Annotated in this window: 39 protein-coding genes (1 of these 39 cut by a window edge); 24 read left to right on the top strand and 15 right to left on the bottom strand. The window is 74.4% G+C overall.

Annotated features, from left to right (window positions below; genetic code table 11):
* The 7 genes in view from IR158_RS06035 to IR158_RS06005 are tightly spaced (at most 24 nt apart) and all read left to right on the top strand, a layout consistent with a single transcriptional unit that may run on beyond the window.
* Positions 1 to 2,117 carry the 3' portion of a hypothetical protein gene (locus IR158_RS06035; protein ID WP_291810740.1) on the top strand. 1,045 nt of this gene lie to the left of the window's left edge, so only the last 2,117 of its 3,162 coding nucleotides appear in the window; its start codon lies off the left edge, out of view; its stop codon occupies positions 2,115 to 2,117.
* Positions 2,114 to 2,779 carry a LysM peptidoglycan-binding domain-containing protein gene (locus IR158_RS06030; protein ID WP_227576582.1) on the top strand — a complete coding sequence of 222 codons (666 nt, stop codon included), beginning with the start codon at positions 2,114 to 2,116 and terminating at the stop codon, positions 2,777 to 2,779. Before IR158_RS06035 ends, IR158_RS06030 begins: the two co-directional genes overlap by 4 nt.
* The gene (locus IR158_RS06025; RefSeq protein ID WP_291810738.1) at positions 2,776 to 4,533 is read left to right on the top strand and encodes a phage baseplate assembly protein V; all 1,758 of its coding nucleotides are present in this window, start codon (positions 2,776 to 2,778) and stop codon (positions 4,531 to 4,533) included. The genes IR158_RS06030 and IR158_RS06025 overlap by 4 nt, the downstream gene beginning before the upstream one ends.
* Complete coding sequence (locus IR158_RS06020; protein ID WP_291810736.1) at positions 4,533 to 4,970, top strand: GPW/gp25 family protein; 438 nt, start codon at positions 4,533 to 4,535, stop codon at positions 4,968 to 4,970. The genes IR158_RS06025 and IR158_RS06020 overlap by 1 nt, the downstream gene beginning before the upstream one ends.
* A 1-nt stretch (position 4,971) precedes the next feature.
* Positions 4,972 to 6,927 (top strand): putative baseplate assembly protein, encoded by a 1,956-nt coding sequence (locus IR158_RS06015; protein ID WP_291810734.1) that lies wholly within the window; start codon positions 4,972 to 4,974, stop codon positions 6,925 to 6,927.
* 24 nt (positions 6,928 to 6,951) lie between these two features.
* Entirely contained in the window at positions 6,952 to 7,488 is a 537-nt protein-coding gene (locus IR158_RS06010; RefSeq protein ID WP_291810732.1) for a phage tail protein, read from the top strand.
* On the top strand, positions 7,485 to 8,009 hold the full coding sequence (locus IR158_RS06005; RefSeq protein ID WP_291810731.1) for a hypothetical protein: 525 nt from the start codon (positions 7,485 to 7,487) through the stop codon (positions 8,007 to 8,009). Before IR158_RS06010 ends, IR158_RS06005 begins: the two co-directional genes overlap by 4 nt.
* A 27-nt stretch (positions 8,010 to 8,036) precedes the next feature.
* Here IR158_RS06005 and map read toward each other — a convergent pair whose 3' ends face one another.
* The 5 genes from map to IR158_RS05980 all read right to left on the bottom strand — a co-directional run bounded on the left by map (position 8,037) and on the right by IR158_RS05980 (position 19,933).
* Positions 8,037 to 8,807 (bottom strand): type I methionyl aminopeptidase, encoded by a 771-nt coding sequence (gene map, locus IR158_RS06000; protein WP_291810728.1) that lies wholly within the window; start codon positions 8,805 to 8,807, stop codon positions 8,037 to 8,039.
* Positions 8,808 to 8,897: 90 nt separating this feature from the next.
* Positions 8,898 to 14,624, bottom strand: coding sequence for a carboxypeptidase regulatory-like domain-containing protein (locus tag IR158_RS05995; RefSeq protein ID WP_291810727.1), 5,727 nt, complete (start codon positions 14,622 to 14,624; stop codon positions 8,898 to 8,900).
* 37 nt (positions 14,625 to 14,661) lie between these two features.
* Positions 14,662 to 17,178 carry a carboxypeptidase-like regulatory domain-containing protein gene (locus IR158_RS05990; RefSeq protein ID WP_291810725.1) on the bottom strand — a complete coding sequence of 839 codons (2,517 nt, stop codon included), beginning with the start codon at positions 17,176 to 17,178 and terminating at the stop codon, positions 14,662 to 14,664.
* Positions 17,178 to 19,364 (bottom strand): carboxypeptidase-like regulatory domain-containing protein, encoded by a 2,187-nt coding sequence (locus IR158_RS05985; RefSeq protein WP_291810722.1) that lies wholly within the window; start codon positions 19,362 to 19,364, stop codon positions 17,178 to 17,180. Before IR158_RS05985 ends, IR158_RS05990 begins: the two co-directional genes overlap by 1 nt.
* A complete protein-coding gene (locus IR158_RS05980; RefSeq protein ID WP_291810720.1) occupies positions 19,361 to 19,933 on the bottom strand; it encodes a DUF4255 domain-containing protein in 573 nt (190 codons plus the stop codon). Before IR158_RS05980 ends, IR158_RS05985 begins: the two co-directional genes overlap by 4 nt.
* Before the next feature lie 248 nt (positions 19,934 to 20,181).
* Here IR158_RS05980 and IR158_RS05975 point away from each other — a divergent pair, with 248 nt between their 5' ends.
* The 3 genes from IR158_RS05975 (at position 20,182) to IR158_RS05965 (ending at position 25,799) form a co-directional block, all read left to right on the top strand.
* On the top strand, positions 20,182 to 22,095 hold the full coding sequence (locus tag IR158_RS05975; protein WP_291810718.1) for an ATP-binding protein: 1,914 nt from the start codon (positions 20,182 to 20,184) through the stop codon (positions 22,093 to 22,095).
* A gap of 114 nt (positions 22,096 to 22,209) precedes the next feature.
* Positions 22,210 to 25,272, top strand: coding sequence for a DUF4157 domain-containing protein (locus IR158_RS05970; RefSeq protein WP_291810714.1), 3,063 nt, complete (start codon positions 22,210 to 22,212; stop codon positions 25,270 to 25,272).
* The gene (locus tag IR158_RS05965) at positions 25,269 to 25,799 is read left to right on the top strand and encodes a hypothetical protein (protein WP_291810712.1); all 531 of its coding nucleotides are present in this window, start codon (positions 25,269 to 25,271) and stop codon (positions 25,797 to 25,799) included. Before IR158_RS05970 ends, IR158_RS05965 begins: the two co-directional genes overlap by 4 nt.
* A 13-nt stretch (positions 25,800 to 25,812) precedes the next feature.
* Here IR158_RS05965 and IR158_RS05960 read toward each other — a convergent pair whose 3' ends face one another.
* Both IR158_RS05960 and IR158_RS05955 read right to left on the bottom strand, forming a co-directional pair.
* On the bottom strand, positions 25,813 to 26,202 hold the full coding sequence (locus tag IR158_RS05960) for a DUF4280 domain-containing protein (protein WP_291810710.1): 390 nt from the start codon (positions 26,200 to 26,202) through the stop codon (positions 25,813 to 25,815).
* Positions 26,203 to 26,205: 3 nt separating this feature from the next.
* The gene (locus tag IR158_RS05955; RefSeq protein WP_291810708.1) at positions 26,206 to 26,673 is read right to left on the bottom strand and encodes a septum formation family protein; all 468 of its coding nucleotides are present in this window, start codon (positions 26,671 to 26,673) and stop codon (positions 26,206 to 26,208) included.
* 264 nt (positions 26,674 to 26,937) lie between these two features.
* On the opposite strand from IR158_RS05955, the gene IR158_RS05950 reads away from it, so the two are divergent.
* The 7 genes from IR158_RS05950 (at position 26,938) to IR158_RS05920 (ending at position 38,747) form a co-directional block, all read left to right on the top strand.
* Positions 26,938 to 29,517, top strand: a complete 2,580-nt coding sequence (locus tag IR158_RS05950; RefSeq protein ID WP_291810705.1) for an ATP-dependent Clp protease ATP-binding subunit — start codon at positions 26,938 to 26,940, stop codon at positions 29,515 to 29,517.
* A gap of 262 nt (positions 29,518 to 29,779) precedes the next feature.
* Positions 29,780 to 31,072, top strand: coding sequence for an extracellular solute-binding protein (locus tag IR158_RS05945; protein WP_291810702.1), 1,293 nt, complete (start codon positions 29,780 to 29,782; stop codon positions 31,070 to 31,072).
* A gap of 383 nt (positions 31,073 to 31,455) precedes the next feature.
* Positions 31,456 to 32,751 carry an extracellular solute-binding protein gene (locus IR158_RS05940; protein ID WP_291810699.1) on the top strand — a complete coding sequence of 432 codons (1,296 nt, stop codon included), beginning with the start codon at positions 31,456 to 31,458 and terminating at the stop codon, positions 32,749 to 32,751.
* A gap of 8 nt (positions 32,752 to 32,759) precedes the next feature.
* Complete coding sequence (locus tag IR158_RS05935) at positions 32,760 to 33,779, top strand: carbohydrate ABC transporter permease (protein ID WP_291810696.1); 1,020 nt, start codon at positions 32,760 to 32,762, stop codon at positions 33,777 to 33,779.
* Positions 33,779 to 34,666, top strand: a complete 888-nt coding sequence (locus IR158_RS05930) for a carbohydrate ABC transporter permease (protein WP_291810693.1) — start codon at positions 33,779 to 33,781, stop codon at positions 34,664 to 34,666. Before IR158_RS05935 ends, IR158_RS05930 begins: the two co-directional genes overlap by 1 nt.
* Positions 34,667 to 34,803: 137 nt before the next feature.
* Positions 34,804 to 37,197 (top strand): glycoside hydrolase family 3 N-terminal domain-containing protein, encoded by a 2,394-nt coding sequence (locus IR158_RS05925; protein WP_291811153.1) that lies wholly within the window; start codon positions 34,804 to 34,806, stop codon positions 37,195 to 37,197.
* A complete protein-coding gene (locus tag IR158_RS05920) occupies positions 37,194 to 38,747 on the top strand; it encodes a glycoside hydrolase family 43 protein (RefSeq protein ID WP_291810690.1) in 1,554 nt (517 codons plus the stop codon). Before IR158_RS05925 ends, IR158_RS05920 begins: the two co-directional genes overlap by 4 nt.
* Positions 38,748 to 39,166: 419 nt before the next feature.
* On the opposite strand, the gene IR158_RS05915 is transcribed toward IR158_RS05920, so the two are convergent.
* The 5 genes from IR158_RS05915 to IR158_RS05895 are packed head-to-tail and all read right to left on the bottom strand — an operon-like array spanning position 39,167 to position 44,412.
* Positions 39,167 to 40,189 (bottom strand): aldo/keto reductase, encoded by a 1,023-nt coding sequence (locus tag IR158_RS05915; RefSeq protein WP_291810687.1) that lies wholly within the window; start codon positions 40,187 to 40,189, stop codon positions 39,167 to 39,169.
* Positions 40,186 to 41,592 carry an LLM class flavin-dependent oxidoreductase gene (locus IR158_RS05910; RefSeq protein ID WP_291810684.1) on the bottom strand — a complete coding sequence of 469 codons (1,407 nt, stop codon included), beginning with the start codon at positions 41,590 to 41,592 and terminating at the stop codon, positions 40,186 to 40,188. Before IR158_RS05910 ends, IR158_RS05915 begins: the two co-directional genes overlap by 4 nt.
* Positions 41,589 to 42,461 carry an ABC transporter ATP-binding protein gene (locus IR158_RS05905; RefSeq protein ID WP_291810682.1) on the bottom strand — a complete coding sequence of 291 codons (873 nt, stop codon included), beginning with the start codon at positions 42,459 to 42,461 and terminating at the stop codon, positions 41,589 to 41,591. The genes IR158_RS05910 and IR158_RS05905 overlap by 4 nt, the downstream gene beginning before the upstream one ends.
* The gene (locus tag IR158_RS05900; protein WP_291810679.1) at positions 42,437 to 43,303 is read right to left on the bottom strand and encodes an ABC transporter permease; all 867 of its coding nucleotides are present in this window, start codon (positions 43,301 to 43,303) and stop codon (positions 42,437 to 42,439) included. The genes IR158_RS05905 and IR158_RS05900 overlap by 25 nt, the downstream gene beginning before the upstream one ends.
* Complete coding sequence (locus IR158_RS05895) at positions 43,303 to 44,412, bottom strand: ABC transporter substrate-binding protein (protein ID WP_291810676.1); 1,110 nt, start codon at positions 44,410 to 44,412, stop codon at positions 43,303 to 43,305. Before IR158_RS05895 ends, IR158_RS05900 begins: the two co-directional genes overlap by 1 nt.
* Positions 44,413 to 44,857: 445 nt before the next feature.
* Here IR158_RS05895 and IR158_RS05890 point away from each other — a divergent pair, with 445 nt between their 5' ends.
* Both IR158_RS05890 and idi read left to right on the top strand, forming a co-directional pair.
* Positions 44,858 to 45,550: a hypothetical protein gene (locus IR158_RS05890; protein WP_291810674.1), complete on the top strand. Its 693-nt coding sequence runs from the start codon at positions 44,858 to 44,860 to the stop codon at positions 45,548 to 45,550.
* Between the two features lie 130 nt (positions 45,551 to 45,680).
* Complete coding sequence (idi, locus tag IR158_RS05885) at positions 45,681 to 46,256, top strand: isopentenyl-diphosphate Delta-isomerase (protein ID WP_291810672.1); 576 nt, start codon at positions 45,681 to 45,683, stop codon at positions 46,254 to 46,256.
* Between the two features lie 113 nt (positions 46,257 to 46,369).
* On the opposite strand, the gene IR158_RS05880 is transcribed toward idi, so the two are convergent.
* From IR158_RS05880 to IR158_RS05870, 3 genes are all read right to left on the bottom strand, one after another.
* On the bottom strand, positions 46,370 to 47,467 hold the full coding sequence (locus IR158_RS05880) for a hypothetical protein (RefSeq protein ID WP_291810669.1): 1,098 nt from the start codon (positions 47,465 to 47,467) through the stop codon (positions 46,370 to 46,372).
* 147 nt (positions 47,468 to 47,614) lie between these two features.
* Positions 47,615 to 49,909: a cellulose binding domain-containing protein gene (locus IR158_RS05875; protein WP_291810667.1), complete on the bottom strand. Its 2,295-nt coding sequence runs from the start codon at positions 49,907 to 49,909 to the stop codon at positions 47,615 to 47,617.
* Positions 49,910 to 50,068: 159 nt separating this feature from the next.
* Positions 50,069 to 51,280, bottom strand: a complete 1,212-nt coding sequence (locus IR158_RS05870; protein ID WP_291810666.1) for an alpha-hydroxy acid oxidase — start codon at positions 51,278 to 51,280, stop codon at positions 50,069 to 50,071.
* A 95-nt stretch (positions 51,281 to 51,375) separates the two neighbouring features.
* Between IR158_RS05870 and IR158_RS05865 the strand changes: the two genes are divergently transcribed.
* The 5 genes from IR158_RS05865 to IR158_RS05845 all read left to right on the top strand — a co-directional run bounded on the left by IR158_RS05865 (position 51,376) and on the right by IR158_RS05845 (position 57,500).
* Complete coding sequence (locus IR158_RS05865; RefSeq protein ID WP_227576543.1) at positions 51,376 to 52,446, top strand: LacI family DNA-binding transcriptional regulator; 1,071 nt, start codon at positions 51,376 to 51,378, stop codon at positions 52,444 to 52,446.
* A gap of 261 nt (positions 52,447 to 52,707) precedes the next feature.
* Positions 52,708 to 53,700 (top strand): ABC transporter substrate-binding protein, encoded by a 993-nt coding sequence (locus IR158_RS05860; protein ID WP_291810659.1) that lies wholly within the window; start codon positions 52,708 to 52,710, stop codon positions 53,698 to 53,700.
* A 76-nt stretch (positions 53,701 to 53,776) separates the two neighbouring features.
* Positions 53,777 to 55,339 (top strand): sugar ABC transporter ATP-binding protein, encoded by a 1,563-nt coding sequence (locus IR158_RS05855; protein ID WP_291810657.1) that lies wholly within the window; start codon positions 53,777 to 53,779, stop codon positions 55,337 to 55,339.
* Positions 55,336 to 56,451 carry an ABC transporter permease gene (locus IR158_RS05850; protein WP_291810655.1) on the top strand — a complete coding sequence of 372 codons (1,116 nt, stop codon included), beginning with the start codon at positions 55,336 to 55,338 and terminating at the stop codon, positions 56,449 to 56,451. Before IR158_RS05855 ends, IR158_RS05850 begins: the two co-directional genes overlap by 4 nt.
* Complete coding sequence (locus IR158_RS05845; protein ID WP_291810652.1) at positions 56,448 to 57,500, top strand: sugar ABC transporter permease YjfF; 1,053 nt, start codon at positions 56,448 to 56,450, stop codon at positions 57,498 to 57,500. Before IR158_RS05850 ends, IR158_RS05845 begins: the two co-directional genes overlap by 4 nt.
* The last annotated feature ends 171 nt before the right edge of the window (positions 57,501 to 57,671 follow it).

Below are 57,671 nucleotides of genomic sequence, written 5' to 3'. Positions count from 1 at the left end.
CGGCCTCCGTCACGTCGCCCGCGGCCTCCGTGACGTCGCCTGCTGTGCCCGTGACGTCGCCTGCTGTGCCCGTGACGTCGCCCGCTGCGCCCGTGACGGCGCCCGCGGTGCCCGTCACGTCGCCTGCTGCGCTCCGCACGTCGTCTGCGGCGCCACGGACGTCTTCTGCGGTTGTCGCGGCGTCCGCGCACCGGTCGGACGCCGTCGCGCCGGGTACGCCCGTGACCACCGCCTCGAACTCGCTCCGGGCCACCGTCGACGGTCCGCCCGCGTCCGGCCCCGCGGCGCTCACCGCGGGGGCCGGCGGTCCGCGAGCCGCCGCCGGTCCGCGTGGGCCGGTCGGCAGCGACGTCGGCTCCCTCGCGAGCGCGCCGCGTGCCGTCGGTCATGGCCTCGCCGCCGCCGCTCCGGCGTGGCGTGGAGCCGGGGCGCTGCCCGGCTCCGGTCACCGGCGGCCGTTCGTCCGCCGCGCCACGAGCCTGGGGACGGCGGGTCCCGCGCTCCCGGTCGGCCGTCACGGCGGCGTCGCGAGCCACCTGGGCCGCGCCGCCGCGGGGACCGTCGTGGCCGGCCGTGCGGCCGGGCGCGCCGGCACCCCGGCCGTCGGTCCCGTCGCGCCGGGCGTGACCGCGGGGACGCAGGCGCGGGCCGTCACCGCTCCGCACGCCGACGTGCACCCGAGCACCGTGCGCCGGTCGGTCGCGCCGGCTGCCGGAGCCGTCGCCGCCGCCGCGCGTGGTGCCGCCTCCTCGGCCACGTCCGGGGCTCCGGCCGTCACGTCCGCGGCGGCAGTGGCGCGGGGCGCGTCGGCGTCCTCACCGGTGCCTGCGGCCGTGTCCGCGACGACGCACGCCGCGCCGCCGGCGCCGACGACCTCTGTGCCCAGCGCGTCCGCGCACGCCACCGGGCCCGGTGCCTCCGCGCCGACCGTCTCCGTGCCGACCGTCTCCGTGCCGACCGTCTCCGTGCCGACCGCCTCCGTGCCGACCGCTTCCGTGCCGTTCACCTCCGCACGCGCCTCCGTGCCGACCACGTCCACGACGGCGCCCGTCCCCGGCGCCGGCCTCGCCGCGCCGGCAGCCGACCGTGCCACCCGGTCGGGCGCGTCGCCGGCCGGCCCCGCGTCGTCGGCGGCTGCCCCCTCGTCCGCCGTCCCCGCCACGACCGCTGTGCGCCGGTCCCTCGCGACCGCCACCGGCCCTGCGACCCGCACGCCCGCGGTCGCGGCGCTGCGCGGCGCCGGTGAGCTGGCGCGTGCCGTCCAGCCCGTCGGGGTCCGCGCCGCGGCGACGGGCGGAGCGCTGCGCGCCGCCGTCAGCGCGCCGACGCTGCCCGCCGTCGCCCGCGCCGGCCGGAGCGCGGGCCGCCCCGGGCCCGGCTCGAGCGGTCCCGTCGCGCGGGCCGGGAGCGCCCACGGGACCGGCGGCCGCCCTGGCCGTCCCGGTGGGCCTGCCGTCCCGGCGGTCGCCCGCCCGACGTCGTCCGGCTCTGCGTCGTCGGGCACTGCGTGGTCGGGCACTGCGTCGTCGGGCACCGCGTGGTCGGGCACCGCGTCGTCGGGCACCGCGTGGTCGGGCACTGCGTCCTCGGGCACCGCGTCGTCGGGCACCGCGTGGTCCGGCGCCGCGTCCCCCCGCACCGCGTGGTCGCCGGGCACCTCGCCCGCAGCCCTCCCCGCGCCCGCCGGCGCCCGCGCTCTCGCCCCGGCACCCGCGCTGGCCGCGGCCGCTGCCGGGCCCGTGCGTCGGATGACGGTGCTGCCGCCCCGCACGGTCGTGCGGCGCGTCCCCGTGTCGGCGCCGTCCGCGGCCCCTGCCGCGGCACCGACCACCACCTCCGGCCGGCCCGCTCTCGGCGCCGCCGCCCCCGCCGTCCCCGCATCGGCCCAGGGAGCGACCGTCGTCCGACGGTGGCTGCCCCCGGCCGGCCAGGAGAGGACCCCCGTGCACGACGAGGTACGCCCACCCCACGCGGACGTCGAGCGGCGGCTGCGCGCCGAGCTCACGTCCTGGTTGGAGCACGAGCTGGACGACAGGGTCGTGCGCATCGTCGAGGCGCGGCTGGCGGAGCAGGACGAACGGCGCACCTGGCGCCGCACGCGGGAGGTGTTCTCATGACGGCGACGACCGCTCCGGTCAAGGCGTTCCTCGAGATCGAGGGCGGGCAGAAGGTGCCGTGCCTGTTCAACCCGGCGCAGCTGCAGCTCACGCGCGAGAACCACTGGGTGGGCGACCCGCGCCCGGGCCGCGGCGTGCCGCGCCTGCGGTACGCGGGCTCGTCGTCGGGCGTGCTGAGCGTCGACCTGTTCTTCGACACCACGCACGACGGCAGCGACGTCACCCGGCACACCGGCCGGCTGCTCGAGCTCATGGAGGTCGACCCGTCGCTCCCGGGGGCGGACGAGGCCACGGGCAACGTCCGCCCACCGACCGTGACGTTCCACTGGGGTGACCTGCACTCGTTCACGGCCGTCGTCGCGGCGCTCGAGCTGACGTTCACGTACTTCTCCGCGTCCGGCACGCCGCTGCGCGCCCGCGCGGGGCTCGAGCTGCGGCAGTACGAGCCGTCGCGCGCGTTCGGCCCGCAGAACCCGACGTCGGGCACGCCGCAGCCGCACCGCGTGCACCGGGTCCAGGCGGGGGAGACCCTCGACCGCATCGCAGCGCAGCACTACGGCGACCCGACGCGGTGGCGCGCGCTGGCCGAGGCCAACGGCATCGACGACCCGCTGGACCTGCGCCCGGGCACCGTGCTGTCCGTCCCGCGGGGTGACGCGTGACGACGGACGTCGGGACCGCGCGCCTCAACCCGCTCGCGCACACGTCGTTCGACGTGCGCCTGGGCGGGCGGCCGCTGGGCGTCACGGAGCTCGACGACCTCGTGGACGTGCGCGTGCAGCGCGGCGTGCGGACGGTGGGCCGGGCGTCGCTCACGTTCGTCGACCGCGGGTACCGGCTGGTCACCTCGCGCCTGGCGATCGGGCAGGACGTCGAGGTGCGCGTCGACGGCACGTCACTGTTCACCGGCACGGTCACGGCGCTGGGCACGCGCGCGGACGACCGCGGCAGCACCACCACGGTCACGGCGCACGACGGCGCGTACGCGCTGACCACCGACGCGGGCGTCGTGGCACGCGCCAACGTCGACGCCTCCCAGGTGGTCGCCGAGCTCGCGCGCGCCGCCCGGCTGAGCGTGCAGGGCTGGCCGACGTCGCGCACCGAGCCGTGGCACCTGCAGGCGGACTCACCGCTGGGGCTCATCGACGAGCTCGCGGTGGCCTCCGGGCTCGACTGGGTGGTGGACGGCACGACGCTGCGCGTGTGGGAGCGCGCGAAGGGGACCGCCAAGGGTGCGCGGCGCCCCCGCCTGACGGTCGGTCTGGACCTCGAGGAGCTGTCGGCCCGCCAGGTCGGGCGGCCCGACGCGACGTACGTCGTGCAGGGCTGGGACGCCGCGACGACGACGGCCGTGCGGGCGACCGCGAGCGCGCCGGCGCCGCGCGCGGGCTTCACGGCGCGCGTCGACGCGGACGGCGCGACCCCCCAGATCCAGGTCGGCGGGCTGCAGGTGCGCTCCGCCGAGGAGGCGCGCGTGCGTGCCGAGGCGCTCGCCGCGCGGCACGGCCGGGTCGAGGCGCAGGGCCGCGGCCCGCTGGCGCCGGACGTCGTGCCGGGGGGTGAGGTCGAGGTCGTCGAGGGCGGCCCCCTCGACGGCACGTACTACGTGCAGGAGGTCGAGCACCGGTTCGACGGCCGTGCGTCGCGCACGTCGTTCGTCGCGGGTGACCGCGAGCCCGTGCGGCTGGGCACGGCCGCGTCGGGGGAGCGGGCGGCGTCGTCCGCCCACCACTCCGGGCTGGTCGTCGCCACGGTCAATAGCACGGACGACCCCGACCGGCTGGGCCGCGTGCGCGTCACGTACGTGACCGCGTCGGACCGTACGTCGTCGGACTGGGCGCGCGTGCTGGCACCCGGCGGCGGCAGCGCGGGCGGCATGGTCCTGCAGCACGAGCCGGGGGACGAGGTGCTGGTCGCGTTCGAGGGCGGTGACGTCAGCCGGCCGGTCGTGCTCGGTGGCCTGCACTCGGCGTCCGCGCCGCCGCCGCAGACCATCCGGGCCGACGGGGGGCCGCGCGTGCGCTCGATGCACTCGCGCCACGGGCAGCGGCTCGTGCTCGGCGACGGCGAGTCGGGCGACGACGCGTACGTCGAGCTCGCGCTCGGCGCCGCGGGGCACGGCCTGCGGATCTCGCAGCAGCAGGCCGTCCTGGAGGTCGGCCAGATCCCGCTGCGCATCGTCGCCGGGTCGTCGTCCATCGAGCTGGACGGCAAGGGACGGGTCACCGTGCGCGGCACCGACATCGCGGTGCAGGCGGACAACGAGCTGCGGCTGAAGGGCACCACCGTGAAGATCGAGGGCACGGCCAAGGTCGAGGTCACGGGCGCGCAGATCGCGCTCAAGGCCAACGGCACCGCCGAGGTCTCCGCGTCCGGTCCCACCAAGATCGTCGGCAACCCGGTGGCGATCAACTGATGAGCGAGCTCCAGCACCCGTCCGCGCGCATGACGGCCGCCGCGGACTTCGTGGGCCGCGGCTTCGCGTGGCCCTTCGCGGTCGACCACACCGGGTCGATCGCCATGACCGACGGCGTCGGCGACGTCGAGGACGCGATGCGCGTCGTCCTGCTCACGGCACCCGGCGAGCGCCTGATGCGCCCCGCGTTCGGCTGCCGCATCTGGGACCTGCTCTTCGAGCCGATCACGCCCAACCTCGTCGGTCTGGTACGCCAGGCCGTGCGCGACGCGCTCGCCCAGTGGGAGCCGCGCGTCGAGGTCGAGGACGTGCGCCCCGTGCAGGACCCGGGCGACTCGGGCCTGCTCCACATCCAGATCGACTACCGCGTCCGGTCCACCAACGACCGCCGCAACCTGGTCTTCCCCTTCTACGTGATCCCCCGCGAGGACTCCTGACATGCCGCCGCTCGACCCGCCGAACCTCGACGACCGCCGGTTCCAGGACATCGTCGACGAGACGAAGCGCCTCATCCCGCGGTTCACGCCCGAGTGGACCAACCACAACCTGTCGGACCCCGGCGTCGCTCTCGTCGAGCTGTTCGCGTGGGTCGGCGAGATGGTGCTCTACCGGGTCAACCAGGTGCCGGACCGGATGTACGCGCACTTCCTGGGACTGGTCGGCGTCGAGCCGTTCCCGCCGTCGGTCGCGCACACGCGCCTGACGTTCCGGCTCGCGGCGCCCGCGACCGAGCCCGTGGTCGTCCCCGAGGGGACCGCGGTGTCGACCGTGACGGTCGGCGGGCAGGAGCCCGTGGTGTTCGCGACGTCGGCCGAGGCCGTCGCCGTGCCACCGCGCCTGGTCGCCGCGCGCACCGCCGGGCCGGACGGCGCGGCCTCGACCGACGCGTGGGAGCCGCTGCAGGTGCCGGGCGAGAGCGTCCGCTGCTTCCCGTCGTCGCCCATCCGCGACGGCGACGCGTTCTACCTGGGCTGCACCGACCCGCTCGCGGACCTCGTGCTGCGCCTGGACGTCACGGCGCACGCCGAGGGCATCGGCGTCGACCCGACGCGCCCACCGCTGGCGTGGGAGGTGTGGAGCGGCGAGGCGTGGGTGCCCACGGTCGTCGACGAGGACACCACGGGCGGCCTGAACCGCGACGGTGCCGTGACGCTGCTGGTCGGCGACCGGCACGCGCCCCTGACGATCGGCGGGACGACCGCCTACTGGCTGCGCGCGCGCCTGCTGGACCGCGCCGACGGGCGGCCCGCCTACCAGGCGTCCCCGCAGGTGGGCTCCGTGCAGGTCCGCACGGTCGGCGTGAGCGTGCCGGCCGAGCACGCGCAGGCGATGCCGGCGGAGGTGCTGGGCCGCTCCGACGGGCGCCCGGGCCAGCGGTTCGCGGTCAGCGCGGCCCCGGTGGCCACGCGACGCGGCGACGAGCGCGTCGTCGTCGTCGACCACACGGGCGCCGGCGAGTGGGACGAGGTCCCGGACTTCTCCGCGTCCGGGCCGGACGACCGGCACGTGGTGTGGGACTCCGCCACCGGGGAGGTGCGGTTCGGTCCGGCCGTCCGCCAGCCCGACGGCACGACCCGCCAGCACGGCGCGGTGCCGCCCGACGGCGCCCAGGTGCGCGTCACGGGCTACCGCACCGGGGGCGGCTCGCGCGGCAACGTCGGGGCGCGCACCGTGACGTCGCTGCGCACCGCGCTGCCGTCGGTGCGCTCGGTCGCGAACCTCGTGCCCGCGACCGGGGGCGTGGACGCCGAGACGGTCGACGAGGCCAAGGTGCGCGGCCCGCTCGCGCTGCGCACGGGGCAGCGCGCGGTGACCGCGTCGGACTTCGAGCAGGTCGCGCGGCAGGCGTCCGTCGAGGTCGCGCGTGCCCGCTGCCTGCCCGTGCCGCCCGACGGCCCGGCGCGTCCCGTGCACGTGCTGCTGGTGCCGCAGGTGCGCACCGACCCGCGCACCCACACCATCGACGACTTCGTCCTCTCGCCGCGGCTGCTCGACGTCGTCGCGGCCGAGCTCGACCTGCGCCGGACCGTCGGGGTGTCCGTGGGGCTGGGGGCGCCGTTCTACCACGGGGTGTCCGTCGCGGCCCTCGTGCGGGCGGTCCCCGGGCGTCCCGTGCAGGCCGTGCGCGAGCGCGTCGTGGAGGCCGTCACGCGGTTCGTGCACCCGCTGGTCGGCGGTCCGCAGGGCACCGGGTGGCCGTTCGGTCAGACGCTCACCGCGACCGCCGTCGCGCAGGTCGCCGAGGGCGTCGACGGCGTGCTGGGCGTCGACGAGGTCACGCTGTTCGGGTACGACCTGCGCAACGGCCGCCGCGTCGGCGAGGGCCGCGAGTCCCTGACGATCGACGCGGACACGCTGCTGCTGTCCGCCGAGCACCGCGTGGTCGTCCGATGACGTCCGCGGCGACGGGGGCCCGACGTGGGACGCGCTGAGGACTGGCTGCTCGCGCAGCTGCCTGCGGGCATGGTCGCGGAGGACTTCTTCTCGCGGTTCGTGCGGATCTTCCAGGCCGAGGCCGAGACGCTGCTGGCCCACCCGGACAACCTGCCGTACCTGGCGGACCCGCGGCTCGCACCACCCGAGATGGTGCGCTACCTGGCGCGCTGGATCGGGCTGCCGGGCCTCGACGCGGACCTCCCGGAGGACCTGCAGCGGGACCTGCTCGCGGCCGGAGCTGCGGCGCTGCCGTGGCGCGGGACCGCCCACGGGCTGCGCGTGCTGCTCGAGGGGTACACCGGCGGGCCCGCGCACGTCGTCGACGGTGGCGGTGTGCACCCGCTGGGCGAGGAGCCGACGGACACCGCGTGGGTGCGGCTCGAGGCCGCGTCGACCGGGCGGCTGACGCAGGACGAGCTGGTCGAGCTGGTGCGCGCCGAGGTGCCGGCGCACGTGCGCGTCGAGCTGGTGGTGGCGGGCCGCACGGTGTGGCCCCGACCGGAGGGGGAGTCCCGATGACCGAGGTGGTGCGTGAGCCCGTGCTGGGCGTGGGCCTGGGTGAGGGCCGGTTCGTCGACACCGTGACCCCCACGGACACGGTGACGTGCCCCGAGTGCGGGACGCGGTCGACGCTCGACCTGCTGCGCCGCGACGCGTCGGCGTTCTGCCCGCAGTGCGACTTCCCGCTGTTCTGGGCCGACCGCGGCGCTGCCCGGGCGGCCGCGTCGGACGTCGACCAGGGCCCGGTGCGCCGGTCCCCGGGCGTCGAGGGTGAGGTCGCCGGGGTCGTCGTCGCGTGCCTGGTCTGCGGCGAGCACAACGCGCACGCGCGCGGGCCGTGCGTGCGCTGCGGCGCCGACCTGACCCCGCGCCCGGCGCCCGTGCTGCCGCCACCGCCGGCCCCCGAGCCGGAGCCGCAGGTCCTCGAGGTCCTCGTGCCGGTGCCGTGCACCCACCCGCGCACGTGGGTGGTCGCGCTGGTGTCCGCGCTGCTGGGCGCGGGTGTCGCGTTCGTCGTGGCGATGCTCGTCCTGAGCTGACGGCCCCGCGGGGCGGGCGGCCGCGCGTCAGCGGGGGAGCGTCAGGATCTCCGCGCCGTCCTCGGTGATCGCGATCGTGTGCTCGCTGTGCGCCGTGCGGCAGCCCGTCGCGCTGCGCAGGGTCCAGCCGTCGGCGTCGGTGACGAGCCGGTCGGTGTCCGCCATGACCCACGGCTCGAGCGCGAGCAGCAGACCCGGGCGCAGCGGGTAGCCGCGGCCGGGGCGGCCCGCGTTGGCGACGTGCGGGTCCTGGTGCATGGTCGAGCCGATGCCGTGGCCACCGAACTCGGTGTTCACCGGGTACCCGGCGTCCGTCAGCACGGTCCCGATGGCGTGCGACAGGTCGCCCGTGCGCGCTCCGGGGCGGGCGGCCGCGATGGCGGCGGCCAGCGCGCGCTCGGTCACCTCGACGAGCGCGACGTCGGCGGGGTCGCGCGGCGTGCCCACCACGAAGCTGATCGCGGCGTCCGCGGCGATCCCGCGCAGGGACACTGCCAGGTCGAGCGTCAGCAGGTCGCCGTCGCGCAGCGCGTAGTCGTGCGGCAGGCCGTGCAGGACGGCGTCGTTGACGGCCGTGCAGATGTAGTGGCCGAACGGCCCGCGCCCGAACGACGGCGCGTAGTCCACGTAGCAGGACTGCGCACCCGCGTCGAGGATCATGCGCTGCGTCCAGCGGTCGATCTCCAGCAGGTTGGTGCCCACCGTGGCGCGGCGGCGCAGCGCCTGCAGGATCCCGCCGACCAGGGCACCCGTGTCACGCGCGCGAGCCACCTCGTCGGGGCTGAGGATCTCGATCACGTGGTGTGCCCTTCTCGTCGCGCCGCACCGGCGGCACCCGCGTGGTCCCACGCGTGCCCCACCATCTTCTCCCACGGCGGCCGCAGGGTGTCACGGCCCGACCGGCTCCCCCGGCTCACCGGAGGGCGTCGGCTCGCCCGTGACCTGCGGTCCGCCGGGTCCGCCCGGGACGGGCTGGACCTGGGCGCTCACCGTCGTGCTCGAGGGCTCCCACGTCGTCGCCGACGGCTCGTACCGCACCGCCAGGGTGGTGCTGCCCGGCGACCAGCCGGTCGTCGGCAGCGTGAGGGTCGCCGTGCCGCCCACGAGCGTCGCGGTCACGGCCGTCCCCCAGGCGGGCGGCGAGCCGACGGCCACGCGCACCAGCCCCGCGGGGGTGCCGGACGCGGTCGTCACGGTCACCGTGACGGTCAGGTCGGTGCCGACCTCGACGGGCGCCGACGTCGTCGCCGACACCGTCGTGGCCACCGGGGCCGGGGTCGTCGTCGCGGTCACGAGCAGGCGCGTGGCGTTCGCCGGCACCGTCGACTGCGACAGCGCCACCTGCCACCCGGCGGACGTCGTCGCCGTCAGCTGCGCGGCCGGCCCGCTCGTCGTGCCCGGCAGGTACAGCAGCGAGTCGCTCGCACCGTCGATCAGCGGCACGTCCAGCGCGCTGCCGCCCGTCGGTGTCACCCGGACGACGACCGACGGCGCGCCGCCCGTCGCGCGCAGCCGCAGCTCGACCTCCCGCAGCTGCAGCGGCACCGTCGTCGGGCCCGTGACCTCCACGGTGTCCTCGACCGTCGCGAGGTGCCCCGCGGGCCCCGTGGCACGCGCGGTCCACGTGCCCGGCGGCACCTGCGCGAACGTCGTCACGTACCGGGACCCGGACCGCGAGACCGGCTGCGGGCCCAGCACCGTGCCCGTGCCCGACGTCAGCGTCACGAGCCCGCCGGTCAGGTCCGCGCCGATGGTCGACGTGAGCTGCACGGTCACCGCGTGGCGTGCCAGCGGGAACGTCACGTCCAGCACGGTGCCCTGGCCGGGCACGACCTGCACGCCGCGGGTGATCGTCACGCCGGACGCGACGAACGTCAGCGCGTACGTGCCGCCGCCCAGGCCGCTGAGCAGGTAGCGGCCGTCGGGGCCGGTGGTGACGGCGACGCCCTCGGTGGCGCCCTGCGGCGTGGCGGTCACGACGACGCCCGGCAGCGCGACGCTCGCACCGTCGGCGGTCTCCTGCGTCACCTGGCCCTGCACCGCGCCCGTGGGCGTCGCGAGCGGCACCTCGACGCGGCCGGGCTGGCCGGGGCCGACGGTGACGCGGGTGCTCACGGTCGTGTACTCGGTGGTCGAGGGCACCACCCACAGCGTGTACGTCAGCGGCAGCAGCCCGGCGAACACGAACTCGTCGTCCTCGACGGTGGGCGGTGCGATCGTCACCGCGTGGTCGGAGTACGCCAGGCGGACGTTGAGGCCCGACGTGACCGGCGCGCCGGCGGCGTCGGTGACGCGCACCGTGAGCGTCGAGCCGAGCGGGTCGAGCTCGAGGTGCGAGGTCGTGGCGCCCGTCGTCACGGTCGCGAGCGCGGTCGCCGACGTGTGGGCGTCGGCCGACGCGGCCACGTCCCAGTCGCCGGCCCACAGGCCCTCGCGGTCCAGGTCCCCGACCAGCGTGAACTCGCCGGCGGTGCCGGACCGGGCGGTGAACGTGACGTCCGTCGCCCCGGTCGCGTCGGCGGGGCCCTCGCCGCGCACGTCGGCGCCGGGCAGCGCGACGGTCCACCCCGCGCCCAGCCGCGTCGACACCGTGCCCTGGACGCGGCCCAGCCCGGCGAGCGGGACCGACGGCGTCGCGACGGTCCCCGCGACGACCTCGACGCCCACCGGCTCGGGCGTGCGGAACCCGGCGGCGACGACCTGCACCTCGTACGTGCCCACCGGCACGGCGCCGAGGTCGACCACGGCGGCGGCGCTCACGTCGCGCTGCGCGACGACGGTGCCGTCGGCGGACAGCGTGACGCGCGCCGCGGCCAGGGGCGCCGCACCGTCGGGCGCGAGCGTGACGCGCACGCCACCGTCGCGCAGCAGCACCGTCTCCGAGCGCGTCGCGGCCGGGGTGTCGGACGCGCGGTAGGGGACCTCGACGACGATCTCGGACGCCGCGGTCTGCGTGCTCCAGCCGGGCGCTCGCACCGCGAAGCGGTAGGTGCCGGGCCTGATGCGGTTCTCGACGCCGATGACGGTGTCGACGAAGGTCAGGGCCACGCGGGTCGCGGGGCGGGCGTCGGACCCCTCGTCGAAGGTCGTCTCGGTGCCCGTCACCGCGGGCGTCAGGCGCACCGTCCCCGTGCCGGGCGGCGCGGACACGGTCTCGAACGTGACACCGGGCAGCGTGGCGACCCGGGGGACGAGCACGACCGACGCGTCGAGCAGCTGGTACGACGGTGTGAGGACGACGCGGTCGTGCGCGCCCAGCTCGACGCCGTTGAGGCGCAGCGTGTCGAACCCGTCGGCCTGCACCACCAGGTCGACCTGCCCGGACACCAGGGCCAGCACCGGGCGGCCGCTGCACGCACCGGCCGGGGTCGTGCACACCAGCGCCTCGCCGGCCGCGTCGGTCGTGTACGTCTGGCTGCGGCGCACCTGCGTGGTGCCCGAGTACCCGACGACGCCCGTGACCGTGAGGCGCGCGCCCTCGCGCGCCTGGAAGGCGTCGTGCGCGGACTGCACGACGACCTGCACGACCTGGTTCCCGACCGGTGACGCGAGCACCACGGTCGCGTCGAGCTGCTGGTTCAGGGAGACGTCACGATCGATCGTGACGGCCACGCCCGGGTCGTCGGCCGCCGCCGCGAGGATCGTGTACGTGCCGGGCGTCAGGCCCCGGAGCTCCGCGATGCCGTGCTCGTCGCTGACGGCGGTGCGCACGGTCGTGCCGGCCACCTGCATGGCCCGCACCGGTGCGCCGCGCGCGACCTCGATGGCGCCGGTCGCGTCGGCGCGCAGCGTCGTGACCCGGATGATGCCGAGCCGCTCGATGGTCGCGTCGTAACGCTTGGTCTCACCGGGCATCAGCACGACCTCGACGGGGTCGGGCGTCACCCAGTCGTCGTCGGGCAGCCCCGCGACGACGACCTCCCACGTCCCGGCGGGCAGGCGCCGCAGCTCGTACATGCCGTGCGTGACGGGCGCGCAGCGGGCGTCGGTGTCCGTGCAGGTCGCGGTCGCGGGCACGCACGTGGTGGTCGAGCCCGCGCGACGCGCCACGACGCACACGTCCGGGGGGAGTGCACCCACGCGCGGCAGCACGGACCCGACCAGGGACGGGGACGGTGTCAGCGCCACGGTCGCGGCCTCGACGACCGCGCCCATCGGCACGGTCACGGCCACGGTGCCGCTCTCGTACCCCGGCACCGACACGCTGAGCGTGTACCGGCCGGGCAGCAGGCCGCCGTCGCCGTCGGCGGGCAGGACGTACGCGTCGTCGGGTGCGGCGGTCGCGGTGACGGTGCGGGTCGTGCCGTCGAGCGCCGTCGCGGTCGTGGTCACGGTGACGAGGCACGGCTCGGTGGTCGCCAGGCACTCCACGCGGGCGCCGGTCGAGGCGTCGGTGACGCGGCCGGTGATCCCCGCGGTCGCGACGAGCCCGTCGCCCGGGACCGTCGTCAGCACCAGGTCGGACGTCACGGCGCCACCCGCCGTCACCTCGACCTGCGCGTAGCCCGTGACGTACCCGAACGCCTCGGCGGACAGCACGTACGTCCCGGCGGTGACGCCGACGAACCGGTACGACCCGTTGCCGTCCGACGACGACATCGACTTGTACGTCTCGGTGCCGTCGCTCAGGGTCAGCCCGGCGGCGGTCACGCCCGCGCCGTCGTCGCCGCGGACCGTGCCGGTCACCGCGCCGCCGACGGCCGTCATCGCGACCTCCCAGCCCGCGACGCCCGCCGGGGTGACGGCCAGCTCGCGCGTCACCGTCGCGTAGCCCGGGCCCTCGACCGTCACGGTGTACGTGCCGGGTGCGGGCAGGTCGGCCAGGACGAAGCGGCCGGCGTCGTCGCCCGTGAGGGTCGTGGCGGTGCGCGTGACCGTGCCGTCGCTCGCGGTGACGGTCAGGCCGCCGATGCCGCCGACACCGCCGAGCACGGCGGTGCCCAGCGCGACCCCCGTGAGGGACGCGACGCCGGGCTCCACGGAAAGGTTCACCGTGCGCTCGCCCGCGGCGCCGAGCGTGACGAGCTGGGACGTGCTTCCCCACCGGTCGGACGACGCGGTGACGAGGTAGGTGCTGGGCGTGCTGAGCCCCTCGACGGACCACGTGCCCACGCGGCCCTCGGTGACGGTGCGGGTCGTGACGGTCGTCGTGCCGTCGGTGAGGGTCAGCCCCACGCCGCCGACGGGCCCGTCCGGGCCGGTGACGACGCCGCGCAGGACGCCGTCACCCGCGCGCAGCTCGGTCTGCAGCGGGGTGGCCGAGAGCTCGGCGCCCGTCAGCACGTACCGCTGCGTGCGGTACCCGGGCTTGGCGACGGTCACGAGGTAGCGCGTCGTGGGGGACAGACCCGCGAACGCCCAGGTGCCGGACGCGTCCGTGGTGGTGCGCAGACGCTGCGCGGTCGGTGCCGTGCCCTCGACCGTGAGGGCCGTGCCGAGGAGCTTGCCGGGTGCGGCGCCCGTCGGACGGGCGAGCGCCTGGAGCACGGCGGTGGCCGCGGCGGCCGGGGCCGACGCGCGGCCGAGCCCGGCGGTCAGTGCGGCGCCGAGGGCGACGCGGCCGAGCGCCGCCGCCGTCGGCAGCGTGCCGGGCGTGGCGGGCTCCGCGGTGGAGCCCCACAGCTCCGACGTCGGCACGACCTGCACGCTCGCGCCCGCCGGGTCGGTGCCGGAGACCTGGCCGGCGACGCGCAGCGTGGGCGTCGCAGGGGCGTCCGGTGCGTCCGCTCCGGGTGCGGCGGCGCCGTCCTGGGCGTCCCCCTGCCCGTCACCCTGGGCGCCGCCCTGCCCGCCGTCCTGCGCGCCGTCCGGGCCGTTGCCGGCGGCGTCGCCGGGCGAGCCGTCCGCCGCGACCGACTGCCGGTCGCCGAGCGCCGTGACGACCCGCGGGATGCCGACCAGCGCACCAGCCCCCCACAGCGCGAGCACCGCGACGACCGCCGTCACCTTCAGCACGGTCGGGCCGAGCCACGCGCGCGCCGTGAACGTCCCCGGCACGTCCTGCGGTGCGCCGCGTCCCGTCGCGGTCACGCGGTAGGTGTGGCGCTGCTCGCGCCCCACCCAGCGCTGGCGGGACCGCAGCAGCGCGGGTACGCGCACGGTCCCCGCGGCGGGGACGTCCACGGCGGCGAGCCGGACCTGGACGTCGACGCCCGAGCCGGTCGCGGACAGGCGTGCGGACGTGGGGGTCGCCCCGGTGTTCGCGAGCACGACGTCGACGCGTCGCCGACCCCGGCCGCGCGCGTCGGCGGGCTCGATGCTCACGACGAGCTCGCCGGCGACGTCGAGCGTCAGGACCGCGTCGGTGACCGTGCGGCCGGCTGCGGTCTCGACGACCACGAGGAACGGGTAGCCACCGGCGGCGGCGCCCGCGGGCGGCGTCACCCGCAGCGTCGCGCTCGCGGTGGCGTCCGGCGCCAGGGCCGGGACCGTCACGGCGTCCGGCGCCCACGCAGGCTCGAGGCCGACGGCGTGGACGTGCACGTCGAGCGGCACGTCCGCGACGTTGCGCACGCGGACGGGGACGTCCACGTCGCGGCCGGGCGAGCCGTGCGCGGCGGTGTCGACCACGACGGTCGGGGCGGTGGCGGTGCTGCGCCGGGAGGCGTCGCTCACTGCGGTGCTCCGATCCCGCGTGCTGCTGCACGCGCGCTCACGAGGTCACGTCCACGGTCCGCTGCTCGCTGGCGGCCAGCGTGAACGGCGGTGAGACGCCGAGCACCGAGCCGCCCGCCACCACGCGGACCTCCACGAGGTAGTTCTGCGGCGCGTCGACGTCGTCGAACGCGTACGCGCCGGAGGCGTCGGTCGTCGTCGTCGCGACGGCCTGCGCACCCGCCAGGCCGTAGTCGACGGCGCGGAAGAGCCGCACGTTCGCGCCACCGACCACGGTGCCGCCCGCCCGTGTGACCGTGCCGCGCACGCCTGCGGGGCGCACGAGCACGGGGCTGAGGGTCGCGTCCTGACCCGCCTGGACGACGACGATCTGCGCGACGGGGCGCGTCCCGGCCCGCGTGAACGTCACGGTGTACGTGCCCGGCGGGAGCGCCTCGACGGCGTACTGCCCGACGGTGCCGGCCGGGGTCGACGCGGTGGTCACGCTGCGCGTCACGGTGCCGGACGCCACCTGGACCACGACGTTGCCCGCGGGCACCGGGGCGCCGGCCGCGTCCTGCTGGCGCACCGTGCCCGACAGCGTCCCCGTCGCCGGCCGCATCGACACGTCGAGCCCCGCGGCCGACGCCGCACCGGACGTGACGCGCCCGAACCCGTCGACGCTCACCGACAGCACCTGCGACTGCAGGTCCGCGCGCGCGAACGTCACGGTGTACGTGCCGGGCACCGGCACCCCGGCCAGGCGCCACGTGCCGGACCCGGACCGGGCGGCCGTGCGCCACGTGCTCGCGCCGTCGGTCACGGTGACCTCGACGCCGCCCGGGTCGCCCTGCGGCACGCTCACCGCGCCGCCGAGCGTCCCCTCGGCGTCCCCGAGCACCACGGCGACGCCCGTGAGCTGCTGGGCCTCCCCGAGCGTGAGCGTCAGCGTCGACGGGGCGCGGCCGTCGGCGCCGACCACCACGGTGTAGGTGCCGGGCGTCGGCAGACCGCGCAGGACGAACGAGCCGACGACGTCGGTCGTCAGGGACACCGTCTCGACGCGGACCGTCGCGGACGACGCCACGACGCTCGCACCGCCCAGCGGGCCGCCGCCGCCGCTCACGGTGCCGCTGATGGTGCCGTCGCCGAGCAGCAGGGGCAGCTCCAGGCCGCTGCGGGACTCCCCGGCGGCGACGTCGACGCGCTGGACGTGCGTGGCGTACCCGGTCTTGGCGACGACGAGGTCGTACACGGCGGGCGAGGGGACGTCGGCGATCTCGAACGTGCCGTCCTCGCCGACGGGCACGGTCCGCACGACCACGCCGTCACCCGGTGCCGGCGCGGCCCCCGACGGGTCGTCCTGCGCGACGTCGGTGCCCAGCAGGGGTGCGGTGTCGAGCGGCATCTGCACCTGGACGGTCGCGCCGCCCACGTCGTCGCCCGTGACCGTCCCGGCGAGCGTCGCGGGCACACCGCCGACGACCACGACGAGGCCCTCGGCGGCGGCGCCGTCCTCGACCTCGACAGCGACGGCGTCGTCCGGCGACGACGCCGCGGGGTACCAGACCTCGGCGAACCCGGCGCCGCGCACGCGCAGCAGGTACGACCCGCCGGCGAGCCGGCCGACCGCGAACGTGCCGTCGGACGCGGTCGCGACGGTCGCGACCGCCGCCGACGTGTCGTCGGCCGAGACGACCTCGACGCTGACGTCGCTGAGCGTCGCGCCGGTCGTCAGCTCCACGACCGTGCCGGCGAGCCGTGCCGTGCCGTTCGTCGCGGCGGCGTCGCGGGCCTGCGCGACCTGCAGCGCGAGGTCGCGGTCGGCCGCCGAGCGCTGCACGACCGTGCCGAGCGCGAGCGCGATGACGGTCGCGAACACCGTGACGGCCGCGAGCAGCCCCACGAGCGCCAGCGCGCCGCGCGTGAACCGCGGCCGCTGGACGAAGACCCCGGTCGCCGCCGGTGGGGCGTCGGGCGCGGGGGCGTGCGGGCCGGTGGTGCGGACCTCGAAGGGCCGCAGCAGCGGGTCGCCCACCCACGGGCGGCGGGCGCGTGCCGTCAGCGTCACGGACGTCGACGCGCGCGGCGGCACGACGACCTCGGGCGGGTCGAACGCGAAGACGGCCCGCGCCTCGGGGTCCACCGCGGCCAGGCCGCCGACGTGCTCGGTGTTGCCCTCGTTGTGGAGCACGGCCGTGAACACGGCCTGGCGTCCGGCCGTCACGGTCGGGGGGTCCAGCACGACGCGCGTGCGGCGCAGCGGCGGGACCTCGAGCACGACCTCCTGCACGCTCACGGCCGCCGGGTCGGCCAGGTCGATGACCTCGACGCTCACGGTCCAGCGGCCCGCGGGCGCGTCGACGGGCAGGGTCAGGGCGACGCGCACGCTGGCGGTCGCGCCGGGGAACAGCCGCGGCTCGGGGTCGCTGACGTGCACCCAGGTGGGGTCGACGCCCAGCACGCGCACGCCGAACCCGGCGATCACGTCGCGCGTGTTCGTCAGCGTGACGACGGCCTCGCTGGTGGCGCCCGCTCCGGCGGGCAGGTGGCGGGGGGTGACGTCGACGTGCATCAGGGCCCCGGGACGGTCAGGTCGGTGCGCGCCGCCGCGCCGCCGCTCACGGCGACGAGCGTCGTGGCCAGCGCACGGCCGTCGGCATCCAGGACGGACACGGTCCAGCGGCCCGCGTGCAGGCCCTCGAGCGCGTACGTGCCCGCCCCGAGGGCGCCGCTCTGCGCGGACGTCGTGGTGCGGACCTCGGCGCCGTCGGTGGCCTGCACGGTCAGGCCGGCGGCGCCGGTGCCCCCGCGCAGCACGCGTCCCGTCACGGTGCCGACCGCGGGGCGCAGCGTCACGGTCCCGGCCGAGCCCGTGGCGGCGTCGACCGCGACGGTCGTCGAGGTGTAGCCCGGCTTCGTGAACGTCAGCGTGAGCTCGCCCGCACCGACGCCCGCGAGCGTGAACGCCCCGACGTCACCGGCGGTGAGCGTCGTCGTGGTCCCGCCCGCGCCGCCCGCGGCGACCTGCACCCCGCCGAGCCCCGCGCCCGCCGGGTCGACGACGCGGCCCCGGACCGTCCCGGCGCCCGGCGGCAGCGTGACCCGCACGTCGTCGCGCTGCTCACCGGCGGCCAGGTCGACGACGAGGGTCTGCGTGCCGTAGCCGTCGCGCGTGAACGTCAGCACGTACGTCGCGGGCGTCGGCAGCGCGGGCAGCACGAACCGGCCGACGTCGCCGACCGTCGGGGTGCCGACCTGCACCTCCTCGCCGTCGACCGTCGTCGTGACGCTCACGCCGCCCAGGGGGTTGACGCCGTCGGTGACGACGCCCGTGACCTGCCCCGTGCCGGCGCCGAGCGTCACGGCGGTCGCGATGCGCTGCTGCCCGCCGAGGACACGCTCGGTCGCGGTGGTCGGGGCGTAGCCCTCGGCCGTGAACGTCAGCGCGTACGTGCCGGGTGCGGGCAGCCCCTCGAACAGGTAGGTGCCGCCCTGCGTGGTGGTCGTCCACGTCAGCGCCGGGTCGGCGCCGTCCCACGCGGCCGTCGCGGTGACGTCGACGACGACCTCGCGGGTGGTCTGCCCCACCTCGACCGTGCCGGTCAGGGACGCCGGGTCGCCCTCGACGCGCAGGTCGACGCCCTCGGTGGTCTCCTGCGCGGGCGCCTGGACGGCGCGCGCGGAGGTGTCGTCGGGGACCGCCGGGTACCAGACGCTCGGGTAGCCAGCGGCCTGGACGCGGACCAGGTAGGGGCCGGGGAACAGGCCCGACATCGTGTACGTGCCGTCCGCCTGCGTCGCGGCCGAGGACACGACCACGAGGCCCTCGCGTGTGCGTCGCAGCGCGTCGACCGTCAGCCGTCCGACGCCCTCGCCGTCGACCGCGGAGGTGACCGTGCCCGTCAGGGTCGCGCCCACCCCGGTCGGGACGGCACCGTCCTTGGCGAGCGCCCCGTCCGGGGTGGCGCCGGCGCCCACCGTCGCGGCGTAGAACGACCCCGCGGCGACCTTGCCGACGGGCTCGGCACCCAGCGCCATCCGCATGCCGAACCACATCGCCGCCGCCCACGCCGCGATGATCGCGAGGAGCACGAGCGCCGTGACGACGCCGCGGCCCACGAGCGGCCGGTGCCGCAGCGTCAGCAGGACGTCACCGCGCGCCGCGTCGTCACCCACGCCCGCGGCCTCGACCCGCACGGCCCGGTCCTGGTCGGAGCCGAGCAGCCGGCGCGGCGCGTGCACCACGACCGTGCTGGTCGCGACCCCACCCACCGGCACGTGCAGGGTCGACGGCGTGAGGGTCGCGGTCAGCGCGCGGTCGGTGTCGACCGTCCGCAGCGCGAGGTCCAGGGGCACGTTGCCGGTGTTGGTGGCCCGCACCGTGTACGCGGCGCGCCGCCGCGCGCGCACGAGCGTGGGAGCGGCGCCGAGCCGGGCGGCGGGCCGCGCGGGCACCGTGAGCTCGACCGGCAGCGGCGCGGGCGCCGCACCACCGGCGCGACCCGTCAGCACGACCGAGAGCACGTGGGTGCCCGCGGGGAACGTCTCGGGGAGCCGGAACGTCAGCTGCACGTGCGCCGTCGCGTCGGGGAACAGCACGACGCGGCTCGGGCTCGCGTCCACGGCGCCGGCGGGCACGCCGAGCACCTGGACGGTCAGCTCGTCGATCACGCCGGAGGTGTTCTGCACCTCCAGGGGGACCGTCCCGGTACCGCCGGGCGCGACCTCCAGGGCGCTGGGTGCGCTGACCGCTCTCATCGTCGCCCGTCGACGTGGGGCGAGAGCGCGGCCTCGACACCGGCGACGGCCGTCGGTGCGTCCTGCCACGGGTAGGCGTCCGCGGCCACGGTCGCCACCAGCGTGAACGACGCGCGCACCTGCCCGCCGAGCGACGACCACAGGTCGCGCGGGCGGTTGCGCTCGTCGGAGGCGATCGCGAGCTGCACGGGGGAGGCCAGCGCGGCGGGCGCGAGGTCGGCCGGCACGGTCGGGTGCGCGATCAGCCGCGTCAGCACGTCGCCCAGCAGCTGGTGCTCGTCGCGCGTCGACCCGGCCCACGCGCTGACCAGGAAGCTGAGCTCGACCATGGGCAGCGGGAACCGGCGGCGCGCGACCGTGCCGTCGGCGTGCCGCACGGGCGCCTCCATGCGCGCGGGCAGGCTGGAGCGTGCCACGTCGTAGAGGAAGAGGTTCACCGTCAGGCGGTTCACGGTGGCCGACCAGGTGGACGTCGGGGCGTCGAAGACGACGTCGCCCTGCTGCTCGCTCAGCGGCAGCGCGGTGCGCAGGAGTCGCTCCAGCCCGTCCTGCACGGCAGGAATGAGCACGGCACCTCCCGACGGGCTGCAGAACACGGACACGCCCGTCCGGTGCCGGCGCGCAGGAGAGTGCTGCGGGACCTGCCGTCGGGTGGCCCCACGCTACGGACGACCCCGCGCGGACGGCATCGGTAATCGCTACCGAACCTTCCGCCGCGGGCTCGACGGGCCGTCGTGCGGGGTGCCAGGGTGCCGACGTGCGCGCGGACCGACCGCGTGCGGGCCGGGCACGTCCTCGGCGGAGGTGGGGGAGTGCGGTGAGTGGCACGTCGTCGACGACGCGGGCGTTCGAGGCAGCGGTCGGACGACGCGGTGCGGCGTGGGCCGACGCACCGGCGGCCCGCGCCGCGCTCGACGCGCTGACGAGCGACGCACCGGGCCTCGACGCCCTCGGACCGGCCCTCGACGACCTCGCCGACGCGTGCGCCCTGGCCCCGGCGGACCGGCAGGTCGTCGCGGTCGCGCTGCTCGCCGAGACGCACCCCGTCGCGCACCTGCTGTGCGGGCTGCTCGCCGGTGACGGCGCCGCGGGCCTGCCGACGCTCGCGCTCGCGCTGGAGCTGGCCGGTGCGTCGGTCGTCGACCCTGCCGCGCACGCACGTCTGGCGCCCGGCGGTCCTCTGCGGCGGGCCGGTCTGCTGCGGCTGGTGGCCGGGGCGACGTTCGCGACCACGCGCGTCGGGCTGCGTCCCCGGGTCGTCGCGCACCTGCTGGGACGCGCGGACGCCGCCGCCGAGGTCCGCCCGCTGCTGGCCGAGGCCGTGCCCGCCGACGTCGCCGGGTACGCGGACGTCGCGGCGGCGCTCGCGGCCGACGAGCCGCTGGTGTGGGTGCACGCGCCCGTCGGCGCGGCGGGCACGGGGCTGGCGGTGGCCGCGTGCCGCGAGCTCGACGTCGCGTGCGTCGTCGTCGACCTGACGCGCCTGCCCGTCCCCGCCGGGGCCGAGGGTCCGGACGTCGCGACGCTGCACGAGGCCGTGCGGGCGGCGCAGCTCGAGGCGGTGCTGGGCCGCAGCGTCCTGGTCCTCGCCGGGGCGCACCTCGCCGGCCCGGACCTCGTGCGGCTCGTCGCCGACGGCGCCGTGCCCGTGGTGGCCGTGGGGGCCACCGTGTGGGACCCCCGCTGGGCGCCGTCGCTGCCCCCGACCGTCACCGCCGGGCGCCTGACCCTCGCGCAGCGCGCCGAGCGGTGGGCCGTCATGACCGGCCCGGACGTCGCGACCCCCGACGTCGTGTCGCTGCGCATGACCCCCGAGGAGATCGTGAAGGTCGGCCGACGGGCGCGCGCCGACGCCGCACGCGAGGAGCGCGGCGTCGACGTCGACGACGTGCGCCGCACCGCCCGCCGCCTCGGCGGGGTCGCCGGCTCGCGCGTGCGGACGCAGGGCACGGCCGCGACGCTCGACGACCTCGTGCTGCCCGACCACACGCGCCTCGAGGTCGAGCGGCTCGTGGCGTGGGCGCGGCACCGCGACGACGTCCTCGCGCTGGGCGACCTGCACGGCAAGGGCGGCAAGGGCACCGGCATCAGCGCCCTGTTCTCCGGCAGCCCCGGCACCGGCAAGACGCTGGCCGCGCACGTCGTGGCCGACACGCTCGGCATGGACCTGTTCCAGGTGGACCTGTCGGCGGTCGTCGACAAGTACATCGGGGAGACGGAGAAGAACCTCGAGCGCGTGTTCGGGCAGGCCGAGTCGCTCAACGCCGTGCTGTTCTTCGACGAGGCGGACGCGCTGTTCGGCTCGCGGTCCGCCGTCACCGACGCCAAGGACCGGTACGCCAACCAGGAGGTCGCGTACCTGCTGCAGCGCATGGAGGCCGCCGAGGGCCTGACGATCCTGGCGACGAACCTGCGCGGCAACCTCGACCCGGCCTTCGCCCGGCGCCTGCACTTCATGGTGCACTTCCCCGACCCCGACGTACCGACGCGCCGGGCCCTGTGGTCGCACCACCTCGCGCAGCTGCCCGGCACGGACCCCGAGGACCCGGTCGACCTGGACCTCCTGGCCGAGAGCGTCGAGGTGTGCGGCGGTGACATCCGCAACGTCGTGCTCGCGGCGACGTACGACGCCGTCGCCGCACGCGCGCCCCTGGGCATGCGGCACGTGCGCGCCGCGACGCTGCGCGAGGTCGCCAAGCTGGGACGGCGGCTGACCGACCCGCGGTGGTGACCTGCGCACCAACATGCGTAGTGCTTACCGATGTGCGCGGGTGCGGCCCGACGTGAGGCTGGGCGCGGGCACCTGAGTGCCCACCCCGTCCGCGCACCGTCACCGGAGGCCCCGATGAGCTCACACCACGCGCGCGTCCCCGTGCCGACAGCGGCCGCGCCGGCCGCGGCCGGCCCGCAGACCGCCGCACCGGCCGCGCCCGAGGTGCTGCGTCCCGCGGCCGCCACGCTGACCGTCGGTGCCGCCGACGACCACGCGGAGCACGCCGCCGACGCCCTGGCCGACGCCGCGCTGGCGCGCCTGGACGGCGCCGACCCGCACCGGCACACGCCCGGCTGCGGGCACCTGCGCCGCTCGTTCGACGGCGCCGCGGGCGTCGTGGGCGCCGACGGCGGGGCCCTGGACGCCGACGTGACCTCGAAGGTCGAGGCCGCCCGCTCCGGCGGCACCGGGCTGCCCGGGCCCGTGCGGCGCCGCATGGAGCAGGCGTTCGGCACCGACCTGGGGCACGTGCGCGTGCACACCGGACCCGAGGCCGGGAGGCTGTCGCGCGCGATGTCCGCCGAGGCGTTCACGACGGGCGACGACATCTTCTTCGGCCAGGGCCGCTACGCGCCGGCGGACCCCGTGGGCGAGAAGGTCCTCGCGCACGAGATCGCGCACGTCGTGCAGGAGACCGGGTCGCGGGCCGTGCGCCGGTTCTCCAACCCGTTCAAGAAGCTCTTCGGCAAGGACTCGTCCGCACCGGCGGCCCCCTCCGCCAAGGAGGTCAAGAAGCAGAAGGTCAAGGAGAGCAAGGCCGCCGAGCCGGCCGAGCTGGCGGCGCTCGCGGCGGACCGCGCCAAGGGCGAGCAGGGCCGGGCGAACCTGTCGAGCATGGTCCACGACGACGACGGCATCACGTCGGTCACGGCCGGTGAGCGCATGGACGTCCTGTGGGCCCGGTTCGACAAGGCCCTGGCGTACGAGACGCGCACGTACAAGAAGCTGCTCGCCGCCGGCGCGACGCCTGAGGACGCCGCGCAGGAGGCGTACGACACCACGTGGCACGGCAAGTTCGTGTCGCTGGAGTCCGTGCGGCCGCCGCGTGAGACTGCGGCCGAGCGGCTCATGCTCCAGGTGCGCTCCGCGCGGCAGGTCGAGGGGCGGCACGCCGAGGCGATGGAGGCCGAGGAGGAGGAGCTGGCCGAGTCGCGGGTCATGCCCCGGGACCTCGAGGAGGTCTACGACCGCATGGTCACCGCGATGCGCGCGCTCACGCAGGCGGAGCCGGACCTGCACCCGGAGCTCGCGCGGGACAGGGCGGCCAAGCAGGTCCGCGGCTCGCTCGCGCCCAAGGTCGCGGGCCGGCTGCCGGTCCGCAGCTCGGTCGTCGACCGTGAGGCGTGGGCGTTGGCGGAGCAGCGGGCTCCGATCCTCGAGGCGCGCCGTGAGCGTCAGGCGCAGGGCGTGGCCGCCAACCTCGCGGCGCTGGACCGGCTCGACGCGGGGGCGGGGACGGCCGAGTCGCTGGGCGGCTCGGCCCTCGGCGGCATCTCGTCCGCCGGCGGTGCGATCGCCGACCGGTACACCCCGGAGCTCAAGGGCTCGCCGGGCGGCTCCGACCTGTCGGTCCCCGAGGCCCTCGACGGCGGCGCCGTCGACGCGATCTCGCGCGCCAAGTGGCGCAAGGCGAACGGCGTGAAGTCCGACGACGCGTACGAGGACCTCGCCGACGACCCGCTGAAGACCGCCGGCGGCCAGGCCAAGGAGGGGATCTCGACCGTCACCGGGATCCTCGGTGGCCTGCTCACCGCGGTGCGCGAGGCGTTCGCGACGGCCCGCTCGGTGCGCGACGCCTGGCGCGAGAAGGACCCGTACGCCGCGATGAGCGCCACGAAGTCGGGCGCCTCGGCCGTGAACGGCCTGGTGTCGGCGGCGAAGTCGACCGCGAACCTCGCCAAGCTCATCGACTCCGGCGTCGCCGGCGGTGTCGCCAAGGTGGTCCCCGGCCTCGACATCGCGGCGTCCGCGCTGGCGATGGTCAAGGCGGTGACGGACGTCGCCGTCGCCGGCATGCGCCAGCACGAGACCGACACCGCGATGTTCGAGGCGCGCGCCAACCGCACGGGCAAGAACGCGAACGTCATGGTGTGGCCGCTGATGAACGTGTCGCGCAGCCACACCAAGAACCTCGAGAGCACGACGTGGGCGCTGGGCTCCTCGGTGGTCGACCTGGGGCTGTCCATCGGGCAGGTCGCGTCCGGCGGCGGGTTCGGCATCCCCGCCGCGATCAAGGGCGTGAAGTCCGTGGTCGACAACGTGCACTCGCTCGGTCACTTCATCGCCGACGAGGTGTTCGTCGTGCAGGCGCAGACGGCCGAGCGCGAGTCCGCCGTGCAGCACCTCGAGGGTGGTGCCGAGCACGAGCTGCGCCGCCACCCCAAGGCCGCGGTCGACGGCATCGTCCTGCGCGCCGCCGCGGGCGACCCGACCGCCGAGGCGTTCCTCGCCAACTACCGCGTGCACGGGCGCCCGGTCGGCCGGCCGCTGCTGGACCGCATCAAGCCGCGTGCGGTGGTGGCGCACGACCCGCGCCGGCAGCGCTCGGCGCCGACCGACCTGTCGGGGGCCGAGAACGAGCAGCTGACGACGGACGACGGCGCGCTCGCGCTGATCCGCGAGGCGGTGCTCGAGTCCATGGGCGTCGGTGCCGACCCGCAGACCGTGTTCGAGCGCACGCGCGCGGCGTTCGAGGACGCGGTCGGTGCGGCCGGTGGGACCGCGGGCGGCCTGATGGACCGCTGGCGGCGCTCGGGGAAGCTCGCCGGGGACCGCAACACCGTCCAGGCGGGAGGTGAGGCCAACGGCGGCAAGGCCCGCGACGACCGGGGCCTGTTCTGGCGCGTGCGCCAGACGCTCAAGGGCGAGGAGCACCTGGCCCGCAAGGAGCGGATGACCACCGTGCTGACGACTCAGGGGACCGGTGCGGCCGCGGCCGGGCTGGTCGTCGGTGCCCACACGCTCGCGACCGACGCGACGCCGCCGCAGTTCGCGGCGTTCATCGACCAGGTGTCCGTCGCGGACATCGAGGCCGAGCTGGCGGCGCGGCCGCAGCGCAACTCCCCGGAGATGGTCGACCTGCTGCTGGAGCTGCTGCAGCGCAAGCTCGCCGAGGCCGCGGCGGCGACGCCGTGAGGCCGCTGCTCGCCGCGGTCGCCGCGGCGCTCACCCCCGCCCGGCCGCTGCGCGTGGACGACGAGGCCGGCACCCTGGACCTCGCGTCGCAGCTGCCCGGGGGCGAGCCCGTCCTCGTGCTCGTGCGCGAGGACGCCGGCACGATCACCTGCTACGGCCGCGTGCCGGTCGACGTGCCGCCGGAGCGGGCGGCCGACGTCACGCTGCTGGCGGCGTCCCTGACGACCGACCTGTTCACGACGTGCGTCGAGGCCGGGTCGCCGGCCGGGACGGTCCTGGTGCGTGGGGCCCTCGCGCTGGGCCCGCTCGTGCCCGTGCCGGACGGTCGGCCCGTGCTGCACCCCGACGTGCTCGGGGCGCTGCTGCTGGCGGTGGTCGAGGACGTCGAGTCGACCGTCGAGCGCGTGCTCGATGCGGTCGAGGACGTCGTCGCAGGCACCCGGACGCCGTCGGAGGCCGCGCACGACGTCCGCACCGCGGACCTCGACGCGCTGGTCCTGCAGGTCGAGGCGCTCGAGGGCGACTGACCGGCGCGACGTGTCAGGCGACGGTCGTGCGGACCGGGCCCGGCACGACGACCTGCACGACACCGCCGAACGCGCACATGCACACGGCGCCCTGCGCGAGGACCGGGCGCCCGCCCACGACCGTGCGGGGCGCCGTCGGCGTCCACGTGCCCGTGGTCGCCGGCACGCACGGCATGGGCGTCAGCACCCCCAGGGCGGCGGCCGTGGCGGCGGCGACCTGCGGGTTCGCCAAGGACGTGCACATCGCGAACGTCGCGACGTTCACCAGCGGGGCCGCGTCCGTGACGGTCGCGACGGGACGGCCCTCGACGAGCACGCGCGGCGTGGGCAGCGCGACCAGCGTGGCCGGCGCGGTGCCGAACGAGCAGGACACCGTCGCGGACGCCGTCACGGGCACCGGCACGCCTCAGCGCTCCGAGCCGGCGACGGACGCCGTCAGCGTCTCGCCCGTCGTCGTGGCGAGGCACGTCACGGTGGTGTCGCCCTCCGACCAGCCGCGCGTCGACGGCAGCAGGTACGTGAAGAACAGGTCCGAGTCGCGGTAGTCGACGCCGACGTAGTCCGCGAACCGCTCGGCGCACGCGCCGTCGGCGAAGGCGGTCAGCGCGTCGGCGCCCGGGTAGGCCTCGGGCCCGTCCAGGGCGTCCGGGACCAGGGCGTACACCTCCATCTGGTGGGCGGTGTCGCACGCGACGGTCGTGACGTCGGTCAGCTCGGCCTGCACCTCGTCGGGCGTGACCACGCAGTCGCCGACGGACAGCTCCAGCACCTGCGTGCTGTCCGTCCCGTCGTCACCGAACCAGGCGCAGCCGGTCAGCAGCGTCAGCACGCCCGCCACGACCGCAGCGCCGTGCGCACCCGCCCGCCTGTCCACGCCCACCTCCGTGCTCGTCGCCGCGCCCGTGCGCGGCCCCTGCAGGCTAGGCGGCGCGGGGCCCGGTGCCTTCGGTAGTTGCTGCGCAAGTGCGGCGTGCACCCCGGGCGTCCGCGCGCACGGGCGACGTGCGCTCCGCCTGCGGCGAACACGGGACGTGGCGGAGGTACCCCGCCGTTAGCATCGAAACACGCCGCTCTGTCGGCTCCGCGCGGACCCCTGCCGCGTGGCGCAGCCGGGGCACGCCGCTCGTGAGGAGTGCACATGTTCGAGAGATTCACGGACCGAGCCCGTCGCGTGGTCGTCCTCGCCCAGGAAGAGGCGCGGATGCTCAACCACAACTACATCGGCACCGAGCACATCCTCCTGGGTCTGATCCACGAGGGTGAGGGTGTCGCGGCCAAGGCCCTGGAGTCGCTCGGCATCTCCCTGGAGGCGGTGCGCGCCCAGGTCCAGGAGATCATCGGCGAGGGCCAGCAGGCGCCGTCGGGCCACATCCCGTTCACGCCGCGCGCCAAGAAGGTCCTCGAGCTGTCGCTGCGCGAGGCGCTGCAGCTCGGCCACAACTACATCGGTACCGAGCACATCCTGCTGGGCCTGATCCGTGAGGGCGAGGGCGTCGCCGCCCAGGTCCTCAACAAGCTCGGCGCCGACCTCAACCGCGTGCGCCAGCAGGTCATCCAGCTCGTCTCCGGCTACCAGGGCAAGGAGCCCGTGGCGTCGGGCGGCCCCGCCGAGGGCCAGCCGTCGGGGTCGGCCGTGCTCGACCAGTTCGGCCGCAACCTCACGCAGGCGGCCCGCGACGGCAAGCTCGACCCGGTCATCGGGCGCGAGAAGGAGATCGAGCGGGTCATGCAGGTGCTGTCCCGCCGCACCAAGAACAACCCGGTCCTCATCGGGGAGCCCGGCGTCGGCAAGACGGCCGTCGTCGAGGGCCTCGCGCAGGACATCGTGCGCGGCGACGTGCCCGAGACGCTCAAGGACAAGCAGCTCTACACGCTGGACCTCGGCGCGCTCGTGGCCGGCTCCCGGTACCGCGGTGACTTCGAGGAGCGCCTGAAGAAGGTCCTCAAGGAGATCCGCACGCGCGGCGACATCATCCTGTTCATCGACGAGATCCACACCCTCGTCGGGGCGGGCGCCGCGGAGGGCGCGATCGACGCGGCCAGCATCCTCAAGCCGATGCTGGCGCGCGGCGAGCTGCAGACCATCGGCGCGACCACGCTCGACGAGTACCGCAAGTACGTCGAGAAGGACCCGGCCCTGGAGCGCCGCTTCCAGCCGATCCAGGTGGCGGAGCCGAACCTGCAGCACGCGATCGAGATCCTCAAGGGCCTGCGCGACCGGTACGAGGCGCACCACCGTGTGTCCATCACGGACGCCGCGCTCGTGGCGGCCGCGACGCTGGCCGACCGGTACGTCAACGACCGCTACCTGCCGGACAAGGCGATCGACCTGGTCGACGAGGCCGGCGCACGCCTGCGCATCCGTCGCATGACGGCTCCGCCGGAGCTGCGCGAGCTCGACGAGCAGATCGCCGAGACGCGTCGCGACAAGGAGTCCGCGATCGACGAGCAGGACTTCGAGAAGGCGGCGCGCCTGCGGGACGAGGAGAAGCAGCTCGGCCTCAAGCGCATCGAGAAGGAGAAGGCCTGGAAGAACGGCGACATGGACGCCGTCGCCGAGGTCGACGAGGAGCTCATCGCCGAGGTGCTGGCGAACGCCACGGGCATCCCGGTGTTCAAGCTCACCGAGGAGGAGTCCAGCCGGCTCCTGCACATGGAGGACAACCTGCACAAGCGGGTCGTCGGCCAGAACGCGGCGATCAAGGCGCTCTCGCAGGCCATCCGCCGCACGCGTGCGGGGCTCAAGGACCCGAAGCGCCCCGGTGGGTCGTTCATCTTCGCCGGCCCCACGGGCGTCGGGAAGACCGAGCTCGCCAAGGCGCTGGCCGAGTTCCTCTTCGGGGACGAGGACGCGCTGATCCAGCTCGACATGTCGGAGTTCTCGGAGAAGCACACCGTCTCGCGGCTGTTCGGCTCGCCCCCCGGCTACGTCGGGTACGACGAGGGCGGCCAGCTCACCGAGAAGGTGCGCCGCAAGCCGTTCTCGGTGGTGCTGTTCGACGAGGTCGAGAAGGCCCACGCGGACATCTTCAACTCGCTGCTGCAGATCCTCGAGGACGGTCGCCTGACCGACTCGCAGGGCCGCGTCATCGACTTCAAGAACACCGTGATCATCATGACCACGAACCTCGGCACGCGGGACATCGCCAAGGGCGTCATGACCGGGTTCCAGGCCGGTGGCGAGCTCGCGACGGACTACGAGCGCATGAAGGCCAAGGTCAACGACGAGCTCAAGCAGCACTTCCGGCCGGAGTTCCTCAACCGCGTCGACGACGTGGTGGTGTTCCCGCAGCTGTCGCAGACCGAGATCTTCCAGATCGTCGACCTGATGATCGCGAAGCTCGACGCGCGTCTGCGCGACAAGGACATGAGCATCGAGATCACGCCGGCGGCCAAGAAGCTGCTGTCGGAGAAGGGCTACGACCCGGTGCTCGGTGCCCGGCCGCTGCGTCGCGCGATCCAGCGGGACATCGAGGACGCGCTGTCCGAGAAGATCCTGTTCGGTGAGCTCAAGGCCGGTCAGACGGTCATCGTCGACGCGCAGGGCGAGGGTCTGCTCGGGGAGTTCATCTTCCAGGGCGTCCCGCGCACGGCCGCGTCGCGCGAGCCGGTGGCCGTGGGTGCGCCCGTCGGGACCGCCGGGTCCGGCACGGACGTCCCGGCCGCGCCGACCAACGCCGGTCGCGGCGACGGCGGCACGGGTCTGGCTCCCGCCTGATCCTGCACCTCCGACGACAGGCCCCGGTCCCCTGAGGGACCGGGGCCTTTGTCGTGCTCGGGCGCTTGGGAAAGGTTTGACGTTATATCGGGTGAATGCGAGAGTCGGTCCCGGCCGCCGATGACAACGGTGCGTCCGGCCGGCGTCCGACGGGGTGACGCCGCACGTCCTCCGCGGGCGCGAGCCGCTGGACGCACCTGACGGCGGGGGGCACCCAGGCGCCGTCTGGGGATCAGCTGGCTCGACGAAGAGGACAGATCTGATGAGGACCAAGAGAACGCTGGCGGCGTCGACCGCCGTGGTCATGGGGGCGCTGGCGCTGGCGGCCTGTGGGAGCTCGGGCGACTCGGGCGGGAGCGGGAGCGACGGCTCGGTCGAGATGATCTTCTGGCACAACTCGACGACCGACGACGGCAAGGCCTACCAGCAGGAGATGGCGGACGCCTTCGAGGCCGAGAACCCGGGCGTCGAGATCACGCTCCAGGTGGTCCAGAACGAGGACATGGACGGCAAGCTGCAGACCGCCCTGAACTCGGGTGACGCCCCGGACATCTTCATGGCGCGTGGCGGCGGCAAGCTCGCGGACATCGCGGAGGCCGGCCAGGTCATGGACCTGACCGACCTGGTCGACGACGCCACGCGTGACGCGCTCGGCACGACGATCGAGGCCTTCACGATCGACGGCAAGGTCTACGGGATGCCGACCGCGGTGCTGCCCGGCGGCATCTTCTACAGCAAGGACCTGTTCGCCGAGGCGGGGATCGAGACGCCGCCGACGACCATGGCCGAGCTCGAGGACGCGGTCGCCAAGCTCCAGGCCGCCGGCGTCGCGCCGATCGCCCTGGGCGCCAAGGACGCGTGGCCGGCGGCCCACTGGTACTACTTCTTCGCGCTGCGCGCGTGCTCGCAGGAGACGATCGAGGCGGCGGCCACCGACCGCAGCTTCGACGACCCGTGCTGGACGCAGGCCGGGGAGGAGTACGCGGAGTTCGCGGGGCTCGAGCCCTTCAACGAGGGCTTCCTGTCGACGACCGCGCAGCAGGGCGCCGGGTCGTCGGCCGGGCTCGTCGCGAACCACCAGGCGGCCATGGAGCTCATGGGCGCCTGGAACCCGGGCGTCATCGGCGGTCTGACCCCTGACGGTGAGCCGCTGGCCGACCTGGGCTGGTTCCCGTTCCCCGAGGTGGAGGGCGGCCAGGGTGACCCGACCGCCATGATGGGCGGCATCGACGGTCTGAGCTGCCACGTCGACGCACCGAAGGAGTGCCCCGAGTTCCTCAACTTCCTCCTGGAGAAGGAGAACCAGGAGGGCTTCGCCGAGGCGTTCGTGTCGATCCCGGCGAGCAAGGAGGCGCTCGGTGCCGTCACGGACCCCGCCCTGCAGGAGATCCTCGCGGCGTACGAGGACTCCGCGTACGTGTCGGTCTGGCTGGACACGCTGTTCGGCCAGAACGTCGGCAACGCGCTGAACACGGCGGTCGTCGAGATGCTCGCAGGTCAGGGCGACGCGGAGAGCATCGTGGCCACGGTGAACGCCGCCGCGGCCAAGGAGTAGCGGGTCGGCAGGGTGCCCCGGCGGGCGTGCTCGCACGCGGCCAGGGGCACCCTGCGGGCCCCCTCGGGCGGTGCCGTGGATGGACCCCGGACTGTCCGCGATGCACAACCTCGGAGGCTGCGAGCAGGGTGGTTTGGACCAGTGTTCCCCGACTTGTCCGACGGGTTTCGATAACGTTATCGACACGCGTTTGACGTTACAATCGAGCGCCTGCGACAGTCGGAACGGGCCACCTTGCATGACGGGGGGAGTGCTGACAAGCGTCCGAAGGAGTGACGCCGTACGTCTGGTGACGGCGGGATGCAGCGCAGCAGTCCCCGGTGGCTCCGCGGGCGTCTAGCGACGCCCGGGCCCCGTGAGGCTCAACGAAGAGGACACGACCGATGAGGGTAAAGAAGACCATCGCGGCATCCACCGTGGTGCTGATGGGCGCGCTGGCGCTCGCCGCGTGCGGCGGCTCCGACAGCGGCAGCGGCAGCGACAGCGCCGACGGCGCTGTCGAGCTGACGTTCTGGCACAACTCGACGACCGGTGACGGCAAGGCGTACTGGGAGAAGACGGTCGCCGCGTTCGAGGACGCCAACCCCAACGTCACGATCAAGATCCAGTCCGTCCAGAACGAGGACATGGACGGCAAGCTCCAGACCGCCCTGAACTCGGGCGACGCGCCCGACATCTTCATGGCGCGTGGCGGCGGCAAGCTGGCCGACATCGTCGAGGCCGGCCAGGCGATGGACCTGACCGACCTGGTCTCCGACGAGGTGCGCGAGGTCGCGGGCGGCACGCTCGACGCCTTCGCCGTGGACGGCAAGATCTACGGCATGCCCACCGCCGTGCTCCCCGGTGGCATCTGGTACAGCAAGGACCTGTTCGCGCAGGCCGGCATCACCGAGACGCCGACGACGATGGCCGAGCTTGAGGACGCCGTCGCCAAGCTCAAGGCCGCGGGCGTCCAGCCCATCGCCCTGGGTGCGAAGGACGCGTGGCCCGCTGCGCACTGGTACTACTTCTTCGCGCTGCGCGCCTGCTCGCAGGAGTCCATCAACGACTCGGCCGCCGAGATGAACTTCGACGACCCGTGCTGGCTCGAGGCGGGCCAGGCGTACGCCGACTTCGCCAAGATCGAGCCCTTCAACAACGGGTTCCTCACCACGACGGCGCAGCAGGGTGCCGGCTCCTCGGCCGGTCTGCTGGCCAACCACGAGGCCGCGATGGAGCTCATGGGTGCATGGAACCCGGGTGTCATCGCCGGTCTGACGCCCGACGCCAAGCCGCTGGCCGACCTCGGCTGGTTCCCGTTCCCGGCGATCGACGGTGGCGAGGGTGACCCGACGGCCATGATGGGTGGCGTCGACGGCTACGCCTGCCACGCGGACGCTCCCAAGGAGTGCGCCGACTTCCTGAACTTCTACATGGGTCAGGAGCACCAGGAGGGCTACGCCGAGGCGTTCGTGACGATCCCCGCGTCCAAGGACGCACAGGCCGCCGTCACCGACCCCGCCCTGCAGGACGTGCTCACGTCCTACAACGAGGCCGCCTACGTGAGCGTGTGGCTCGACACGGTCCTCGGCCAGAACGTCGGCAACGCGCTCAACGCCGGAGTGGTCGAGATGCTCGCCGGCAGCGGTGACGCGGACAGCATCGTCGCCACCGTCAAGGCCGCGGCAGCCAAGGAGTAACGAGTTCCATGAGCGACTCCCAGGGCGAGAACTCGCTCGCCACGACGCCGTCGCCCGCGGGACGCTCGGCGGCCGGGGACGGTGCCCTCACGGCACCGTCCCCGGTCCGCCGCCGGACCCGGCGGACCGACTGGCGCAAGCACGCCGAGATCGCGCTCCTCGCAGGTCCGGCGATCATCGTGTTCGTCGCCTTCGTGATCTTCCCCGTGGTCATGGCGGCGTACTACGGCTTCTTCAAGTGGAAGGGCTACGGCGTCCCCACTGACTTCATCGGCCTCGAGAACTACGTCACGATCCTCCAGGACACGACGTTCCACGAGGCGCTGATGCACAACGGCTTCATCGTCGTGATGTCGCTGGTCATGCAGGGCCCCGCAGCCGTCATCCTGGCGCTGCTGCTCAACCGCAAGATCCGCGGCCGCTCGCTCATCCGCGTGCTGATCTTCGTGCCGTACGTCGTCGCCGAGGTCATCGTCGGCACCGGCTGGAGCCTCATGCTCCAGACCACGGGTGCGGTCAACGGCTTCCTGGAGAAGATCGGGCTCGAGGGCTGGGCGGTCGACTGGCTGTCCGACCCGGACGTCGCGATCTGGTCGCTGATGCTGATCATCACGTGGAAGTACGTCGGGTTCGCCGTCATCCTCTTCCTCGCGGGTCTGCAGTCGATCCCGGAGGAGCTGCACGAGGCCGCCGCGATCGACGGCGCGTCGTACTGGCAGACCCAGCGGCGCATCACGCTGCCGCTGCTCGGCCCGACGCTGCGGATCTGGGCGTTCCTGTCGATCATCGGCTCGCTGCAGCTGTTCGACCTCGTCTACATCATCTGGGGTCAGTACGTGTCCGCCACGGCCGGCACCTCGACGATGGCCACCTACATGGTCCTCAACGGGCGCAACGCCGGGAACTACGGCTTCGGTAACGCGGTCGCCGTCGTGCTCTTCATCATCTCGCTGGTCATCGCGCTGACCTACCAGCGCTTCGTGCTTCGCCGCGACACCGAGGGCGCGCTGACGGAAGGGAAGAAGTGATGTCCGCGATCGCCGTCCAGGCAAACCCGGCACCCGCTCCGGCACCCGCGCGCAAGCGCCGCGGCAAGAAGCTCGAGCGCGTCAACCCGCTGGTCTACGTCGTGGCGTGGCTGCTCGTGGGGGTGTGCATCGGCCCGGTGCTGTTCATCATCTTCGGGGGCCTGCGCACCAACTCGCAGATCACCGCGGACCCGTCGGGCTTCCCGACCACGTGGGAGTGGGGCAACTACTCCTCGGTGCTCAACAGCTCGCTGTTCTGGCAGCAGGCCGGGAACTCCGCGATCAGCGCCATCGCGACGACCATCGGCGTGGTGATCCTCGGGGTCATGGCGAGCTTCGTGCTCGCGCGGTACGACTTCAAGGCGCAGCCCGCGATGTACTCGCTGTTCGCGGCAGGTCTGATGTTCCCGATGACGGTGGCGATCACGCCGCTGTACATCCTCATCAAGAACCTGGGCCTCATGAACTCGCTCGCGGGGATCATCCTCCCGCAGATCGCGTTCGCGCTGCCGACGACGATCATCATCCTGGTGCCGTTCCTGCGGGCGATCCCCAAGGAGCTGGAGGAGGCCGCGGCCATCGACGGCGCGAGCCGTCTCGGGTTCTTCTTCCGCATGGTCGTGCCGCTGTCGATCCCGGGCGTCGTGACCGTCGGCATCCTCGCCTTCGTGGCCGCCTGGAACAGCTACATGCTGCCGCTGTTCATCCTCAACGACGAGGCGATGTACACCCTCCCGCTGGGTGTGCAGTCGTTCGCCTCGCAGTACTCGGTCGACACGGCCCGGGTGCTGGCGTTCACGTCGCTGTCGATGATCCCGGCGCTGATCTTCTTCTCGCTGTTCGAGCGGCGCATCGTCGGTGGCCTCACCGGCGCAGTCAAGGGCTGACACAACCCTTCGCACGCCCTCGCGCGCGGCCGTCCGGGCACGTCCCGGGCGGCCGCGCGACCCGTACCACCCATGCCATTCCTCCGAAGGAGCGCCCCCTCGTGTCCGACACACCCGGCACCGCCACCCAGCACGTCGTGCCGGCGGCACCCGTCCTGCCCGCTGTCCCCGTCGTCTCCGAGCGCGTGCGGGACCTGCACGCCCGGATGACCCTCGAGGAGAAGCTGGCCCAGCTGGTCGGCTACTGGCTCGACCAGAACGGCACGGTGGCGCCGATGCAGTCGGAGATGGCCTCGGGGCAGAAGGACTCCGGCCAGCTCGCGGAGATCACGCGGCACGGGCTGGGCCACTACACGCGCGTCTACGGCACGCGTCCCGTGGAGCCCGCGGAGCGTGCGGCGTGGCTGTGGGCGGAGCAGCGCCGCCTCAAGCGCGAGACGCGCCTGGGCATCCCGGCGCTCGTGCACGAGGAGTGCCTGACGGGCCTGGCGGCGTGGCAGGCGGCGAGCTACCCGACGCCCCTGGCGTGGGGTGCGGCGTTCGACCCCGAGCTGGTGCACGAGGCGGCGCGCGCCATCGGCGACTCGATGCGCGAGCTCGGCATCCACCAGGGCCTCGCGCCCGTCCTCGACGTCGTGGGCGACCCGCGCTGGGGGCGCGTCGACGAGTGCATCGGGGAGGACCCGTACCTCGTCGGGACCGTCGGGACGGCGTACGTCCGCGGCCTGCAGGAGGCGGGGGTGCACGCGACCCTCAAGCACTTCGTCGGCTACTCCGCGTCGGCGGCCGGCCGCAACCACGCGCCCGTGCACGCCGGCCCGCGCGAGCTGGCCGAGATCTACCTGCCGCCGTTCGAGATGGCGGTGCGCGACGGTGGCGTCCGCTCGGTGATGAACTCCTACGCCGACGTCGACGGCGTGCCCGTCGCGGCGGACCCGCACTACCTGACCGAGATCCTGCGCGAGCAGTGGGGCTTCGACGGGGTCGTCGTGGCCGACTACTTCGCGGTCGCGTTCCTGCAGGTCATGCACGGCGTCGCCGCCGACCGTGGTGAGGCGGCCGCGCTCGCGCTGGCCGCGGGGCTCGACATCGAGCTGCCCACGGGCGACGCGTTCCTCGAGCCGCTGGCCGAGCGCGTGCGCGCCGGGCTGACCGACGAGGCGCTCGTGGACCGCGCCGTGCTGCGCGCGCTCGCGCAGAAGGAGGACCTCGGCCTGCTCGAGCCCGACGCCTTCGAGGGCGAGCCGCCCACCGAGATCGACCTCGACTCCCCGCGGCACCGTGACCTCGCGCTGCGGCTCGCGCGCGAGTCCGTCGTGCTCCTGTCGAACGACGGCGTCCTGCCGCTGGCACAGCCGCGCCGCGTCGCCGTCGTCGGCCCCAACGCGGCGCGCCCCGAGGCGCTCATGGGCTGCTACTCGTTCGCCAACCACGTGCTCGCGCACCACCCGGACCTGCCGCTCGGCTTCGAGATCAGCAGCGTCCACGAGGCGCTCGCGGCGGCGCTGCCGGACGTCACGTTCGCCGAGGGCTGCGCGGTGGAGGGCGACGACACGAGCGGCTTCGCCGCCGCCGTGGCTGCCGCGACGGACGCCGACGTGGCGGTCGTCGTCGTCGGTGACCAGGCCGGGCTGTTCGGCCGTGGCACCGTCGGCGAGGGCAACGACGTCCAGTCCCTCGAGCTGCCGGGCGTGCAGCGTCAGCTCGTCGAGGCGCTCGTCGCCACGGGGACGCCGGTCGTCATGGTCATGCTCACGGGCCGCCCCTACGCGATCGGGTGGGCGCTGGACGGCGAGGGCCCGCGCCCTGCCGCGGTCCTGCAGGCGTTCTTCCCGGGCGAGCGGGGCGGGGACGCGATCGCGGAGGTGCTGACCGGCGCCGCGAACCCGTCGGGCCGGCTGCCCGTCTCGCTGCCGCGCGCCGCCGGTGCGCAGCCGTTCCGCTACCTGCACCCGATCCTCGGCGGGCGCTCCGACGTCACGTCGACGGACCCGACGCCCGTGCGGCCCTTCGGCTTCGGCCTGTCGTACACGTCGTTCGCGTACGACGACCTCCAGGTCGACCCGACGGTCGAGACCGCGGGCGAGTTCACGGCGTCCGTCACCGTGACGAACACGGGCGACCTCGCCGGTGCGGACGTCGTCCAGCTCTACGGGCGCGACCTGGTCGGCTCGGTCGTGCGGCCGGTCTCGCAGCTGCTGGGGTACGCCCGCGTCGAGCTGGCGCCCGGGCAGTCGCGCCGCGTGACGTTCCGGGTGCCGACGACGCGCCTGGCGCTCGTCGACCGCCGGCTCGCGCGCGTCGTCGAGCCCGGTGAGGTCCGGGTCTGGGTCGCGTCGCACGCCGCCGTGACCGACCCCGGCGACGTCGCGGACGCCACGGGCGGGGCGATCACCAGCGCCCGCGAGGTGACGCGGCGCGCGGTGCCGGGGCAGAGTACGCCGCACGCCGTCCTGCAGGTCACGGGCGCCGTGCACGAGATCACCGCCGAGGACCGGCGGATCGTCGACGTGGAGGTCAACGACGCATGAGCACCGTGAAGAACCCCATCGTGCCGGGGTGCTACCCCGACCCGTCGATCTGCCGCGTGGGTGACGACTACTACCTCGTCACCTCGACGTTCGAGTACCTCCCGGGCCTGCCGGTGCTGCACAGCCGCGACCTGGTGACGTGGGAGACGATCGGTCACGTCGTGGACCGGCCCGGGCAGCTGGACTACGCGGGCATCGAGTCGTCGGGGGGCCTGTACGCGCCGACGATCCGCCACCACGACGGCCTGTTCTGGGTCATCTGCACGCTCGTCGGCCAGCCGCACGGCAACCCGGGCGGCAACTTCCTCATGACGGCCACGGACCCGGCCGGCCCGTGGTCCGACCCGATGTGGCTCGACGCCGACGGCATCGACCCGTCGATCTTCTTCGACGACGACGGCCGCATCTGGGTGCACGGCACGCGTCTGGCGCTCGAGCCGGAGTGGTTCCACCAGACCGAGGTGTGGATCCGCGAGCTCGACCCCGAGACCAAGAAGCTCACGGGGCCGGAGCACGTGGTGTGGTCGGGCGCCGTCAAGGGCGCCGTCTGGGCGGAGGCGCCGCACCTCTACAAGGTCGACGGCACGTACTACCTGATGGCGGCCGAGGCCGGCACCGAGTTCCACCACGCCGAGAGCATCGCGCAGGCCGACGTCGTGACCGGGCCGTACACCGGGACGCGCGGCAACCCGATCCTCACGCACCGGCACCTGGGCCGCCAGCACCCGGTCGTCGGGGCCGGGCACGCCGACCTCGTCGAGGCGGCCGACGGCAGCTGGTGGGCCGTGCTGCTCGCCATGCGCACGTACGGCGGCTACCACTACCCGCTGGGCCGTGAGACGTTCCTCGTCCCCGTGGTCTGGGAGGACGGCTGGCCGGTCTTCGCACCGGGCGTCGGCAAGGTCCCGGACGAGGTCGAGGTGCCCTTCGCGACGGGTCCTGCGAGCGGGCTCGTGCAGGGTCTCGCGTCGGGGACGGTCCCGGCGGACGACCCGCGCTGGACCGCGGTGCGCGCGCTGCCCACGCAGGTCGCGACGGCTGCCGGCGAGGGCTGGGACCTGCCGCTGCGTCCCGCGACCCTCGCGGAGGTCGACGTCCCCGCGTTCCTGGGCCTGCGGCTGCAGCACCAGGACGCGGACCTCGTGGCACGCGTCGCGGTGGACCTCGCCGACGGCGAGGAGGTCGGTGTGGTCGTGCGGCAGTCCGAGAAGGACCACGTGCGCCTGGCCGTCACGCCGGACGGCGACGGGCTGCGCGCGCAGGTCGTGCACCGCCAGCGCGACGAGGACCGCGTGCTGGGCGAGGCCACGCTCGCGGCGGGTGCGCCGCTGACGCTGTCCGTGCGGGCACGCGGGGTCGACCTGGAGCTCCTCGTCGCCGCGGGCGACTGTGAGCCCGTCGTCGTCGGCACGGCCCTGGCCACCGACCTCGACACGGTCGCGACGGGCGGCTTCCTGGGCCTGTGGCTGGGCGTCTACGGCACGAGCAACGGCGCGGCGACGACCACCGTCGCCCACGTCGAGCGCGTGGACTACGTCCCGACGGTCTGACGACAAGAACTGGATTGCTCTCTCACCCTTGGGGGTGGGGGGCGCCCTGCCCCGGCCCCGGGGTGAGCGCAGCCCACCCCCCTCGTGAGAGGGCAATCCAGTCACCCCCCCCTCGTGAGAGGGCAATCCAGTTCCACCCCCCCTCGTGAGAGGGCAATCCAGTCACCCGTCCCTCGTGAGAGGGCAATCCAGTTCCACCCCCCTCCCCGGTGAGAGAGCAATCCAGTCCGGCGCGATCTCCTGGGTGCGGGTCGTGTGACTGGATTGCACTCTCACCCCGGGTTGGGGTGGAGCCCGGCCTCCTGGGTGCGGGTCGTGTGACTGGATTGCACTCTCACCCCGGGTTGGGTGACGGCCGGCCTCCTGGGGTGAGGCAGCCCCCACCTCTTGCTCGTGAGAGTGCAATCCAGTTCCTCTTGTCAGCGGCGGCGTGTGGACGCGTCCGTGATCGACGGCGGGTGCCAGCCCGCGTCCGCCGGGTTCAGCGTGACGCCCGGCGGGACGATGCGGTCGATCTCGTCGAGGACGTCGGCCGGGAGGCGGACGTCGAGCGCCGTGAGTGCCGCGTCCAGGTGGGCCTGCGTGCGCGGCCCGATGATCGCGCTGGACACCGCCGGGTGCTCCAGGACGAAGCCCAGCGCGAGCTGCAGCAGGGTCAGCCCGGCCGCCTCCGCCACCTTCGACAGCTGCTGCACGGCCTCGGCCTTGGTGCGGTTCTCCGGCAGCGACGGGTCGTGACGCCCCGGCTGACGCTGGTGGCGCGGCGAGTCGCCGCGCGCGCCGTCGAGCGGACGGCCCGACAGCCAGCCCCCGGCCAGCGGGCTCCACGGCAGCACGCCCAGCCCGTACTCCACGGCCAGCGGCAGCACCTCGCGCTCGACGCCCCGCGCCAGGATCGAGTACGGCGGCTGCTCGGTCACGGGCCGCGCGAGACGGCGGTCGGCCGCCACCCACTGCGCTTGCACGATCTGCGACGGCAGGAACGTCGACGTGCCGACGTAGAGCACCTTGCCGGCGCGCACCAGGTCGTCGAGCGCACCGAGCGTCTCGTCGATCGCGGTGCCCGGCTGCGGGCGGTGCACCTGGTAGACGTCGATGTGGTCGGTCTGCAGCCGGCGCAGCGAGTCCTCGACGGCCCGCACGATCCACCGCCGCGAGTTGCCCGCGTGGTTGACCTCGTCGGACAGCCGGCCGTGGACCTTCGTCGCCAGCACGACGTCGTCGCGACGCCCGGCGAGCGCCTTGCCGACGATCGTCTCGGACTCGCCGCGCGAGTACACGTCCGCGGTGTCGACGACGTTGATCCCGGCGTCGAGCGCGCGGTGCAGGATCGCAGCGGAGTCCTCGTGGTCGGGGTTGCCCCACGCGCCGAAGTTCATGGTCCCCAGCGTCAGCGGGGACACCTGGACCCCGGTGCGGCCGAGCGTGCGGTACGTCGTCATGCGTGTGCTCCTTCGTGGGTGGTGCCGGTGGTCGTGGCGACGCGCCCGATGTCGCGTCCGCCCGTGCGGTGGTGGGGGTGCGTGGGGCGAGCGAGCCCGTAGTGGTCGCGCAGCGTCGTGCCGGTGTACCCGCTGCGGAACAGGCCGCGGTCGACGAGCACGGGCACGACCTGGTCGACGAAGTCCTCCAGGCCCGACGGCAGCACCGCGGGCATGATGTTGAACCCGTCCGCCGCACCCGCGTCCCACCACTCCTGGATAGCGTCGGCGACCTGCTCGGCGGTGCCGGAGAACGTGCGGTGCCCGCGGCCGCCGCCGAGGCGGCCGATGAGCTGGCGCACCGTCAGCCGCTCGCGTCTCGCGAGCTCCACGATCAGCGTGTACCGGGACTTGGCGCCCTCGATCTCGTCCTCGCCCGGCAGGTCGGCGGGCAGCTCGCGGTCCAGCGGCAGGTCCTCGGGGTCGACGCGCAGCGTCTTCGCGAGCTGGGCACGGGCGAACTCGGGTCGGATGAGCCGGTCGAGCTCGTCCTCCTTCGCCCGCGCCTCGGCCTCCGTGGCGCCGATGACGGGCACGATGCCGGGCAGCACCAGCAGCCCGGCGGGGTCGCGGCCCCACTCGACGGCGCGCCGCTTGAGGTCGAACGCGAAGGCGAGCGCGTCGTCGAGCGTCTGCTGGGCCGTGAACACCGCCTCGGCGTAGCGGGCCGCCAGGTCCTTGCCGTCGTCCGACGAACCGGCCTGCACGAGCAGCGGGTAGGCCTGCGGCGACCGGGGCGTCGTCAGGGCGCCGGCGACGCGGAAGTGCTCGCCGACGTGCTCCGGCGGGTGGATGCGCTCGGAGTCGCCCCACACGCCCGACTCCTTGTCGCCGACCTCGACGTCGTCCTCCCACGAGTCCCACAGCTTGAGGGCGACGTCGATGAACTCCGCGGCGCGCTCGTAGCGGGCGCGGTGCGACGGCAGCTCGTCGCGGCCGAAGTTGCGCGCGGCCTCGAGGTGCGCGGTGGTCACGATGTTCCAGCCGGCGCGGCCGCCGCTGACGTGGTCGACGGACGCGAACCGGCGCGCGAGGTTGTACGGGTCGTTGTACGTGGTGGACGCCGTGGCGATGAGCCCGATGCGGCTGGTCACGGCGGCGATCGCGGCCAGCACGACCGTCGGCTCCAACGTGCCCGACGGACGCCGGCCCACGTCGCGGAACAGCGCCGGGCCGTCGGCGAAGAAGATCGAGTCCAGGTGCCCGCGCTCGGCGGTCTGCGCGAGGCGCTGCAGGTACGCGATGTTCGTGCTCTGGTACGACGGGTCGGACTCCGGCAGCCGCCACGACGCCTCGTGGTGGCCGGTGCTCATGAGGAACGCGTTGAGGTGCAGCTGCCCCTCGCGGCGGGGTCGGGCGGTCATGGGGTGCTCCTGTCGGTGGCGGAGGTGGTCGGGCGGCCGGGGACGACCGGGGGGACGCCGAGGGCGTCGAGCAGCTCGCGTCGCAGCGCCACGTACCCGGGATCGCCCGGGTCGCGGTGGTCGACGGGCGCGTCGAGGGCGATGTGGCCCTCGTCGAGCACGACGACGCGGTCGGCCAGCACGATCGCCTCGTCGACGTCGTGCGTGACCAGCAGGACCGCGGGCAGGTGCCGCGCGCACAGGTCGCGCAGCAGCGCGTGCATGCGGGTCCGGGTCAGGGCGTCGAGCGCGCCGAACGGCTCGTCGGCCAGCAGCAGCTGGGGCTCGCGCACGAGCGACCGCGCGAGGGACACGCGCTGCTGCTCGCCGCCGGACAGCTCGGTGGGCCACGCGCGCTCGCGGCCGGCCAGGCCCACCTCGGCGAGCCGCTCGGCACCGAGCTCGCGGGCACCCGCGCCGCGCAGCCCGAGCGTCACGTTGTCGAGCACGCGCGCCCACGGCAGCAGCCGGGAGTCCTGGAAGACCACCGACACCCGCTCGGGCACGGCGATCGTGCCCGTGCCGTGCACGTCGTGGTCGAGCCCGGCGAGCGCGCGCAGCAGCGTGCTCTTGCCGGAGCCGCTGCGGCCCAGGATCGCGACGAACTCCCCGGCGGCGATCGTCAGGTCCAGGCCACGCAGCACGCGGCCGTCGCCCTCGCCGAGCCCGTAGGCCCGCACGAGGTCCTGGACGACGACCGACCCGTCCTGCGTGGTCACGCGCTCGTCCGCCAGGACGCCGTGCGCGGGCGCCGGGACGTCGGAGCGGGCGGGGACGCGCGCGTCCTCGGTGGGGCCCGGGGCCGTCAGCCCGCCAGCGTGCGCCGCCATGTCAGGGCCCTCCTCTGCACGAGACGCACGAGCAGGTCGGAGCCGTAGCCGAGGATCCCGTACAGGACCAGGCCGACGACGATGACGTCGGTCTGCCCGTACGTGCGGGCCAGCTCCATCATGTAGCCGATGCCGGCGGTGCCGTTGATCTGCTCGACGACCACGAGCGCGAGCCAGCAGCCGGTGACGGCGAACCGCAGGCCCAGCAGGAACCCGGGCAGCGCACCGGGCAGCACGACCTTGGTGAGGAAGTCCCACCGCGTCAGGCCGACGGTCTCGGCCAGCTCGACGTACCGCGCGTCGATGGTGCGCAGCCCGTTGTGCGTGTGGATGTACACGGGGATGAGGACGCCCAGCAGGATGGTGACGACCTTCATCGTCTCGCCGATGCCGAGCCACAGGATCAGCAGCGGCAGCAGTGCCAGGCTCGGGATGGCCCGCTTGAGCTGCACAGGACCGTCGACGATCGCCTCGCCCCAGCGGCTCAGCCCGGCGACGACCGCGAGCACGGTCCCGGCGACGATCCCGAGCGCGAGCCCGGACATCGCACGCCCGGCCGACACCGCGAGGTGCTGCTGGAGGCGGCCGTCGGCGACCAGGTCGGCACCCGTCGTGACGACCGTCCACGGCGCGGAGAGGGTGCGCTGGTCGATGAACCCGACGGCCGAGCCGGCGGACCAGACCGCCAGCAGCACGCCGAGCCCGATGAGGGCACCACCGCGCAGGGGGCGGCCGGGGCCGAGGCGCCGGACGGTGCGTGCCGCGCGCCGGCCGGTGGCGGGCGGTGCGACGGGGCGGGCGACGGGCCGCCGCGTCGCGCGGGGCAGGGACAGGGTCGACATCAGCCGGCCTCCTTCTCACGGTAGTCGGCCGCGGCCTGCGCGAGGACCGGCGCGAACCGCTGGTCCCACAGGTCCGCGGCGTCGAGCACGTCGTTGCCGGTGGCCTCGGCGAGCAGCTCGACGGTCTTCTGGTGCGCGGCGATGTGCTCGGTCCAGTCCTCGGGGATGTCCGGTGTGCCGGCGCGCTCGACGAGGTAGTCGGCGTCGGCCGGGCTCAGGCCCTGGTCGGCGACGTAGTAGCCGGCCTTCCACTCCTCGGGGTGGTCGTGGATCCACAGCCTGACCTGTGCCCACAGCGCCACGTAGGCGCGCAGCGCGGCCGCCTTGGCGGGGTCGGTGGTGACGGACGTCGGGACGTACAGGTGGCTCGGGTCGTCGCGCAGGCCGTGGCGCACGGTGTGCGCGCCGTCCGGCCCGTACTTGTCGAGGTAGCGGGCGATCTGCACGCCGCCGATGGGCGCGATGTCGACCTCGCCGGCGGCGAGCGCGGTCGTGTAGACGTCGCCGTTGCTGGGCAGCTCGACGAGCGTGACGTCGTCCTGGGTGAGCCCCGCCTCCTGCAGCGCGCGCAGCACGATGACGCCCTGCGCCTGGCCCGGCGAGTACGCGACGCGGTGGCCCGCGAAGTCCTCGAGCGACTCGACGCCGTCGACGCCGGGCGCGACGCCGAACTCGTAGATCGGGTTCTCCTTCCAGTCCTCGCGGTACACGGCGGCGACGATCTTGACGTCGAGGCCCGTCCACTCGGCGTGGATGGGCGGGATGTCGGCGACCGCGCCCACGTCGAGCGCACCCGCGCGGAACGCCTCGGTCGTCTGCGGCCCGCCCGACAGGTTGGCCCACTCGATGGTGAACCCGAGGTCGGAGTCGAGGTCGTCACCGGCGATCTCGACGGCCTTCTGCGTCGTCGGGTCGCCGACGACCAGGGTCGTCCCGGCGGGGATCTCGGTCGGCAGCTCGGCGGTGGCGGCGGCAGCCGTCGTGGGGTCGTCGGCCGACGCGCCGCCGGCGCACGCCGCGAGCAGCGCGGGCAGGAGGGTCGCGGCGGCGACCACGGCGCGGCGGTGACGTGCGGCGCGGCCGAGCGTCTCGGGAGGTGCGTACGGCATGGCGGGGCCTTCCGGGCAGGGTGGGGCGCCGTCGTCGAGGACGCGGCGGGGTCGGGCGGGGCACGGGGGTGCGTCGGACCGCCCTGTCGACCCAGGGGTGGCGGGCGACGGGCGGGGACGTGCGGGGGAGGGAGGCCGGGTGCCGTGGCGGCGGGCGGCCGGGGCGACGTGGTCGCAGCGCGACGCGTCAGGGCGGCGGGGCGCTGGTCAGCGACAGCTCGTGGCCGGACACGACCGACACGCACGGGCCAGCAGCGGGGACGCTGCGGCGTGCGGGGCGGTGGTCATGGGGACGACAATGGCATACCGGAATGGTCGGGAATAACCCGGTGATCGCATCCTGAGACGACACGCGTGGCCGGCTCGCTCTCGTACCCGCCTGCCGCCCTGCCCCGGCGGGCAGGATGGCGGCATGCGGAGGCGCGGGCGGGTGCGGTGTGTCGTCATGCTGGCAGCGGGGACCGTGCTGACGGGGTGCGCCGGGTCGGCGCCGCCGGCGGGGGAGTCCTCGCCGGCCGAGGTCGCGCCCGCCGCCGACTGCGCCGTGCGCGAGACGCTCGAGGCCTTCGGGACCGGCGGTCGCGCGGACCTGCCCGCCGCACCGGCCGCCGGCACGGTCCCGGCCGGGTTCGAGCCGGTCGCCGCCGTGGAGTGCCGGATGCCGGAGATCGTTGTCCTGCCGGCGCCGGAGCCACGCGAGCTCCTGGAGCCCGGCGAGCTGTCGGTCCCGGGCGCCGAGGACCCCGGGGACCTGCAGCCCGGAGAGACCCTGCCGGGCGGCGCCGTGGTGGCACCGGGGGACACGGCACCCGTGCCGCCGCTCGCGGACGTCGCACCGGCTCCCGCACCGGCTCCCGCACCCGCTCCGACGCCCGGCACGTCCGTCGACGTCGTACGGCTCGAGGGCGATCTCGACCCGCTGCTGCAGCAGCTCGCGCGTCCGGACGTCCCGACGAGCCCCGACCAGGCCTGCATGGCGATGTTCCAGGTCGTCCCCGTGCTCTACCTGCTCGACGCCCACGACCGCGCCGTGCGCGTGCGCTGGCCGAGGGACGCGTGCGGCTTCCTGCTCGGGGGTGCCCACGAGAGCCTCGCCGGGCTGCGCGAGACCTCACGGACGACGATCACCCTGCCCTGAGGTCGCGGCCGCCCGCCGGTCCGACTTGCTCGGGCCACGAGGACGGGACACCGTAGGCGTCTGCGGTCCCCGGCCCCGCCTGCCGCGCACGACGCAGGCCCGGCGGACACGCGCGAGAGGGCTGGACGCGATGGCGGAGACGGACCTGGTCGAGCTGGTCGACGAGGACGGGCGCGGCACCGGTGCCACGACGGTGGGGGAGGCGCACGCCGCACCGGGGCGTCTGCACCGGGCGTTCTCGGTCGTGCTGACCCGCCCCGACGGTCGGATGCTCCTGCAGCGCCGCGCCGACGCCAAGCTCCGGTTCCCGGGCCTGTGGACCAACTCCTGCTGCGGCCACCCGCTGCCGGGCACGGACGTGCGCGACCGTGCGGCGCTGCGCGTGCGCGAGGAGCTGGGGGTCGAGCTCGTGGACGCGCGCGAGGTCGGCACGTTCCGGTACCGGGCGGCCGACGCGTCGTCGGGCCACGTCGAGCGCGAGCACGACCACGTCATCGTCGGGCGCTGCGCCGGTGACCTGCGACCCGACCCGGACGAGGTCTCGCAGACGGAGTGGGTCACGTCGCAGCGCGCGCACGAGCTGGTCGCGGCCGGCCTGGTGACCCCGTGGTTCGCCGACGTCCTGCGTCTCGTCGACAACGCCACCGACACCGCCAGCCGCACCGCCACCGGCACCGGCACCGGCACCGGCACCGGCACCGACTGACCCGGCCCCTTCGCCGAGCGCGGCAGAAGCCGCTCGAGCGCGGGTGTTGTTTCCGCCGCGCTCGGCGCTCTTCTGCCGCGCTCGGCGGGGGCGGCGGTCAGGGCGCGGGCCGGTCAGGGTGCGGCTGGGGCGGCGGCGACCGTCCACCACGTGCGGGGAGCGGGGGTCCAGGAGGTCGTCAGGCCCTCGGGCGTGCCCGCGAGGAGCGCGCCGGTCGGGGTGTGGAGCAGGCGCACGCGCGAGCCCTGGCGCCACGGGCCGCCGCCGTCGACGACCACGCGCCAGGCGTCGGTGGCGGAGTCCTGGGCCGGGGCGTCCGGTCCCCCGTCGTCCGCCGTGCGCACGGCAGGCGCCGCTCCGCCGACGGTGAGCGCGCGACCGTCCGAGAACAGGTGGATCGTCGCGCCGTCGGCGAGCAGGGACGTGTCCGCGGTGGGCACCCACGTCGTCGTGCCGGTGGCGCGCAGCGCGGGTGCGCCGTCCGCCACGACGAGCAGGCGGCCCGTCGCGACGTGCGCGAGCGCGAGCGGCTCGTCCGCCCGCACGCGCGCCGACGGGCGCCGCGACGCGCTCGGCAGGGCCGGGGGCGTGCGGGGCGCGTACGCGTGGCGGAAGAACCCGCGCCACAGCCGCCCGTTGTCCGCACGCCAGCCGTCCGGCGTCTCGACGAGCGCCACCTCGCGCCCGGGGGTGTTCGGGTCGAGCAGCGTGAGCACGACCTGGCCCGTCGCGTCGTCGCGCGTGAAGCCCGTCGCGACCACCTGGTGGTTGTCGCCCGAGCGCAGCGGGTGGCGGGCGACGACCATCCCGAGGACGACCGGCCCACCCTGCACGAGCGCACGCAGGATCCCGGGCAGCTCGCGGCGCGTCCGGGTCCGGACGCCGGCAACAGGTCCGACGTCCCCGTCCGGCAGCGCCGACCAGGTGATGAACCGCAGCGCCGAGCGCGACCGGAACGAGTCCAACTGGCGGCGCCGCAGGTGCTCGGCCAGGAGGTGCCCGTCCGGCGGCACGCGGTCGGGGGCGAACAGCTCCGCCGGCCACGCCGGGACGTCACGGCCCGCCGTCAGGTGGTCGAGCACCGAGTACGACATGCCGCCGCACCGCCCGGCCGTCTGCAGCCGGGTGCCGTTCGGCAACGTGACCAGCACGTTGACGAACCTGTTGGCGAACGCGTACGCCGCGTGCGCCGGGTCGATCCTGTCGGTCACGTCGTCCTCCCGCCGCACACCCTCACACATCGGAGCACGCCGCGGCCGCTGACGTACCGGCAGCGTGCGACGGGCGGGAAGGACGCGTGACTGGATTGCTCTCTCGCGCTCAAGTGGAAGAGGGCGTGAGAGTGCAATCCAGTTGCGTCAGCGCACGTAGATCCGCGGCTGCGGGGGAGCCGTGAACGGGTCGCCGAGGAAGAACGACGGGTGCGGCGGCTGGTTGTAGGCGGTGTTCTGCCAGGCGAGAGCGACCCGGTACATCGAGTCGTGCAGCAGCGTGTGCACCCGGTGCGACGTCACGGTCGGCGTCGCGTAGATGCGCAGCGCGCCCTCGTCGGACCGCGCCCAGATCACCTCTTCACGCCAGTCGCCGAGGATGTCGCCCGACAGCACGGGCGTCGACTTGGTGCCGTTGTTCGCGCGGACGTCGGACCCCGTCAGCAGGCGGGTCTCCCCGCCGGTGCCGTACTTGTCGACCTTCGTGCCGTCGAGCAGCTCACGGACCGGGTCGCCGTCCCACCAGGCCAGGAAGTTGGCCGACGACGGCTTGCGGCCCACGGCCGCGCCGGTGGCGGCGTTGCGCAGGTCCGACTCGGCCGACGACCACGCCTCCGCGCCGGGGCTGCCGGCCCAGACGTCGGCGGCGACGCCGCGTCCGTTGTCCGCGCCCGTGCCGCTGCGCCACAGCGTCTGGCCGGTGCGCGCGTCGGCGACCCACATGTTCGGCTGAGCCTTGTCCTCCGTGACCTTGAAGTACTCCAGGCCCGGACGCGACGGCACCAGGTCGCCCACGTGCCCGGCGTCACCGTGGCCCGTGCCGTTGCTCCACAGGCCGCGCCCGTCGTCGTCGATCGTCGCGGCGCCGTACACGACCTCGTCACGCCCGTCGCCGTCGACGTCCGCGACCGACAGCGAGTGGTTGCCCTGGCCGGCGTACGCGGCGTTGCCGGCCGTCGAGCTGTTCGAGTCGAACGTCCACCGGCGGGTGAGCTGCCCGTCGCGGTAGTCCCACGCGGCCACGACGGCACGCGTGTAGTAGCCGCGCGCCATGATGATCGACGGCCGCTGCCCGTCGAGGTACGCGGTGCCGGCGAGGAACCGGTCGACGCGGTTGCCGTACGAGTCGCCCCAGCTCGACACCGTCCCGCGGGGCGGCACGTAGTCCGTGGTCGCGCCGATCGCGCCGGTGTCGCCGCGGAAGACCGTGAAGTACTCCGGCCCGGACAGCACGTAGCCCTCGCCGTTGCGGTGGTCGGCGTTGGCGTTGCCGATGACCTGGCCCGTGCCGGAGCGGGTGCCGTCGGCGGTCTTCACCGCGACCTCGGCCTTGCCGTCGCCGTCGTAGTCGTACACCTGGAACTGCGTGTAGTGCGCGCCGGCGCGGATGTTGCGGCCCAGGTCGATGCGCCACAGGCGCTGGCCCTGCAGCGTCACGCCGTCGAGGTAGACGTTGCCGGTGACGCCGGCCTGGCTGTTGTCCTTGGCGTTCGACGGGTCCCACTTCAGGACGACGTCGAGGTCGCCGTCGCCGTCGAGGTCGCCGACGGACCCGTCGTTGATGACGTGGTCGGACGACGGACGCTGGACGGGGACGTCGAGGTAGCCGCTGCCCAGGGTCAGCGACGGTGCGGAGACCGCACGCTCCGCGCCGTTCTCGACCGCGCGGACCGTGTACCGGGCGGTCGCCGACGCTCCGGCGTCGAGGTGGTTGGTCGAGCCCGTGACCGGCGACGACGTGATGCGCGTGCCGTCGCGGTAGACGTGGAACCCGGTGCCGCGGTCCTCGTAGCCGAGCAGGCGCCACTGCACGAGGTTGCCGTCGCCGGACCGCACGGAGACGAGGCCGCGGTCGAGGTCCTCGAGCTGGCGCGCACCGGCCACGGGGGTCGTCGGGACGGGGTTCGGCGTGCCGGTCGGGGGCGGCGTGGGCGTCGGCTGCTGCGTGGGCGTGGGCGACGACGTGGGCGTCGGCTGCTGTGTCGGAGAGGCGGTCGGCGTGGCCGTCGTGGGCGCCGTCGTCGGCGTGACCGACCCCGTGCACGTCGTGCCGTTGAGGGCGAACGACGTCGGCACGGGGTTGGTGGTGCCGTCGGACGCACCGTTGAAGCCGAAGGCGATCTGCCCGCCGGACCCGACGGCGCCGTTCCAGGCGGCGTTCGTCACGGCCACCTGCGCACCGGACTGCGTGGCGGTGCCGTTCCACGCCTGCTGCACGCTCTGGCCAGCGGTGAACGCCCAGGTCAGCGTCCACCCGGTGAGCGCGTCACCGAGGTTGTCGACGCGGACGTCGGCCCCGAAGCCGCCGTGCCACTGATTCGTGACCGTGTAGGTGACCCTGCACGCCACGGCGGCCGTCGCCGCCGGGGCCGTCGCGAGGGCGCCGAGCGCGGTGACGGCGGCGGCGGCCGTCGCGAGGGCTGCTGTGCTGCGACGTCGCATGCGCCGGGCCTCTTCCGTCGTCGTCCGTCGTGGACGGTGGGGGGCGCCGGGATGTGCACGTTCACGGAAACCGCTTCGACGCTGAGCCGACGGTAGGGGTGGGCGCGCCGCGTCGGCAGGCCTCCGAATCCTTTCGTCGTCGTCCCCGAGCCGCGGTGGTCAGGGGAGCCGGACGTGGCGCGGCGACAGGTCCGCGACGGAGGTGGCCCCCAGGAGCGCCATCGTCCGGCGTACCTCGCGCTCGAGGATCTCGACCGCGCGGTCGACGCCACGCTCGCCGCCCGCCATCAGGCCGTAGAGGTACGCGCGCCCGACGAGCGTCGCGCGGGCCCCGAGCGCCAGCGCGGCCACGACGTCCGACCCGTGCGTGATGCCGGTGTCGACCCAGACCTCGGTGCGGTCACCGACCGCGTCGAGCACGTCGGGCAGCAGCCGCAGTGGCACGGGCGCCTTGTCGAGCTGCCGGCCGCCGTGGTTGGACAGCACGACCGCGTCGGCCCCGGCGTCGGTCACGCGGCGCGCGTCCTCGACGGTCTGGACGCCCTTGATGATCAGCGGCCCGTCCCACGACGCGCGCAGCCACTCGAGGTCGGCGATGGTCATGGTCGGGTCGAAGAGCTTGTCGAGCAGGTCGGCCACGGTCCCGCTCCACGAGCTGAGGGACGCGAAGGTCAGCGGGTCCGTGGTCAGCAGGTTCGCCCACCAGGCCGGGTGCGTGGCCGCGTCGAGCACGGTCCGCACGGTCAGGGACGGTGGGATCGAGAACCCGTTCCGCACGTCGCGCAGGCGCGCGCCCGCGACCGGCACGTCGACCGTCAGCATGAGCGCCTCGTACCCGGACGCCGCGGCGCGCGCCATCAGGTCCTCGCCCGCGGCCCGGTCCTTCCACACGTACAGCTGGAACCACCGGCGTGCGTCGGGGGCGGCCGCGGCGACGTCCTCGATCGACGTCGTGCCCATGGTCGACAGCGCGTACGGGACGCCGCGGCGCTGCGCGACGCGCGCGGCGGCCCGCTCGCCCTCGTGGTGCATGAGCCGCGTGAAGCCGGTCGGGGCGAATGCGAACGGCAGCGCCGACGGCCGGCCCAGGTACGACGTCGTCGTGTCGACGTGCGACACGTCCTGCAGGACCGACGGGCGCAGCTCGAGGTCGCGGAACAGCCGGCGCGCGCGGCGCAGGGTGAGCTCGCCCTCGGCGGCGCCGTCGGTGTAGTCGAACACCGCGCGGGGCGTGCGGCGCCGGGCGACGCGGCGCAGGTCGGCGATGGTGAGCGCGTCCTCGAGGCGGCGCCGCACGGGGTCGAGCCGCAGCGGCCGGGGGCGCATCAGGGGCGCGAGCTCGGACCATCTCGGCAACCGGCGGTGGGTCACCCGGGCTCCTCTCGGCGGTGCGCGACGGCGGTCGCGGAAAACTCGCGTCCGTCGGACCTATGCCCACGATAGGTCGGACGTGCGAGGCTGGGCGGGTGAGCACGCCGCCTCTGTCGCCCGCGAACGCCCGTCCGCGGCCACCCGCCATCACGGACGTGGCGACGGTGGCCGGTGTGTCGTACCAGACGGTCTCGCGGGTCATCAACGACCACCCCAACGTCGCGACCGACACGCGCGAGCGCGTGCTCGACGCGATGCAGCGCCTCGGCTACCGGCGCAACATCGCGGCGCGCGCGCTCAAGACGCGACGCACGGGCGTGTTCGGCGTGGTCTCGTCGGGCTCGCACCTGTTCGGGCCGACGCGCACGCTCGTGTCGATCGAGCAGGCCGCGCGGGCCAAGGGCCTGTTCGTGTCGCTCGCCACGGTCGACCTGCAGCACAAGGACGAGGTCACGGCCGCGATCGAGCACCTGCTCGACCAGGGCGTCGACGGGATCGTCGTCATCGCGTCGCACGACGAGGCCGCCGCCGCGGTGCTCGAGTCGACGACGCAGGTGCCGGTCGTCGTCGCGGGTCGCACCGGTGGCGAGCACGGCCTGGCGGTCGCGATCGACCAGGAGGCGGGCGCGAAGGTCGCAACGCAGCACCTGCTGGACCTGGGGCACCGCGACGTGCTGCACCTGGCTGGTCCGGCGCCGTGGGTCGACGCGCGCGCACGGGCCGTCGGGTTCCGCGAGACGATGGCGGCCGCAGGACTCGCGCCGCGGACGCTGTGGGCGGACGACTGGAGCGCCGAGGTCGGTTACCTCGCAGGTCAAGAGCTGGTGGCACGCGTGCGGCGTCGGCGCTCGACCCTGCCGACGGCGATCTTCGCGGCCAACGACCTGCTGGCGCTGGGCATGATGCACGCGCTCGCGGACGCCCGGCTGAAGGTGCCGCACGACGTGTCGGTCGTGGGCTACGACGACGGCGACGGCTCGGCGCACTTCGTCCCGCCGCTGACGACGGTCGCGCAGGAGCTCGAGGAGCTCGGCTACCGCTGCGTCGAGCTGCTGCTGGACGCGCGCGACGGGGTGGCGACGTCGTCGTCGGTGTCGGTGTCGCCGCGGCTGCTGGTCCGCGAGAGCACGGCGCCGCCGCGCGACCCGGCGCGCGTCCTGCTCTGAGGGCAGGGTCCGGTCGACGGGGAGAGGAGGAGCCCGCAGAAGGGTGACGAGCGTCGGTGCAGGTGAGGCCGTCCGTGGCATGTGATCGCTCACACGGACGGGTGGTCCTCGGCTTTCCGGCCCCTGGCCTGCGATGACGCTCGTGATCGAAACGCAACCCAGACTCGTTGACGTGCCCCCTGAGAACGTTCACACTCATCCCGTCACGCATCCCTGGATCGGCCGACGAGGACGTCGGCCAGCTGCTCGAGGAGGAGTTGCATGAAGGGCATCAACCGCGCACGGACCGGTCTCGCCGGTGCCGTCGCGACGTTCACGATCTTGGCCCTCGCGGCCTGCGGCGGCGGCGGCTCGGACACCGCGGGCGACGGCGGCGACACCGGCGACGGGGGCAGCGACCTCATCCGCGTCGGGTTCTCGCAGCTCGGCGCCGAGTCCGGCTGGCGCACCGCCAACACCGAGTCCGTCAAGGAGAGCCTGTCGGCGGACAACGGCTTCGACCTGACGTTCGTCGACGCGCAGCAGAAGCAGGAGAACCAGATCAAGGCGCTGCGCGACTTCGTCGCCCAGGACGTCGACGTCATCGCGTTCTCCCCGGTCATCGAGACCGGCTGGGACGAGGTCCTGCAGGAGATCAAGGACTCCGGCATCCCCGTCGTGCTCGTCGACCGCACCGTCGACACCACGGTCGACGACCCGTTCGTCACCTGGATCGGTGCGGACTTCAAGGCCGAGGGCACGACCGCCGGCGAGTGGGTGGCCGAGAACGCGCCCGACGCCAAGATCTTCGAGCTCCAGGGCACGCTCGGCTCGGGCGCGCAGGTCGACCGTGAGGAGGGCTTCGGCGAGGTCGTCGGGGACCAGATCATCGGCAAGGCGTCGGGCAACTTCACGCGTGCCGAGGGCAAGACGGCCGTCGAGGCCGCGCTGCAGGCGTACCCCGACATGACGATGATCTTCACGCACAACGACGACATGGGCCTGGGTGCCATCGAGGCCATCGAGGCCGCCGGCAAGGTGCCCGGCAAGGACATCCAGATCGTGTCCGTCGACGGCGTGCGCGACGGGCTGCAGGCGCTCGTCGACAAGAAGTTCAACTTCGTCGTCGAGTGCAACCCCGTGTTCGGTGACCAGCTCGCCGAGCTCATCACGAAGGTCGCCGACGGCGAGGACGTGCCGAAGGAGACCATCGTGATCGACAAGGCGTTCGACCAGACGATCACGCAGGCCGACGTGGACGCCCGCGCGTACTGACGTGCGAGCGACGTCCCGGGCGCACCGGCCGTGAGCCGGTGCGCCCGGGGCGCCCGTCGAGCAGGAGAGGACACCGATGTCCGCAGCACCCCCCGCCCCCGTCGTGCAGATGACGGGCATCTCGATCGCCTTCCCGGGCGTCAAGGCCCTCGACGACGTCGGCTTCCGCCTGTTCCCCGGTGAGGTGCACGCCCTCATGGGCGAGAACGGCGCCGGCAAGTCCACGCTCATCAAGGCGCTGACCGGCGTGTACTCGATCGACTCCGGCCGCATCGAGGTCGACGGCCACGACCTGCGCTTCGACGGACCCAGCCAGGCGCAGGCCGCCGGCATCTCGACCGTCTACCAGGAGGTCAACCTCTGCGCGAACCTCACGGTGGCCGAGAACGTCATGCTCGGCCACGAGGTGCGCCGCGGCCCGTTCATCGACTGGCGCGCGACCCGACGCCGCGCGGCCGAGTACCTCGCGCGCCTCAACCTCGACATCGACCCGCGCTCGATGCTCTCGTCGCACACCATCGCGGTGCAGCAGCTCTGCGCGATCGCGCGGGCGCTCGTCGTCGACGCGAAGGTGCTGATCCTCGACGAGCCCACGTCGAGCCTCGACAACGCCGAGGTCGCCGAGCTGTTCCGCGTCGTGCGCCAGCTCAAGGAGGACGGTGTCGCCGTCCTGTTCGTCTCGCACTTCCTGGACCAGATCTACGAGATCTCCGACCGCGTCACGGTGCTGCGCAACGGCCGGTTCGTCGGTGAGCACCGGATCGAGGACCTGCCGCGCCGCCAGCTCATCGCCGCGATGATCGGCCGGTCGGGCGACGCGCTCGCCGGCATCGAGGAGAAGGCGCGCTCGACGATCACGATCCACTCGGAGCGGGAGACACCGTTCCTCACGGCCGTCGGCCTGGGCAAGAACGGGTCCGTCCAGCCGTTCGACGTCAACCTGTACGCCGGGGAGATCCTGGGCGTCGCGGGCCTGCTCGGCTCGGGACGGACCGAGATGGCGCGGCTGCTGTCCGGCGCCGACCGGCCCGACACCGGTGACGTCCACGTCCAGAGCAGGTTGACGCGGCTCGCGTCGCCGCTCGCGGCGCTCGCCCACGGCATCGCCTACTCCACCGAGGACCGCAAGAAGGAGGGCATCGTCGGGGACCTCACGGTCCGCGAGAACATCGCGCTGGCGATGCAGGCCCGCCGCGGCACCTGGCGCCGCATCCCGCGCCGCCAGCTCGACGACGTCGTCGCCCGGTACATCACGGCGCTGCAGATCACGCCCGCCAACCCGAACGCGCTCATCCGCAACCTGTCGGGTGGCAACCAGCAGAAGGTGCTGCTCGCGCGGTGGCTGGCGACCGCCCCGCGGCTGTTGATCCTCGACGAGCCGACGCGCGGCATCGACGTCGGCGCCAAGGCCGAGATCCAGAAGCTCGTGACCGAGCTCGCCCAGGACGGCATGTCCGTCGTCTTCATCTCCTCCGAGCTCGAGGAGGTCCTGCGCCTGAGCCAGCGGCTCGTCGTCATGCGGGACCGCCGCAAGGTCGACGACCTCGTCAACGCCGACGACGTCACGACCTCCACGATCCTCGAGACGATCGCCGCGACCGTCCCCGCGACGGCCCACCAGAGCGGAGCCCACGCATGACCCCGACCATCCCCGCGGCGCAGCCGCCCGGGCCGTCCCGCGCCACCGACGTGTGGCGCGAGGTCACCCACCACGGCCTGTTCTGGCCCGTCCTCGCGCTCGTGCTGCTGCTCCTGGCGTGCGGCGTCGCGAGCCCCGGGTTCCTCGACGTGACGGTGCGCGACGGGCACCTGTTCGGCCAGCTCGTCGACCTGCTGCGCAACAGCGCGACGCCGCTGCTGCTGGCGCTCGGCATGTGCCTGGTCATCGCGACCGGCGGCATCGACCTGTCCGTCGGCGCCGTCATGGCGATCGGCCTGGCCGTGTCGCTCACGTACCTCGACACCGCCGCGGACCCGTCGAAGGTCGGCACGGTGCTCGTCGCCGTCCTGCTCGGGCTGGTCGTCGGGGCCATCGGCGGGGCGTTCAACGGGGCGATGGTCGCCGGGCTCGGCATCCAGCCATTCATCGCGACGATGATCCTCATGGTCGCCGGGCGCGGCATCGCGATGCTCATCACGCAGGGCCAGATCACGACGGTGACGAGCCCGCCGTTCAAGACGATCGGGTCCGGGTTCGTCCTCGGCATCCCGACGCCCGTCATCATCGCCGTCGCGGCCTTCGTCGTCGTCGCGCTCGTGGTGCGCCGGACCGCGCTGGGGATGTTCCTCGAGTCGATCGGCATCAACCGGGAGGCCAGCCGCCTCGCCGGGGTGCGGTCGCGGCGCACCACGTGGACCGTCTACGTCATCGCCGGCGTGCTGGCCGCGCTCGCGGGCCTCGTCTACGGCGCACCCACCATGGCGGCCGACGCCAACAACATCGGCCTGATGAAGGAGCTCGACGCGATCATGGTCGTCGTCCTGGGCGGCACCAAGCTCGACGGCGGGCGGTTCTACCTGGGTGGGCTGCTGGTCGGCGCGATGCTGCTGAGCTCGTTGGAGCGGGCCGTCATCATCTTCCAGCTGCCGTCCCAGACGACCCCCCTGTTCAAGGCGATCGTGCTCATCGCGGTGTGCGTCGCGGCGTCGCCGACGTTGCGCGCGATGCTGCGCGGCCGACGACGTGCCGACCGGGCGGACGCGCCTGCCGCGCCGGTCGAGCCGGTGAGCGCCGCGGAGGTGACGGCATGAGCACCGACGAGATGGTCCGTACCGAGCAGGCGGGCGCCGGCGGCGTCGTGCATCGCGCCAGGCGAGCCCTGGGCGGCTTCGACCGGCGGTTCCTGCCCGTGCTGGGCACCGTCCTGACGCTGGCCCTCATGCTCGGCGTGGGGCAGCAGCGGTACTCGACCGACCGCGTCGACTTCGTCAGCATGAAGCTGCTGTCGAACCTGCTGGTCGACAACTCCTACCTGCTGGTGCTGGCCGTCGGCATGACTTTCGTGATCCTCACCGGAGGCATCGACCTGTCCGTCGGCGCGGTGGTCGCGCTGGTCGGGCTGTCGATCGCCGAGATGTTCACGGCGGGTCTGCCCCTGCCGGTCGTGCTCGTCGTCGGCGTGCTCATCGGCACGTCGTGCGGACTGCTCATCGGCGTGATGGTGCAGATGTTCGACATCCAACCCTTCATCGCGTCGCTCGCCGTGATGTTCCTCGCGCGCGGGCTCGCCAACGTCATCAGCGTCAACTCCCTGAAGATCGACGACGAGGGTTTCTCCGCGCTCGCCGCGTGGGGCCTGAAGTTCGGCGAAGGGCGCCAGCTGTGGCGCATCAACGCCAGCATGCTCGTCGCGCTGGCGGTGCTGCTCATCGCCTTCCTGGTGCTGCACTACACGCGGTTCGGGCGCTCGGTGTACGGGCTCGGGGCGGGCGACGGGGGTGCGGCCGTGAACCTCATGGGCCTGCGCCCCGCGCGCACGCGCGTGTGGGTGTACGTCATCTCCGGCACGTGCGCCGGCATCGCGGGCGTGCTCTTCGCGCTCTACACGAAGTCCGGGTTCAACCTCACGGGCATCGGCATGGAGCTCGACGCGATCGCGGCGGTCGTCATCGGCGGCACGCTGCTGTCCGGAGGCGTCGGCTTCGTGCTCGGCACCGGCGCGGGCGTCCTGGTGTACGGGCTCATCCAGGTGCTCATCGCCCGCGAGGGCCTGGACTCCTGGTGGACCCGCGTGTTCATCGGCGTGGTCCTGCTGGCCTTCGTCATCCTGCAGCGCGTCCTGGCGGTCCGCCGGCGCTGACCCACCCCCCTCCCAGGCGTGAGAGTGCGATCCAGCGCACCCCCTCGCTGGCGTGAGAGTGCGATCGAGCGCACCCCTCCTGGGCGTGAGAGTGCGATCCAGCGCACCCCCTCGCGGGCGTGAGAGTGCGATCGAGCGCACCCCTCCTGGGCGTGAGAGTGCGATCCAGCG

It is taken from the genome of Cellulomonas sp. (assembly GCF_015234515.1).
Lineage (GTDB): Bacteria > Actinomycetota > Actinomycetes > Actinomycetales > Cellulomonadaceae > Cellulomonas.
This window is presented reverse-complemented; position numbering and strand designations above follow the sequence as displayed.

Bases quoted from the DNA above. Each gene is read 5' to 3' on its own strand.
- IR158_RS05930 (WP_291810693.1), top strand. From the start codon at position 33,779: ATGTCCGCGATCGCCGTCCAGGCAAACCCGGCACCCGCTCCGGCACCC.
- IR158_RS05875 (WP_291810667.1), bottom strand. From the start codon at position 49,909: ATGCGACGTCGCAGCACAGCAGCCCTCGCGACGGCCGCCGCCGCCGTC.
- IR158_RS06005 (WP_291810731.1), top strand. From the start codon at position 7,485: ATGACCGAGGTGGTGCGTGAGCCCGTGCTGGGCGTGGGCCTGGGTGAG.
- IR158_RS05860 (WP_291810659.1), top strand. From the start codon at position 52,708: ATGAAGGGCATCAACCGCGCACGGACCGGTCTCGCCGGTGCCGTCGCG.
- IR158_RS05935 (WP_291810696.1), top strand. From the start codon at position 32,760: ATGAGCGACTCCCAGGGCGAGAACTCGCTCGCCACGACGCCGTCGCCC.
- IR158_RS06030 (WP_227576582.1), top strand. From the start codon at position 2,114: ATGACGGCGACGACCGCTCCGGTCAAGGCGTTCCTCGAGATCGAGGGC.
- IR158_RS05850 (WP_291810655.1), top strand. From the start codon at position 55,336: ATGACCCCGACCATCCCCGCGGCGCAGCCGCCCGGGCCGTCCCGCGCC.
- IR158_RS05985 (WP_291810722.1), bottom strand. From the start codon at position 19,364: ATGAGAGCGGTCAGCGCACCCAGCGCCCTGGAGGTCGCGCCCGGCGGT.
- IR158_RS05910 (WP_291810684.1), bottom strand. From the start codon at position 41,592: ATGACCGCCCGACCCCGCCGCGAGGGGCAGCTGCACCTCAACGCGTTC.
- IR158_RS05845 (WP_291810652.1), top strand. From the start codon at position 56,448: ATGAGCACCGACGAGATGGTCCGTACCGAGCAGGCGGGCGCCGGCGGC.
- IR158_RS05950 (WP_291810705.1), top strand. From the start codon at position 26,938: ATGTTCGAGAGATTCACGGACCGAGCCCGTCGCGTGGTCGTCCTCGCC.
- IR158_RS05915 (WP_291810687.1), bottom strand. From the start codon at position 40,189: ATGACGACGTACCGCACGCTCGGCCGCACCGGGGTCCAGGTGTCCCCG.
- IR158_RS05920 (WP_291810690.1), top strand. From the start codon at position 37,194: ATGAGCACCGTGAAGAACCCCATCGTGCCGGGGTGCTACCCCGACCCG.
- IR158_RS05905 (WP_291810682.1), bottom strand. From the start codon at position 42,461: ATGGCGGCGCACGCTGGCGGGCTGACGGCCCCGGGCCCCACCGAGGAC.
- IR158_RS05970 (WP_291810714.1), top strand. From the start codon at position 22,210: ATGAGCTCACACCACGCGCGCGTCCCCGTGCCGACAGCGGCCGCGCCG.
- IR158_RS05890 (WP_291810674.1), top strand. From the start codon at position 44,858: ATGCTGGCAGCGGGGACCGTGCTGACGGGGTGCGCCGGGTCGGCGCCG.
- idi (WP_291810672.1), top strand. From the start codon at position 45,681: ATGGCGGAGACGGACCTGGTCGAGCTGGTCGACGAGGACGGGCGCGGC.
- IR158_RS05990 (WP_291810725.1), bottom strand. From the start codon at position 17,178: ATGCACGTCGACGTCACCCCCCGCCACCTGCCCGCCGGAGCGGGCGCC.
- IR158_RS05945 (WP_291810702.1), top strand. From the start codon at position 29,780: ATGAGGACCAAGAGAACGCTGGCGGCGTCGACCGCCGTGGTCATGGGG.
- IR158_RS06015 (WP_291810734.1), top strand. From the start codon at position 4,972: ATGCCGCCGCTCGACCCGCCGAACCTCGACGACCGCCGGTTCCAGGAC.
- IR158_RS05900 (WP_291810679.1), bottom strand. From the start codon at position 43,303: ATGTCGACCCTGTCCCTGCCCCGCGCGACGCGGCGGCCCGTCGCCCGC.
- IR158_RS05940 (WP_291810699.1), top strand. From the start codon at position 31,456: ATGAGGGTAAAGAAGACCATCGCGGCATCCACCGTGGTGCTGATGGGC.
- IR158_RS06020 (WP_291810736.1), top strand. From the start codon at position 4,533: ATGAGCGAGCTCCAGCACCCGTCCGCGCGCATGACGGCCGCCGCGGAC.
- IR158_RS05855 (WP_291810657.1), top strand. From the start codon at position 53,777: ATGTCCGCAGCACCCCCCGCCCCCGTCGTGCAGATGACGGGCATCTCG.
- IR158_RS05895 (WP_291810676.1), bottom strand. From the start codon at position 44,412: ATGCCGTACGCACCTCCCGAGACGCTCGGCCGCGCCGCACGTCACCGC.